At 71.0% G+C, this 55425-nt stretch carries 43 protein-coding genes, 5 tRNA genes, 2 pseudogenes and 1 riboswitch (1 of these 51 running past the window's edge); of the genes and pseudogenes, 30 read left to right on the top strand and 20 right to left on the bottom strand.

The genetic code is table 11. The features are described from left to right. Nucleotides 1–894, top strand: an 894-nt coding sequence (locus tag SNA_RS39125) for an NPCBM/NEW2 domain-containing protein (protein WP_044363056.1), incomplete at its 5' end; no start/stop codon positions are given. A 199-nt stretch (nt 895–1093) separates the two neighbouring features. Here the strand turns inward: SNA_RS39125 and SNA_RS03765 are convergent. Then, nucleotides 1094–3172, bottom strand: a complete 2079-nt coding sequence (locus SNA_RS03765) for an asparagine synthase-related protein (protein ID WP_044363055.1) — start codon at nt 3170–3172, stop codon at nt 1094–1096. A 697-nt stretch (nt 3173–3869) separates the two neighbouring features. Here SNA_RS03765 and SNA_RS03760 point away from each other — a divergent pair. Beyond that, nucleotides 3870–5318, top strand: a complete 1449-nt coding sequence (locus tag SNA_RS03760) for an NsdA family TPR-like regulatory protein (RefSeq protein ID WP_044363052.1) — start codon at nt 3870–3872, stop codon at nt 5316–5318. A gap of 151 nt (nt 5319–5469) precedes the next feature. Further along, on the top strand, nt 5470–6690 hold the full coding sequence (gene lhgO, locus SNA_RS03755; protein ID WP_030073697.1) for an L-2-hydroxyglutarate oxidase: 1221 nt from the start codon (nt 5470–5472) through the stop codon (nt 6688–6690). A gap of 122 nt (nt 6691–6812) precedes the next feature. Here the strand turns inward: lhgO and SNA_RS03750 are convergent, their stop codons facing one another. Continuing rightward, nucleotides 6813–8051 (bottom strand): outer membrane protein assembly factor BamB family protein, encoded by a 1239-nt coding sequence (locus SNA_RS03750; RefSeq protein ID WP_051877574.1) that lies wholly within the window; start codon nt 8049–8051, stop codon nt 6813–6815. 794 nt (nt 8052–8845) lie between these two features. Between SNA_RS03750 and trmB the strand changes: the two genes are divergently transcribed. The 6 genes from trmB to SNA_RS03725 all read left to right on the top strand — a co-directional run bounded on the left by trmB (nt 8846) and on the right by SNA_RS03725 (nt 12900). Continuing rightward, complete coding sequence (trmB, locus tag SNA_RS03745; protein WP_044363050.1) at nt 8846–9751, top strand: tRNA (guanosine(46)-N7)-methyltransferase TrmB; 906 nt, start codon at nt 8846–8848, stop codon at nt 9749–9751. A gap of 144 nt (nt 9752–9895) precedes the next feature. Further along, nucleotides 9896–11266: a PrsW family intramembrane metalloprotease gene (locus tag SNA_RS03740; RefSeq protein ID WP_078969644.1), complete on the top strand. Its 1371-nt coding sequence runs from the start codon at nt 9896–9898 to the stop codon at nt 11264–11266. Nucleotides 11267–11427: 161 nt separating this feature from the next. Continuing rightward, nucleotides 11428–11715 (top strand): DNA cytosine methyltransferase, encoded by a 288-nt coding sequence (locus tag SNA_RS44635; RefSeq protein ID WP_275041981.1) that lies wholly within the window; start codon nt 11428–11430, stop codon nt 11713–11715. Then, nucleotides 11661–12080 (top strand): DNA cytosine methyltransferase, encoded by a 420-nt coding sequence (locus SNA_RS44630; RefSeq protein WP_275041980.1) that lies wholly within the window; start codon nt 11661–11663, stop codon nt 12078–12080. Before SNA_RS44635 ends, SNA_RS44630 begins: the two co-directional genes overlap by 55 nt. A gap of 14 nt (nt 12081–12094) precedes the next feature. Then, nucleotides 12095–12559: a very short patch repair endonuclease gene (locus SNA_RS03730; protein WP_241779523.1), complete on the top strand. Its 465-nt coding sequence runs from the start codon at nt 12095–12097 to the stop codon at nt 12557–12559. Between the two features lie 38 nt (nt 12560–12597). Beyond that, entirely contained in the window at nt 12598–12900 is a 303-nt protein-coding gene (locus tag SNA_RS03725; RefSeq protein ID WP_030072796.1) for a hypothetical protein, read from the top strand. A 185-nt stretch (nt 12901–13085) separates the two neighbouring features. On the opposite strand, the gene SNA_RS03720 is transcribed toward SNA_RS03725, so the two are convergent. Beyond that, on the bottom strand, nt 13086–14045 hold the full coding sequence (locus SNA_RS03720; protein WP_030072794.1) for an aldo/keto reductase: 960 nt from the start codon (nt 14043–14045) through the stop codon (nt 13086–13088). Nucleotides 14046–14130: 85 nt separating this feature from the next. Next, a complete protein-coding gene (locus tag SNA_RS03715; RefSeq protein WP_044363045.1) occupies nt 14131–15351 on the bottom strand; it encodes a M23 family metallopeptidase in 1221 nt (406 codons plus the stop codon). Nucleotides 15352–15363: 12 nt separating this feature from the next. Continuing rightward, a riboswitch (cyclic di-AMP (ydaO/yuaA leader) is annotated at nt 15364–15506 on the bottom strand. 424 nt (nt 15507–15930) lie between these two features. On the opposite strand from SNA_RS03715, the gene SNA_RS03710 reads away from it, so the two are divergent. Next, complete coding sequence (locus tag SNA_RS03710) at nt 15931–17049, top strand: DUF2332 domain-containing protein (protein ID WP_044363043.1); 1119 nt, start codon at nt 15931–15933, stop codon at nt 17047–17049. Between the two features lie 20 nt (nt 17050–17069). On the opposite strand, the gene SNA_RS03705 is transcribed toward SNA_RS03710, so the two are convergent. Then, nucleotides 17070–18206, bottom strand: coding sequence for a PP2C family protein-serine/threonine phosphatase (locus tag SNA_RS03705; RefSeq protein WP_044363186.1), 1137 nt, complete (start codon nt 18204–18206; stop codon nt 17070–17072). 451 nt (nt 18207–18657) lie between these two features. Between SNA_RS03705 and sbnA the strand changes: the two genes are divergently transcribed. The 5 genes from sbnA (at nt 18658) to SNA_RS03680 (ending at nt 25036) form a co-directional block, all read left to right on the top strand. Next, nucleotides 18658–19641, top strand: coding sequence for a 2,3-diaminopropionate biosynthesis protein SbnA (gene sbnA / locus SNA_RS03700; protein ID WP_241779522.1), 984 nt, complete (start codon nt 18658–18660; stop codon nt 19639–19641). A gap of 16 nt (nt 19642–19657) precedes the next feature. Next, on the top strand, nt 19658–20659 hold the full coding sequence (gene sbnB, locus SNA_RS03695) for a 2,3-diaminopropionate biosynthesis protein SbnB (protein WP_030071996.1): 1002 nt from the start codon (nt 19658–19660) through the stop codon (nt 20657–20659). Further along, a complete protein-coding gene (locus SNA_RS03690) occupies nt 20653–22536 on the top strand; it encodes an FAD/NAD(P)-binding protein (protein WP_044363041.1) in 1884 nt (627 codons plus the stop codon). The genes sbnB and SNA_RS03690 overlap by 7 nt, the downstream gene beginning before the upstream one ends. Next, the gene (locus tag SNA_RS03685; protein WP_030072002.1) at nt 22533–23735 is read left to right on the top strand and encodes a trans-sulfuration enzyme family protein; all 1203 of its coding nucleotides are present in this window, start codon (nt 22533–22535) and stop codon (nt 23733–23735) included. Before SNA_RS03690 ends, SNA_RS03685 begins: the two co-directional genes overlap by 4 nt. 128 nt (nt 23736–23863) lie before the next feature. After that, nucleotides 23864–25036 carry a benzoate/H(+) symporter BenE family transporter gene (locus tag SNA_RS03680; RefSeq protein ID WP_241779533.1) on the top strand — a complete coding sequence of 391 codons (1173 nt, stop codon included), beginning with the start codon at nt 23864–23866 and terminating at the stop codon, nt 25034–25036. Nucleotides 25037–25186: 150 nt separating this feature from the next. Here the strand turns inward: SNA_RS03680 and SNA_RS03675 are convergent, their stop codons facing one another. Further along, nucleotides 25187–26257: an alkene reductase gene (locus tag SNA_RS03675; RefSeq protein WP_044363035.1), complete on the bottom strand. Its 1071-nt coding sequence runs from the start codon at nt 26255–26257 to the stop codon at nt 25187–25189. 250 nt (nt 26258–26507) lie between these two features. On the opposite strand from SNA_RS03675, the gene SNA_RS03670 reads away from it, so the two are divergent. The 3 genes from SNA_RS03670 to SNA_RS03660 all read left to right on the top strand — a co-directional run bounded on the left by SNA_RS03670 (nt 26508) and on the right by SNA_RS03660 (nt 29892). Then, entirely contained in the window at nt 26508–27041 is a 534-nt protein-coding gene (locus SNA_RS03670; RefSeq protein ID WP_420823454.1) for a MarR family winged helix-turn-helix transcriptional regulator, read from the top strand. 855 nt (nt 27042–27896) lie between these two features. Further along, nucleotides 27897–28100 (top strand): cold-shock protein, encoded by a 204-nt coding sequence (locus tag SNA_RS03665; RefSeq protein ID WP_030072012.1) that lies wholly within the window; start codon nt 27897–27899, stop codon nt 28098–28100. A 277-nt stretch (nt 28101–28377) separates the two neighbouring features. After that, nucleotides 28378–29892: a DEAD/DEAH box helicase gene (locus SNA_RS03660; protein ID WP_044363034.1), complete on the top strand. Its 1515-nt coding sequence runs from the start codon at nt 28378–28380 to the stop codon at nt 29890–29892. A gap of 243 nt (nt 29893–30135) precedes the next feature. Here SNA_RS03660 and SNA_RS03655 read toward each other — a convergent pair whose 3' ends face one another. Beyond that, nucleotides 30136–31374 carry a PP2C family protein-serine/threonine phosphatase gene (locus SNA_RS03655; protein ID WP_030072016.1) on the bottom strand — a complete coding sequence of 413 codons (1239 nt, stop codon included), beginning with the start codon at nt 31372–31374 and terminating at the stop codon, nt 30136–30138. 223 nt (nt 31375–31597) lie between these two features. Between SNA_RS03655 and SNA_RS03650 the strand changes: the two genes are divergently transcribed. Next, a complete protein-coding gene (locus SNA_RS03650) occupies nt 31598–31846 on the top strand; it encodes a hypothetical protein (RefSeq protein ID WP_030072018.1) in 249 nt (82 codons plus the stop codon). A 117-nt stretch (nt 31847–31963) separates the two neighbouring features. Here SNA_RS03650 and SNA_RS03645 read toward each other — a convergent pair whose 3' ends face one another. Together SNA_RS03645 and SNA_RS03640 are read right to left on the bottom strand one after the other, a co-directional pair. Continuing rightward, nucleotides 31964–32512, bottom strand: a complete 549-nt coding sequence (locus SNA_RS03645) for a DUF5994 family protein (protein ID WP_030072020.1) — start codon at nt 32510–32512, stop codon at nt 31964–31966. A 608-nt stretch (nt 32513–33120) separates the two neighbouring features. Next, nucleotides 33121–33537 carry an ATP-binding protein gene (locus tag SNA_RS03640; protein WP_030072022.1) on the bottom strand — a complete coding sequence of 139 codons (417 nt, stop codon included), beginning with the start codon at nt 33535–33537 and terminating at the stop codon, nt 33121–33123. 614 nt (nt 33538–34151) lie between these two features. Here SNA_RS03640 and SNA_RS03635 point away from each other — a divergent pair. Then, nucleotides 34152–34478 carry a MerR family transcriptional regulator gene (locus SNA_RS03635; RefSeq protein ID WP_030072024.1) on the top strand — a complete coding sequence of 109 codons (327 nt, stop codon included), beginning with the start codon at nt 34152–34154 and terminating at the stop codon, nt 34476–34478. A 239-nt stretch (nt 34479–34717) separates the two neighbouring features. Here the strand turns inward: SNA_RS03635 and SNA_RS03630 are convergent. Then, a pseudogene (locus SNA_RS03630) lies at nt 34718–34897 on the bottom strand (DUF2267 domain-containing protein); the annotation flags it as partial. Between the two features lie 9 nt (nt 34898–34906). Here SNA_RS03630 and SNA_RS03625 point away from each other — a divergent pair. Continuing rightward, nucleotides 34907–35137: pseudogene (locus SNA_RS03625) on the top strand (tyrosine-type recombinase/integrase); the annotation flags it as partial. 130 nt (nt 35138–35267) lie between these two features. Here the strand turns inward: SNA_RS03625 and SNA_RS03620 are convergent. The 4 genes from SNA_RS03620 to SNA_RS03605 form a co-directional block, all read right to left on the bottom strand. Next, nucleotides 35268–35340, bottom strand: a tRNA-Lys gene (locus SNA_RS03620). Between the two features lie 199 nt (nt 35341–35539). Beyond that, nucleotides 35540–37690: a DEAD/DEAH box helicase gene (locus SNA_RS03615; protein ID WP_044363031.1), complete on the bottom strand. Its 2151-nt coding sequence runs from the start codon at nt 37688–37690 to the stop codon at nt 35540–35542. A gap of 249 nt (nt 37691–37939) precedes the next feature. Further along, a complete protein-coding gene (locus SNA_RS03610; protein WP_063894065.1) occupies nt 37940–38467 on the bottom strand; it encodes a hypothetical protein in 528 nt (175 codons plus the stop codon). Nucleotides 38468–38799: 332 nt separating this feature from the next. After that, nucleotides 38800–39150, bottom strand: coding sequence for a metallopeptidase family protein (locus tag SNA_RS03605; protein ID WP_030072034.1), 351 nt, complete (start codon nt 39148–39150; stop codon nt 38800–38802). Between the two features lie 175 nt (nt 39151–39325). Between SNA_RS03605 and SNA_RS03600 the strand changes: the two genes are divergently transcribed. The 4 genes from SNA_RS03600 to SNA_RS03585 all read left to right on the top strand — a co-directional run bounded on the left by SNA_RS03600 (nt 39326) and on the right by SNA_RS03585 (nt 41223). Next, complete coding sequence (locus tag SNA_RS03600; protein WP_044363027.1) at nt 39326–40867, top strand: metallophosphoesterase family protein; 1542 nt, start codon at nt 39326–39328, stop codon at nt 40865–40867. An 82-nt stretch (nt 40868–40949) separates the two neighbouring features. Continuing rightward, nucleotides 40950–41022, top strand: a tRNA-Glu gene (locus SNA_RS03595). Nucleotides 41023–41070: 48 nt separating this feature from the next. Beyond that, nucleotides 41071–41145: transfer RNA gene (locus tag SNA_RS03590), tRNA-Asp, on the top strand. A gap of 4 nt (nt 41146–41149) precedes the next feature. Then, nucleotides 41150–41223: transfer RNA gene (locus tag SNA_RS03585), tRNA-Phe, on the top strand. Between the two features lie 357 nt (nt 41224–41580). On the opposite strand, the gene SNA_RS03580 is transcribed toward SNA_RS03585, so the two are convergent. Then, nucleotides 41581–42657: an ABC-2 transporter permease gene (locus SNA_RS03580; RefSeq protein WP_044363025.1), complete on the bottom strand. Its 1077-nt coding sequence runs from the start codon at nt 42655–42657 to the stop codon at nt 41581–41583. Nucleotides 42658–42783: 126 nt separating this feature from the next. Between SNA_RS03580 and hrpA the strand changes: the two genes are divergently transcribed. The 3 genes from hrpA (at nt 42784) to SNA_RS43610 (ending at nt 47390) form a co-directional block, all read left to right on the top strand. Continuing rightward, the gene (gene hrpA / locus SNA_RS03575) at nt 42784–46788 is read left to right on the top strand and encodes an ATP-dependent RNA helicase HrpA (protein WP_030072040.1); all 4005 of its coding nucleotides are present in this window, start codon (nt 42784–42786) and stop codon (nt 46786–46788) included. 92 nt (nt 46789–46880) lie between these two features. Further along, nucleotides 46881–46955 (top strand) — tRNA-Asp (locus SNA_RS03570). Between the two features lie 195 nt (nt 46956–47150). After that, nucleotides 47151–47390 (top strand): DUF6274 family protein, encoded by a 240-nt coding sequence (locus tag SNA_RS43610; protein ID WP_078969641.1) that lies wholly within the window; start codon nt 47151–47153, stop codon nt 47388–47390. Nucleotides 47391–47913: 523 nt separating this feature from the next. Here SNA_RS43610 and bldC read toward each other — a convergent pair. Next, nucleotides 47914–48120 carry a developmental transcriptional regulator BldC gene (gene bldC, locus SNA_RS03565; RefSeq protein WP_003949541.1) on the bottom strand — a complete coding sequence of 69 codons (207 nt, stop codon included), beginning with the start codon at nt 48118–48120 and terminating at the stop codon, nt 47914–47916. 458 nt (nt 48121–48578) lie between these two features. Further along, on the bottom strand, nt 48579–49415 hold the full coding sequence (locus tag SNA_RS03560) for a DUF8083 family protein (protein ID WP_030072043.1): 837 nt from the start codon (nt 49413–49415) through the stop codon (nt 48579–48581). Between the two features lie 276 nt (nt 49416–49691). Between SNA_RS03560 and SNA_RS03555 the strand changes: the two genes are divergently transcribed. Together SNA_RS03555 and SNA_RS03550 are read left to right on the top strand one after the other, a co-directional pair. Further along, nucleotides 49692–50819: a Leu/Phe/Val dehydrogenase gene (locus tag SNA_RS03555; RefSeq protein ID WP_104531890.1), complete on the top strand. Its 1128-nt coding sequence runs from the start codon at nt 49692–49694 to the stop codon at nt 50817–50819. A gap of 340 nt (nt 50820–51159) precedes the next feature. Then, entirely contained in the window at nt 51160–51408 is a 249-nt protein-coding gene (locus SNA_RS03550; RefSeq protein WP_030072047.1) for a DUF3073 domain-containing protein, read from the top strand. Nucleotides 51409–51593: 185 nt separating this feature from the next. On the opposite strand, the gene purM is transcribed toward SNA_RS03550, so the two are convergent. From purM to SNA_RS03535, 3 genes are all read right to left on the bottom strand, one after another. Beyond that, the gene (gene purM, locus SNA_RS03545) at nt 51594–52664 is read right to left on the bottom strand and encodes a phosphoribosylformylglycinamidine cyclo-ligase (RefSeq protein ID WP_030072049.1); all 1071 of its coding nucleotides are present in this window, start codon (nt 52662–52664) and stop codon (nt 51594–51596) included. Nucleotides 52665–52736: 72 nt separating this feature from the next. Further along, nucleotides 52737–54296 carry an amidophosphoribosyltransferase gene (gene purF, locus SNA_RS03540; RefSeq protein ID WP_030072051.1) on the bottom strand — a complete coding sequence of 520 codons (1560 nt, stop codon included), beginning with the start codon at nt 54294–54296 and terminating at the stop codon, nt 52737–52739. Between the two features lie 576 nt (nt 54297–54872). Beyond that, on the bottom strand, nt 54873–55425 hold the 3' portion of the coding sequence (locus SNA_RS03535; RefSeq protein WP_044362989.1) for a maleylpyruvate isomerase family mycothiol-dependent enzyme. The gene runs 245 nt beyond the window's last position; 553 of the gene's 798 nt are visible here — the last part of the coding sequence; its start codon lies beyond the right edge, outside the window — the gene reads right to left on this strand; it ends in the stop codon at nt 54873–54875.

Here is a 55425-nt window from a genome sequence, read left to right as displayed (position 1 = left end):
GTCGCGGGGGCGGGTGCGGCGGCGGGAGCCGGTGCGGCGGCGGCCGCGTCGGGTGCCGGTGCGGGTGCCACGTCCGGCGCGGCGGGCGGGGCCGCGGTGAGCGAGGGGCTGGGGGTGCCGGTCAAGGTCGGTATCGGGGTCGGGGTGACGGTGGTGGCGGGCGCGGCGCTCGCGCTGGCGCTCGCCGGATCGCCGCAGCCGTCGGCACGGCCGCAGGCCGAGTCGCGCCCGCCGGCGCCCGCCGCGCCGCGGAAGCCGTCGCCCAAGCCGCCGCAGCACTCCCCCGAGCCGGTCGCGTCGGCCCCCGGCCACACCCCTGAGCCCAGGCCCACGCCCACACCGGCCACGACGCCCACACCGCGTCCGGCCCCAGCCGAGCCGACTCCGGCTCCGACCCCGCCCCCGACGACGGCCCCGGCTCCGCCGAAGCCCACCCCGACGCCTCCGCCGCCCGCCCCGACCACGCCGTACCGCCTCAATACGCTGTCGTACGACGTCACCGGCGATGGCACGGGGCCGGAGGTGCGGGCGTTCGAGAGCGGTCTGATGTGGAAGCGGCAGGATCCGCGTATCGACGGTACGGAGTATGCGCACGGCGTGAGCGTGCACGGGCCGTCCTCGGTGCTGATCGACCTCCATCGCCAGTGCACCGCGTATGACGCCGTCGCGGGGGTCGATGATCTGAGCCTGGGGCTGGGTGCGGTGCGCTTCTCGGTGTACGCGGACGGGGCGCGGCTGTGGCGGTCCGGCGTGGTGCGTGCCGGGGAGCCGGCGGTGCCGGTCCATGTCCCGCTGGCGGGCCGCACGACGCTGCGGCTGGTCGTCGAGCCGGTCACGCCGGTGGATGCGGTGGCTGTGGCGGACTGGGCGCGGTCGCAGATCAGCTGTCGGTGAGGTATGGCCGGCAACGGCGGTCTCGGCGTGGGGTGTTGGGGCACGGTGGGCATCGCGGATGTTTCACGTGAAACATCGCTGCACAGCGTCGGGTTTCACGTGAAACATCGCCGCGGACGTCGGGACCTTGCCGTGAACCACCGCCGTGGACGTCGGGACCTTGCCGTGAACCACCGCCGTGGAACGCTGAGTTGGTCCGCTACAGGCTCGCGCGGGGCACCACACCGCCCGCCAGCGCCCGCTGCCGCGCCGCCGCGCCCGTCCAGCACGTACCCCTCCGGGCCAGCAGCCGCCGCAGCCACAGCTCGGTGGAGACCAGTTCGGCGAGCCCGTCCAGCGGCAGCGGCTCGCCCTCGGCCGCCGCGCGCAGCGCCTTGCGCACCACCCGCGCCTCGATCAGCCCGGCGTCGGCGAGCAGCGGCGCATCGAAGAGCCCGACCAGATCGGTGACGGCGGTGCGCAGCCCGGCCCGTACCGCGGCCGCATGGGTCAGCTGCGAGGTGGCGCCCCAGCCGGGCGGCAGATCCCGTACGCCCGCGCCGGAGAGCACCGAGCGCAGCACCGTCGCCCGCGCGCCCGGCTGCACCCGCAGGGTGTCGGGCAGGGCGCGGCAGGCGAGCACGACCTGGTTGTCGAGAAAAGGGGCGTGCAGCCGCTGGCTGCGGATCTCGGCGGCCTGCTCGAAGACACGGTGGTCGGCGGCCTGGCGGGCCAGTGCCGCGCGGGCGCGCTGCTCGCCCGGGCGGCCGATGCCGGGCGAACGGATGGCCGCGTCGCCGAGGCGGCCGGCCACCTGGGCCAGTGCCTCGCCGGTGAGCCAGCGTGCGGCGGGGCCGGGGCGGCACCAGGCGAGGGCGGCGAGTGAGGCGTCGACCGCGCCGCCGGGTGCCGGTTCGTCGGCGAACTGGCGCTCCATCAGGCGGCGGGCCGTATCGGCGATGCCCTCCGCGTAGGGCGTACGGGCGAGTTTGCGGGCCGCGCGGTAGACGGTGAAGGGGACGAGGACGGACTGGGCGGAGGGGCCGTCGGCCTTGGCGAGCGCGGTGACCGGGCGCAGCAGATGGCGCCGTCTGCGGTCCATGAGGAGGTCGGCGAGCCGGGCCGGGTGGGCGTCGAGGACCTGGCGGGCGCCGTGCCCGACGAAGTGGTCGGCGCTGCCGGCGAGCAGCCGCCGGCGGTGGCGGGCGGCGGTGATGAGCGAGGGGCCGGGTTCGTCGGTGAGCGGCTGCGAGTCGAGGTCGGCGTAGGGCAGGGCCTCCTCGCCCGCGGCGACCACGACATGGCGCAGCCGGGGGTTGTCGGCAATGCTGCGGGCGCGTTCGAGCTCGGCCTCGCAGTGGTCCTGGCCGCCGCCCGTGGCACGGTCGTTGAAGGTGACGGCCAGCAGCCGTTCGCCGTGGCCGTTGAGGGTGCCGGGGCGGCCGGGGAGCCCCGCGGCGAGCAGGGCGAGGGTGCCGGAGGCGCTGCCGCCGGAGAGGTCGGCGCCGATGCCGGGGACCGGTGCGCCGCGGGCGGCCCGCCGTTCGGCCGGTCCCATACCGGGCACCGGGCCGGGGTCGAGGCCGTCCAGGCCGTCGGGGTCGGGGACGTGCCGCGGGCTCGCCAGCCGGGCCCGTACCGCCTCGATCAGCGCCTCGCGCACCCCGTCGACGGCCTGTTCCGGGGGAATCTGGGGCGCGGCGACGGCGAGCGAGGCGGTCGGCTCGTAGGAGGTGATGTCGCGGGCGCCGCCGCGCAGCACCAGCGCATGGCCGGGCGGGATGCGGCGGACGCCTTCGTAGGGTGTGCCGGTGCCGAGCGCCTCGGGGGCGTCCGGGCAGGCCAGCAGCGCGGCGAGATGGCCGACGTCCAGGCCGGCCTCTATGAGGTCGGCGAGCGGGAGGGCGGCGGTGGCATAGGCGGTGCCGCCGGCCCAGGGGGTGTGGAAGACGGGCCGGGCGCCCGCCAGATCGCCGGTGACGGTGATCCGGCGCCCCACCTGGACGACTGCAGTGTAGCTGCCGGGCCATGCGGTCAGATGCCTCAGTGCGCCCCCGCGCGCCGCGAACAGCCCCACCCGCAGCTGGTCGTCGGTGGCCCCGCAGACGCCGAAGACGGCGAGCCGGGTCTGAGCATCGGCCTGGACGACGCGTACCTCGTCGGGCCTCCAGTCGCCCACGGCCCACAGCGGATCCGGGTCGCCCCACAGCAACTGGGCGCCCACGGGCAGAACGGACGGGCCCTCTCGGCCGGCTGCCGGTCCCGTGGCGGTACTGCTCCACCCCACCAACCAGCGCATCGCCGCCTCCACCCGATTCCCCGTCCGCCGAGGGGCGCACGGCCGCCCGTACGTCGGCCGCCCGTCAACGGCCGCCCCGTACAGCGGATTGCCAAGCTGTCGCCATGGTGTTGCGCGGACCATGCTGCCATGGCGGAGGCGTGCGGGAGGGTACAAGAGCGGCCCGTATACGCGGTGTTCGCGGGGTCGGCGGGGGCCGCGTCTGCCCCGGGTGGCCCCCCGTGTGGCCCCCGGGGCGGCCCCGAACGGGCCGCGGCGTGAAATCATCACCCATCGATTTTCGGCCAAAGTCTGTACGGTTCAGCCCAGTTGATGCGCTCGGGCGACGCGTCAACAGGTGCCGCAACCGGCCGTCGGCCGATCTGCGCGACGGTCCGGGAAGCGGGCTTCGCCTCCCGGACCGGACCGCCACCCGCGGGGAATGAGGTGGCGGTATCCCCCAGCCCACTGGATCCAGTGCAGCGGGCCAACCCACGCAGGACCCATGGAAGCGCTCCCGTCACAGGGCAGCCAGCGCGCACGGACGGGCGCACGGGCACACGTACCCGGAGCACATGCCAATTCCCGCACCCCTGTTTGAACACGAATCTCGCCATCCGGGACACCGACTCTTAACGGTCGGGATCCGGCGAACTACTCTGGGTGGACGCATGCCCCGGGGGTACCGGGGAGGCTGTCGCTGTGTCGAGGGGTGCGCATGTCCAGGGATATACGCGGGCCGAACGAAAAGCTCGGCACCGTTCTCGCCCTCGCGGGGATCAGCAATGCCGGACTGGCCCGCCGGGTCAACGATCTCGGTGCGCAACGTGGGCTGACGCTTCGTTATGACAAGACGTCGGTGGCCCGGTGGGTGTCCAAGGGCATGGTGCCGCAGGGCGCCGCGCCCCATCTGATCGCGTCCGCGATCGGCAGCAAGCTCGGCCGCCCGGTGCCGCTGCACGAGATCGGGCTCGCCGACGCGGACCCGGCACCCGAGGTCGGCCTGGCTTTTCCCCGCGATGTGGGCGCGGCGGTGCGCTCCGCGACCGAGCTCTACCGACTTGATCTGGCCGGGCGGCGAGGCGGCAGCGGCGGCATCTGGCAGAGCCTGGCCGGATCGTTCGCCGTCAGCGCGTACGCCACCCCCGCCTCCCGATGGCTGATATCCCCGGCCGACAGTTCGGTGGCGCGGGAGGCGGCCGAGGCCCGCGACAAGGATGCCGCGGCGGCCGGCGACGCCGGGATCCCGCAGCACGTCGGCCACAGCGATGTCTCCAAACTGCGCGAGGCGGCGGAGGACGCGCGGCGCTGGGACTCCAAGTACGGCGGCGGGGACTGGCGTTCGTCGATGGTGCCGGAGTGCCTGCGGGTGGACGCGGCGCCGCTGCTGCTCGCCTCGTACAGCGACGAGGTCGGGCGGGCGCTCTTCGGCGCGACCTCCGAACTCACCCGCCTCGCCGGGTGGATGGCCTTCGACACCGGCCAGCAGGAAGCCGCCCAGCGCTACTACATCCAGGCGCTGCGGCTCGCCCGTGCGGCCGCCGACGTCCCGCTGGGCGGCTACGTCCTGGCATCGATGTCCCTCCAGGCGACCTACCGCGGCTTCGCCGACGAGGGCGTCGACCTCGCCCAGGCCGCCCTGGAGCGCAACCGCGGCCTGGCCACGGCGCGCACCATGAGCTTCTTCCGCCTGGTGGAGGCACGGGCCCAGGCCAAGGCCGGCGAGGCCCGCGCGTGCGAGGTGGCGCTGAAAGCGTCCGAGGGCTGGCTGGAACGCTCCCGCAGCGGCGACCCGGACCCGTCCTGGCTGGACTTCTACTCCTACGAGCGGTTCGCCGCCGACGCCGCCGAGTGCTACCGCGATCTGCGGCTGCCGCGCCAGGTCCGGCGCTTCACGGAGCAGGCGCTCTCCCGCCCCACGGAGGAGTTCGTCCGCTCGCACGGGCTGCGCCTGGTGGTGTCCGCGGTCGCCGAACTGGAGTCGGGCAATCTGGACGCGGCCTGCGCGGCGGGTACCCGCGCGGTCGAGGTGGCCGGCCGGATCTCCTCGGCCCGCACCACCGAGTACGTCCGCGATCTGCTGCACCGCCTGGAGCCGTACGGCGACGAGCCGCGGGTGGTGGAACTGCGCGAGCGGGCGCGGCCGCTGCTGGCGGCGCCGGCGTAGCGGGCCGTGGGCGGGGCCGCCGGGGCGGGCCGCCCCGACTCGTACCTGCCGCATTGTCAGTGGTGACCGTCATGATGGAGTACGTCGTCGGTAATGACGCGCGGGCCCCCGGCCAGGGGCGGGCCTGCGGTCGTCCGGTTGGGGAGGTGCAGTGGCGGCGTACGACTGCGATGTGCTGGTGATCGGTGCCGGCATCGTCGGGCTCTCCACGGCGTATGCGCTCACGCGCGCCGCGCCGGGCACCCGCGTCGTGGTGCTGGAGAAGGAACCGGGGCCCGCCCGCCACCAGACCGGCCGCAACAGCGGCGTGATCCACAGCGGCATCTACTACCCGCCCGGCTCCCTCAAGGCCCGCTACGCCCTCCAGGGATCGGCCGAGCTGGTCAAGTTCTGCGCCGAGCACGACATCCCGCACGAGGTCACCGGCAAGCTGATCGTCGCCACCGACCGCAGCGAGCTGCCCCGGCTGCACGGCCTGATCCAGCGCGGCCGGGAGCACGGCCTGCCGGTGCGCGAGCTGGGCCCCGCCCAGATAGCGGAGTACGAACCTGAGGTGCGCGGCCTGGCCGCCATCCATGTCGGCACGACCGGCATCTGCGACTTCGGCGCGGTCGCCCGCCGGTACGCCGCGCTCGCCATCGACGCCGGGGCCCGGATCGTGTACGGCGCCGAGGTGACGACGATCGGGCGCCGCTCGGGCCGGGTCGCGGTCCGTACGGCCTCCGAGACGGTCTACCGCGCCCGTGCGCTGGTCAACTGCGCCGGCCTGCACTGCGACCGGATCGCCCGGCTGGCCGGCGACGCCCCCGGCATGCGCATCGTCCCCTTCCGCGGCGAGTACTTCACCCTCGCCCCCGAGCGCGCCTCTCTGGTCCGCGGCCTGGTCTACCCCGTCCCCGACCCGGCCTTCCCCTTCCTCGGCGTCCACCTCACCCGCGGCATCGACGGCGCCGTCCACATCGGCCCCAACGCCGTCCCCGCCCTCGCCCGCGAGGGCTACACCTGGCGCACCATCCGTCCCACCGACCTCGCCGGCACCCTCGGCTACCCCGGCTCCTGGCGCATCGCCCGCCGCCACTGGCGCTACGGCGCCGGCGAACTCCACCGCTCCCTCTCCCGCCACGCCTTCGCCGATGCCGTCCGCCGCCTCCTCCCGGCCGCCCGCGAGGAGGACCTCCTGCCCTCCCCCGCCGGCGTCCGCGCCCAGGCCGTCCTCCCCGACGGCACCCTCGTCGACGACTTCCTCTTCGCCGAATCCCCGGGCATGGTCCACGTCCTCAACGCGCCGTCACCGGCGGCCACAGCGTCGCTGCCTATTGGGAGGGAGGTGGCGCGGAGGGTGCTGCGGGTTCTGGGCACGGACGTTCCCTGACGAGCCCGGCTCCCGGCCCCTCCCGCACGCCCCGGGGAAGCCGGGAGCGCTGGAGGGGCCGGGAGCCGGGAGAGCCGGGGCCGAAACCGCCCTGAGGTGGCGGGGCGTGGCGGCGCCGGACGTCAGTGCATCGGTGCCTTCAGGGCCTGAACGCTCTGCCCGTCATTGCTGAGCGACGTGCTCTGGATCAAGAGAGTGTTCTCGCCGCCGTACCAGGAGAGGGACATCTGGTCCGGGCTGGGCAGGGCGTGCTTCGGGTCGTAGAGCGAACCCAGCTCCTTCTCCTTGCCGTCGCGAAGACCGATCGCCATCACCTTCTGGTGCACGGCATCGGCGCCGCCCAGCGAATCGGTCACCACGATCACCCCCTCGCGGTCCACGCCGGCGATGGCCTCCGAGCCGAACTTCTTCCACAGCAGCTTGCCGGTCTTCAGGTCCATCGCCGCGATGCCGTGGTAGTCGCCGTACTCCGACACCAGCACCTGGTTGTCCGTATCGACGTAGCTGGTGCGCGGGCCGAACTTCAGCTTCTTCAGCTCGCCCTCAAGCTTGAATGAGTGATCCGGCTTCCCCTCATCCGTGAAGGTCTGAAGGAAGCGGTCGGGGTTGGGCGCGCCGTTGTTGTCGGTGTGCATGAGCACCGTCAGGGGATCGTCCGACAAGATCTCATCGATCGACCGCTTCTCGCCGGGGATCTCCGAATGGATGCTGTCGTACTCCAGGTCCTGGAGGGTCATCTGGTGCTTTGGCTTCGCCGCGGTGCACTCGCTGACCGCGGCCAGGTACTGGGGGCTCAGCGCGGTCGAGTACAGGCAGCCGCCACCACGTGCCACCAGGTGCCAGAGCTTCACACCGTGGTTGAGGGAATAGGCGGCGGTGTTCCGTCCGATCGAGACCTCGACGACCTTCGAGTTCACCACGACCTCCGGGCTGTCCTCCTCGTGCCAGCTGTCCTTGAGGTCCTTCGACCACAGCGTGTGCCCGGTGTCGGTGTCGATGACGGAGAGATAGGCGCAGTCGTTGCCACCGGCATCGAAGATCACCGCACCGACGCCGTCGTCACTGGGCTCCTTGGACATCGCGCAGACCTCGCCCGCACCCTCGGGCGTTTTGACGGTCCATTCCTTCTTGCCGCTCTTGAGGTTGTAGGCGCGCACACCCGCGCCGTCGCCGTAGATGACGTCATCGTCGTTGAACCACATCGAGCGCAGCCCGTTCTCGTCCTGCCCCTCGCGGTCGGACATGGGCGACGGTGCCTTCCACAACTGCTGCATGGCGTTTGCGGGGGGCGCTTTGCCGTCGGAGTCGTCGCCCGACAGGAGGAAGTACCCGCCGACGCCGGCTCCGATCAGCACGACCATCACGAGGACCAGGATGAGGGCAACCGGGGCACCGCTACGGGCGGGCGTGGCGTTCGGCCCGAACTGGGGCGCCGCGGGCCCGCCAGGGAACGGTGCCGGCCCGGGCGCCGGGGTTTGCCCGTACGGCGGGGGCGGCTGCTGACCGCCTTGCGGGGCGGGCGGGTACGCGTAGCCCTGCTGGGGCTGGCCCGGGGGCGGGCCCTGCGGCGCGGGATACTGCGGGCCGCCTTGACCGGGCTGGCCGGGCTGGCCCGGCTGGCCCGGCTGGCCCGGCTGGCCCGGCTGGCCCGGCTGGCCCGGCTGGCCCGGCTGGCCCGGCTGGCCGGGAGCGGCGTACGGCCCGGGGGCGGGGTGCGGCTGAGCCGGGCCGCCGTACGGGGCCCCGCCCACCGGCGGCTGACCGGGAGCCCCGGGCGGGCCTTGACAGCCGGCCCCGGGCGCCCCCGGCAGCTGCCCCTGGGGCGGGGCGGGCGGGGGGACGGTCGGCCCCGCCGCCGGCGCGCCGGCCGGCGGCACTCCCGGTGCCCCCTGCCCGGTCGGTGGTGGCTGTTGCGGATTCCCGGCGCTTCCCTGGCCGCCCTGCGACACGATGAACCGACCCCCGTGGTTTTTAGAAAATCTTTCCTATTCAGCGGCGCATCGTAGGAATGCCACAACGCGCCGCGCCAACCCCCTTCTCATATAGAGGCATTGCCCCCACGCCCCCAGCACCCCCACCACTGCCTGGCACTTCAGGCCAGGCTCAGTACCGGGCCGCTCACTTCCCCGCACCCCATCCGTAGAATCAACACACTGTGTCCGAGAATCCCGCCACCCCCGCAACCGACGAAGCCGGCCGTACCAAGGCCGACGACGCCCCCGAGGCCGACGGCCTGGAAGCCGGCGCGCAGGCCCCCGCCGCCCCGGCGAGCCCCGCGCCGCAGGAAGCCCCCCGCCTCGGTGCCACCGCCGCATCGGCGGCCGTGCCGCGGCGCGGCGGGCCGATGTTCCCCGACGGGACCGGGCCCGCCGCGGATCCCGCGGGCTCGCATCACGAGCGGCGGATCCGCTCCTTCCAGCCCCGCCGCAGCCGCGTCTCGCCCTCGCAGGCCGATGCGCTGCGCCGCCTGTGGCCGAAGTGGGGCCGGGACATCGACGGGCTCTCCCGCATCGATCTGGCCGAATTCTTCGACGGGCGGCCGGTCGTCCTGGAGATCGGTTTCGGCATGGGCGAGGCCACCGCACAGATGGCCGCCGCCGACCCGGACACCGGCATCCTCGCCTGTGACGTGCACACTCCCGGCCAGGGCAATCTGCTCGGTCTCGCGGAGCGGAACGGTCTGTCCAACATCCGGGTCGCCAACGGCGACGCGATCATCCTGCTGCGCGAGATGCTCGCCCCCGGCTCCCTCGCCGGCCTGCGCGTTTTCTTCCCCGACCCCTGGCCGAAAAAGCGCCACCACAAGCGCCGCCTGATCCAGCCGGAGTTCGTTTCGCTCGCCTCCACCCGGCTCGCCCCCGGCGCCCTGGTGCACTGCGCGACCGACTGGGAACCGTACGCCGAGCAGATGCTCGAGGTCCTCTCCGCCGAGCCGACGCTGGAGAACCTCCACCCCTCGTACGCCCCCCGGCCGGACTTCCGCCCGCTCACGAGGTTCGAGGGGCAGGGGCTGGACAAGGGTCATGTCGTCCATGACCTGATGTTCCGCAGGCGGCCGTAACGTGCCACAGGCGGCCGTAGCGTTCCGCAGGCATCCGTAGCGTTCCGCAAACGGCCGCAGTGTTCCGCGGGCGGCCGTGGGCAGCGCTGCCGGTAGGGCGGTGGCCCTCGTCCGCTCGCTCCCCGCCCTCGTTAGGGTCGACAGGTGTACCCGTCCAGGCACCCCTGCCCGCCGCCGCCCCCGCAGCCGCCCTCCCCGGCGTACGCGCCAAGCCCGCACGCCGCCGCGGACACCCACACTCCTGACCCGTACACACCCACCCCGGACACACCCGCTCCGTACGCCGACGCTCCCGAGCCCCCCGCCCACCGGCCGCGTCGGCGCCCCGCACTGTGGCGCAGCAAGACGGTGCGTGCGCTCGCACTGGTCTCGCTGCTCGCGCTCTGTGGCGTGATCATCCTCGCCATCGTCCGCCGCCATACCGGAACCGAGGGCTTTCTGGTCGGCCTCGGTCTCGCCGTGTTCCCCGTACCGCCGCTGATCGCGGCTTTCTGCTGGCTGGATCACATAGAACCGGAGCCGTGGCGGCATCTCGCGTTCGCCTTCGCCTGGGGTGCGTGCGCGGCCACCCTGGTCGCGATACTCGCCAACGGCTTCGTCACCGACTGGGTGGCGGCCAACGTCCTCGGCGAATCCCCGTCCGAAGCCCAGACCTGGGGCTCGACGATCATCGCCCCCGTCGTGGAGGAGCCGGTCAAGGCGGCCGCCGTCCTCCTCCTCTACCGCTTCCGCCGCCGCGACTTCGACGGCATCACGGACGGCCTCGTCCTCGCCGGCCTCAGCGCCACCGGCTTCGCCTTCACCGAGAACATCCTCTATCTGGGCAGGGCCTTCGGCGAGGACCAGTCGATGGGCCACTCCGGCCTGCACTCCCTCACCGCCGGCACCTTCTTCATCCGTATCGTCGTCTCCCCCTTCGCCCACCCTCTTTTCACCATGCTCACGGGCCTCGCGTTCGGAATAGCCGCCAACCGCCCCGACCGCCGCCGTACCACCCGCGCCGCAATCGCCCTGCTGGGCCTGCTCACCGCCGTCCTCCTCCACGCCATCTGGAACGGCGCGACCATCCTCGGCGACCTCGGCTTCCTCAGCGTCTACGGGCTGTTCATGGTCCCGGTCTTCCTCACCGTCACCTGGCTGGCGATCTGGTCCCGCGGGCAGGAACTCCTCTCCCTGCGCAGCTACCTCGCCCCGTACACGGCCACCGGCTGGCTCACCCCCACCGAACCCGCCGCCCTCTCCTCCCGCAGGACCCGCACCCTGGCCCGCCGCATAGCCCGCCGCACCCAGGGCCCCACCGCCGCCCGCGCCGTCACCGAATACACCACCCTCGCCACGGCCCTCTCCTTCCACCGCCGCCGCGCCCATCTCATGGGCCCCACACCGGACTTCAGCAACCGGGAGCACGAGCTGCTGCTGCACCTGTGGCGCTACCGGCCCTGGGCACAGGCGGCGTTGAAGGAGGCTGCGTTGACGGAGGCGGTGGCGAGTACGGACGGGCCGCCCTGCCCGTGACAGCAACCCCACGAATCCCTTCCTCACCGGGACGTTCCTGACACAGGCACGACGTGACGGAACGACACGATCACCAGACCGATCACCGAAAGGAGCGAGGGGGCTTGGCAGCCGTACGTCACACATCTCTGGAAGTCTGTGCCGGAGCCGGCGGGTTGGCCATGGGCCTGGAGGCCGCCGGTTTCGATCCGGTTGCGTTGTTCGAGCGGAACCGGCACGCATGTGCCGCGTTGCGGGCCAACCGCCTCGGATGGCGCGTGTTGGAGATGGATCTGCGGGACTTCGTGGGCCAGGAGCATCGCTACGCGTACGACGTGGACCTGATTGCGGCGGGGCTGCCACGGGTGAAGTCGTACGCAGCGACGAGCGCGCCGAGGACCGCTACGAGCAGGAACTGTTCGAGGCGACCGTATGGCTGGTCGCGGAAGTACGGCCAAGGGCTGTACTGATCGAGAACGTGCCCGCGCTGGTCGACGACGATGCCTTCCGCGACATACGTGAATTCGCGCGCCTGGAACTGGAGCACCTCGGATACGAGCTGCACTGGCGGACCCTCAATGCAAGCGGTTTTCGGGCTCGCTCAGGACCGGAAGCTCGGTCTGCTCGTCGCACTGCGTGCCGAGGTCTCGGCGCGGTTCCAGTGGCCGGAACCCTCGCTCGCCCCTGCTCCGACGGTGGGGACGGTGTTGTGGAAGTCCATGGCGGCGCGCAAGCAACGCCACCTGATCGGCAAGAGCGACGGCCGGATCTGCGAGTTCGCCGAAGACGAAGGCTGGCTCGACAGGGGTCGCTACACGGCTTTAAGGGGCGGTGAGCCATCCTTGGCTCATGACACGCCCCCCCGTCTTCCCGTCCTCACCCGGCGTCTCCGCGCGGATGAGCCGACAGGGCAGACGGGACACCGAGCCGGAGCTGGCCGTACGCCGACTGCTGTACGCCGCGGGCCTCCGTTACCGGCTGCAGCGCCGTGTGCCGGGTATGTCACGGCGCACAATCGACATCGCCTTCCCCGGCCTGCGGATCGCCGTGTTCCTCGACGGCTGTTTCTGGCACGGCTGCCCCGAACACGCCACCAGCCCCAGGGCCAATGCGCAGTGGTGGCGCTCGAAGCTCGAGGGCAATATGGCCCGCGACACCGAGACCACCGCTCACCTGGAGTCGGCGGGATGGACGGTCCTGCGTTTCTGGGAGCACGAGGCCCCCGACCGAGTGGCCGAGGCGGTGGCCGAGGCCGTACTTGTGGCCAAGCAACGGCACCCCGGCCGCCCCTCCCCACCACACCACCCCGCGTAAGGTCAAGGAGAGATTCCCCTACGGAGGAGGTTGCTCCCATGGCCGAAGTTCCCACCGCAGCAGTGGCCGCAAGCGGCATCATCGGTGGCTATGGGGTGGCCCGTTGGACGAAGAAGCGGCCGCTTGGGGGTGTGGTGTTGGCGGCGGCGGGGGCCGTGGCGGCGACGGAGTGGCGGCGTAAGGCCGGTGCGGGCGCGGCGGCGGCGCTGGGCGGGGCCTATATGGCCGGGTTTGTGGGGGCGCATCCGCTGGCCAAGAAGATCGGGGCGTGGCCTTCGGTGTGTGCGGTGGCGGGTGGGGTTGCCGTGGCGTCGTGGGCGGTGGTGGATCGCCGGAAGTAGCGGGGTTCATCGATTGGCCGTGCGGGCGGGGCGGGGCCGCCGTGTGGTGGCCCCGCCCCGGCGCGTACCCGGCCCGTACCCGTACCCGCCCCGCCCCGGGCGCGTACCCGGCGCGTACCCGCCCCGGCGCGTACCCGGCCCGGCCCGTTACCCGCCAACGGCGCGAACGCGTACCCGTGGGGGCGTTACGCCGACGCCTCGTTGAGGAGGGTCATGTCGGACTCCGTGAGGGTCAGGCCGGTGGCGGCCAGGAGGGGTGGGAGCTGGGTCAGGGTGCGGGCGCTGGCGATGGGGGCGGCGATGGTGGGGCGGGCGGCGAGCCAGGCGAGGGCCACGGTGGCGATCTCGGCTTCGTGGGCCGTGGCGACGGTGTCAAGGGCCCGCAGGACGCGGCGGCCGCGCTCGGTGGCGAGATACTGCGCGGCCTTCTCGGAGCGGGCGCTGTCGACCGTGGCCTCCGGGCGGTACTTGCCCGTCAGGAAGCCCGAGGCGAGGGCGTAGTACGGGACCGCGGCCAGGCCGTTGCGGGCGGCGACGTCGGCGAGCTCGCCCTCGTAGGTGTCGCGGGAGACCAGGTTGTAGTGCGGCTGGAGCGCCACGTAACGGGCCACGCCCTCGCGGTCGGAGAAGGCCAGGGATTCCGACAGGCGGGCCGCCGAGATGTTGGACGCGGCGATCTCGCGGACCTTGCCGGCCCGGACGAGGTCGTCGAGGGTGGTGAGGAACTCTCCGACCTCGACGGACTCGTCGTCGTAGTGCGTGTAGTAGAGGTCGATGTAGTCGGTGCGCAGGCGGGTGAGGGAGGCGTCCACCGCGGACTTGATGGTGGCGGCGGAGAGGCCCCTGAGGTGGGGGTGTGAGGGCGCGCCGACCTTGGTGGCGATGACGACGTCGGAGCGGTTGCGGCGGGACGCCAGCCAGTTGCCGATGACGGTTTCGGACTCGCCGCCCTGGTTGCCGGGCACCCAGGCCGAATAGACATCCGCGGTGTCGATGAAGTTGCCGCCGCCGGCCACGTACGCATCGAGTACGGCGAAGGATTCGGCCTCGTCCGCCGTCCAGCCGAAGACGTTGCCCCCGAGGCAGAGGGGGGAGACGGAGAGCGAGCCGAGGGGTGTGCGGGGTGCGGTCAGTGGTGCGGTCATGCGTCAAGACAACGTCGGCGGAAGGGGGGTTATTCCCGCCTGAGCAGGTCGGATCAGGCGGGAACAGGCCGGATGGGTACCCGCCTCACACGTTCAGTCCGTGCTCCCGCAGCCACGGCATCGGGTCTATCGGGGCGCCGGCGCCGGGGCGGACCTCCAGGTGGAGGTGGGGGCCGGTGACGTTGCCGGTGGCGCCGACGCGGGCTATGACGTCGCCGGTGCTCACCTTGCCGGAGGTCTGGACCATGGAGGAGAGGTGGCAGAACCAGAGCTCGGTGCCGTCGTCGAGGGTGAGGACGATGCGGTAACCGTAGGAGCCGGCCCAGCCCGCCTGGGTGATGGTGCCGGAGTGAACTGCCCTGACCGGAGTGCCGGTCGGTGCGGCGAAGTCCTGGCCGGTGTGGGTCGCCACCCAGAGATCGCTGCTCTCACCGAAGCCGGCCGTGAGGGTGTAGGAGGCGACCGGGGTGATGTAGCTCTTGGCGAGCTGGGCGCGGCGTGCGGCCTCCGCCTTCTTGCGGGCCGCTTCCTCGGCCTTGCGCCGGGCCTCCAGCTCTGCCGCCTTCTTGGCGGCCGCGGCCTTCTCGGCGGTCGTCTGGTGGGCGGAGGCGTCCTGGGCGGCCCGGGTGATCGCGGTGGACTCCGCGGTGTCGAGCTGCTCCTGTTCGGCGGCGTCCTGCTGTGCGTCGGCCTGCTGGAGGATCCGGTGCCGCAGCGCCTCGCCGGCGCCGGCGCCCTGGGCGGCCTCGTGCCGGCTGAGGCCCGCCTGGGTGAGGGGACCGGAGGCGGCGCCGGAGCCCGAGGCGGCACCGGAGCCGGAGTCGGATATGAGCGAGCCGACGCCGGGGAGGGACTCGGCGGCAGCCGGCAGCTCGGCGGCGAGGTCGTCGGCCATCCCGCCGATGTCCGGCATCGAGATCGGGACCGGCGGGCGGCCCTCGGCGGTGGCCATACCGCCCGCGCCGACCGCCGCGATGACGCCGACTCCCAGGACCGTGCCGCTGCGCGCGAGACCGCCGCTGCGCTGCTTGGCCACCCTGTGCTTGCCGCGGACGGAGCGGACGGAGTCCTCGGTGGGGTTCCATTCCTCCCACGGCCCGTCGTCGGCACGGATGCCGTCCCGTTCGCGGTCGTGGTCACCGCCCTCGTAGACGACACCGGAGCCGTCGAAGAAATCCGGACCGTCGGCATGCCCCGGACCGTCGAACCGGCCCCGGTCGTCGAACGGGCCCTGGTGGCCGAACGGACCCCGGCCGTCGAGGCCGGCGGGGGAGGGAACCTCGGGGGTGGGCCTGTTGGACGCCACGGGGGCGCACTCCTTTCCTTCCTTCGCGCCTACCGGGTTAGCTGACGGGTTCGGAGCAGGAAGGTCTCCTACGGACGGCTTCGGCGAAAGGCGCCCGATTCACCCCAAGGTGGTGGTTCCCCGGTTCCTCGGTGCAGTTCAGGCACGTCGTGCGGTGCGGGCGGGGCGTTCCGTTTCCGGTCGCACACCGTTCGGCTGCCGCTGAGGGACGGATCGGCGCCTATCGGTGGGAATTCGCCCGGTTCGTACGGGAACTGCCCTGTGCCGCAAGGGGAGTGCATGACGTACTTGGCGTGCGCGTGCAGGATTCGGCGGCGGCGCGCGGTGCCGTCCTTGCGACGGCTGGGACGACCGCGCTCCGTTATCGGACAGTAATAGAGATCGCGGTTGTTTTCCAAGCCCTCCGGGGAATCCGTATGCGCTCCGCATCGGCCATGGCGTGGACTTTTCCACCCATCAGGTGCACAAATCGGGCGAGTTGACCGGCACTCGCCACGCGATCGCCATGTGATGGTGTGTCAGTTGTTATGCGGAGGGGTGCCCGCCGGTTACCCAGCGTGAGAGCAGTAACGTCGGATCATGCTCGTCAACGTGGTCAACGTCGTCAACAGCGCGCAGACAGTGGCGGATCGGTACCGGGAGTTCTCCTGGCAGCAGGCGCGGGGACGGTCCGATGCCCACGCCGAGTTGACCGCGAGGATCAGCCACGACGCGGAGTTCTGTGATCTGTTGTCGGGATCGCTGCCGGCCGGGAACCCCCAGCAGCCGAGCCTCCTCCTGGCCGCCGTCCGCTATCTCGACGGCCCGCACGCCGAGCACGGACCGCGCGACGAGACGGCGTACGGACGCTGGCGCGAATGGACCATCCGGCACTGGGACGAAGTCCGTACGGTGATCATGCGGCGCGCCGGCCGGACGAACGATCCGGGCCACTGCGCCACGCTGCTGCCCCTGCTCGCCCGGCTGCCGCAGCCGCTCGCGCTCCTGGAGGTCGGGGCATCGGCGGGACTGTGCCTGCGGCCGGAGCTCTACCGCTACCGGTACGAGCAGGCCCCGGGCCGCGCCGCCGCATGCGGTGCGTCCGGCGGCCCGGTGACCCTGACCTGCCGTACGAGCGCGGCCGGCGCCGGTCCCGTACCGGAGGCCCCCGCCCGCGTCCCCGAGATCGTCTGGCGCGCCGGTGTCGACCTCGACCCGCTCGATCCGGTCGCCGACGCCGATGACCTCCGTTGGCTGCGGGCCCTGGTCTGGCCCGGGGACAGGGACCGTGCGGAGCGCCTGGCGGCCGCCGTCGGCCTGGCCCGGACCGTGCCCCGGCCCCGGATCGTGCGCGGCGATCTGCTCGACGAACTGCCCGCGCTGGCCGCCGAGGCGCCGCCCGGGGCGACGCTGGTGATCTTCCACTCGGCCGCGCTGGCCCTGCTCCCGGCGGACCGCCGCGAGCGGTTCGCCGCCGTCGTACGGTCGCTGCTCGCCGAGCGGGAGGGCCGCGGCCACTGGATCTCCCAGGAGCAGCACGGCGTTCTGCCCTGGATCACGGACCCCGCGCACCGAGCGGCCCTGCGCCCCGAGGACGCCTCGCTCACCCTCGCGCTGGACGAGCGCCCGCTCGCGCTGACCGGCCCGTACGGGGAGAGCCTGCACTGGCTGGCGGAGGGGATCTCCGCCGGGACGGCCGGGCAGCCGGCAACCGGCTGACCCCGCCCACCGGACAGGCCCTAATCCCCCAACGGCCGCTGCACCGCCAGCAGCGCCATATCGTCCGCCTGCACCCCGCCCGTGTGCCGGGCGATGTCCTGGACCAGGCCGTCCAGGAGGGCGTCCGGCCCCGGGAAGTGGCGGCCGCGGAGCTGGGCCGGGGCGTCGTAGAAACGGCCGGACCGGCCCCGTGCCTCGGTCACCCCGTCCGTGAACAGCAGCAACAGCGAACCGGCCGGGAAGAACGTCTCGTCCACCCGGTCCGGCCACCCCGCGACATCGCACAGGCCCAGTGGCAGCGCGGCCGTGGCGGGGATCAGTTCGCACAGCCCGCCGTCGGGGGCGAGCAGCAGCGGGGCCGGGTGGCCGCGGTTGAGGACGCGCAGGACGGAGCGCGTGCCGGAGGGGATCTCCGCCAGGACGGCCGTGGTGAAGCCCTCGTGCTGGTCCAGCCCCGTACGCCGCCCGCCCTCCCGTTTGAGCGCCCGTTCCAGGCGGCCCGCCACCGCCTCCAAGGTGGCCTCCTGTTCGGCCGCCTCCCGGAAGGCGCCGATGACGACCACCGCGGCTTCCACGGCTTCCAGTCCCTTGCCCCGCACATCGCCGACGATCAGCCGTACGCCGTGCGGGGTGTCCTGCACCGCGTAGAGATCGCCGCCGATCCGGGCATCGGCCTGCGCACCCACATAGCGTGCGGCGACCGCGAGCCCGCCGATCCGGCCGGGCGGCGTGGGCAGCAGGGCGCGCTGGGCGGCCTCGGCGACATCCCGTACGGAGGAGAGCCGGGCGTCGCTCAGCCGCACGGCCCGGTTGATGCCGAGCGCCAGGAAGGCGACCACCAGGACGGTCAGGACCTCGCTGACGGACTCGCTGTGGTCGTTGGCGCTGTGGTAGACGGCGATCACGATCTCGCCGGCGACCGCGGCGGCCGCCGTGAGGGCCGTCATGGCCAGGGAGTACAGGGGCGCCGCCACCATGGGCGCGGCGGAGAAGAAGGGTGCGCCGGTGTACCGGGGCGGGGTGGCCACGTCGAAGGCGAAGCCGCCGACTATCAGGAGGGCGGGGAGCCAGCGGGCCAGCCGGCGGAGCGGCGGCCGTCCGGCGCGGCGCGTCTTCCGCCCCCGTCCGCCCGTACGGTTCCCGCCGCCTCGAAGCATCCGCACCGGCCTCTTCCCACTGCCCAGGCTTCGACGTCCCGGGGCCGTCCCAAGGCTGTCGCATCCCAAGGGTTCCGGGTGCGGGTCCGGCAGGCGAGCCGCCGGGGGCCGTACGGGTCATGTGCCGTACAGGCACGGGCGGCTCGCCCCGGAGGGGGCCAGCACCCCCACCGGAATTCAGAATTCCAATCGGAATGGTCCGTTCGGAATGCATGATTCGGAATGTTCAATTCGGTATTACATTGGACCGAAAAATGTCCTGGACGAGACGTATGCCTCTATGTGACGATGTAATCGCCGCAGCGGGGGGCGCTTAGGCGGCGAACGGGGGGACACGATCTCTTCTGCCTGGCGGCACTCGACCACTCGCCGCCATCACAAACCCAGGAACCCTCGCATCTCGGCGTGTGCCATCTATCGGCTTTCCCGCACTCAAGAGCGTTGGATTCCAGTGATAGTGGAAGAAGTTTACGATCTGGTGCTGGATGACGTGTTCATCCGGCTCGATCACCTGGTACCTGGAAGCTCCGTCTTCCTTAAACTCGAGGGCCTCAACCCGGCGGGCTCGGTGAAGCTCAAGACCGCCATCGCGCTGGTGGCCCAGGCCGAGGAATCTGGCCGCGAATTTCCGCGTACGCGCCTTATCGAATCGACGTCGGGAAACCTCGGCGTGGCGCTCGCCATGGTCTGCGCGGCCAAGGGCTACCGCCTGACCTGCGTGACCGACCCCAATGCCAGCACCCAGTCGGTGCGCCTGATGAAGGCGCTGGGTGCCGAGGTCGTCCTCATCGACGTCCGCGACGGCAACGGCGGCTATCTCCAGTCCCGCATCAACTACATCCAGGACCGCCTGGTGCGCGAGCCCGGCACGTACTGGCTGAACCAGTACGCGAACCCGGCCGGCCCCCGGGCGCACCGCGACCGCACCGGCCGGGCCATCGTCGAAAAGCTCGGTCCCGTCGACTACGCCTTCATCGGGGCCGGCACGACCGGCACGCTGATGGGCTGCGCCGAGTTCTTACGGCAGCACAGCCCGGCGACCCGGATCATCGCCGTCGACGCGGTCGGCTCCGTGTCCTTCGGGGGCCCGCCGGCCCGGCGCCATATTCCCGGACTCGGCACCAGCAGACGTCCGGAAATCCTCGACGAAACACTCATCGACGAGGTGATCGTCATTCCCGAGGCGGATGCCGTGGAGATGTGCAGAACGCTCGCCGGAGAGCGTGGACTGCTGCTCGGCGGTTCGAGCGGGACGGTGCTTTCCGCGGTGCAGGAAAAGGCCAAGGACATTCCCGAGGGAAGCTCCGTGGTGGCTCTTTCACCGGACTTCGGCGAGCGCTATCTGGAGACGGTCTACGACGACTCCTGGGTGGCCGCCCGATGGCCTGAACTCCTCTGCCAAGAAATCCCGGAAATCACTCAGGCCGGCGCCTGAGGAGAGGTGTAACTCTATGTTCGACTTCGATGTGGTGGCCGGCGAGACCGTGCGCGAGGTGCTGAGCGGCAAGCGGGCCGAGGTCCTCGGCATCGTGAGCAGGGCCTACCGCAGCCACGAGGCCGGAGAGACCGTCAACCCCGACAGCTACTTCCTCCGCTTCCCCGAGAAGCCCGACTCGCGGATCATCGCGCTGCCCGCCTACCTCGGCGCAGACGTCCGGCTCGCGGGCATCAAGTGGATCGCCAGCTTCCCCCGGAACACCCAGGCCGGAATGCCCCGCGCCTCGGCCGTACTCCTGCTCAACGACTACGAGACCGGCTATCCGGTCGCCTGCCTGGAAGCCGCCACCATCAGCGCCGCCCGTACGGCCGCCTCCGCCGCCGTCGCGGCAACCACGCTGCGTCCGGGCGGCTTTGCGGGCACCCGGATCGCGGTCGTCGGCGGCGGCGTCATCGCCCGGAACATCTGCGACTACCTTCAGGCCGCCGGCTGCGCGCCGGACGCCTACGTCGTGCACGACCTCCACGAGGAGTCCGGCCAGGCCCTCGCCGGGCATCTGCGCGCCACCCAGGAGCGTCCCGCGTCGTTCACCGCCGATCTGGGCACCGCACTGGAGGCCGAGACCGTCGTCTTCGCCACCACCGCGCTCGAACCGTACGTCACCGCGCCGTTCAAGCCCGGCCAGCTCGTGCTGAACATCTCGCTGCGGGATCTCGCACCCGAGGTGGTGCTGGGCGCGCAGAACATCCTCGACGACATCGACCACTGCCTGAAGGCCAACACCTCGCCCCATCTGGCCGAACAGCTCACCGGCTCACGGGACTTCGTGACCGGCACGCTCGCCGGAGTGCTGAACGGCCAGGTGGCGGTGGCCGAGGACCGGCCGGTGATCTTCTCGCCGTTCGGTCTCGGCGTCCTGGACCTGGCGGTCGGTGCCTTCGTCCTGGAGCAGGCCCGCGCTGCCGGCTCGACCCTCGCGGTCCCCAACTTCTTCGGGGAGACGCGACGATGGTGACCACACAGCACCACGGCGAGCGGCACGCCGAGCGGCCCGCCACCCTCGCCATCGTGGGAGCGGGACCGCGCGGACTGGGCGTCGTGGAGCGGCTCATCGGCCACTGCCTGGCCGAGCCCTTCCCCGTCACCGTCCATCTCGTGGACCCGCGGCCCCTCGGCCCCGGATTCCACCGCCAGGACCAGCCCGACCACCTCCTGCTGAACACGGTGTGCGCACAGGTCACCGCGTTCGCGGACGCGCAGATGGTGGACGGCCCCACGCCGGTCGGCGGGCCTTCCCTGTACGAGTGGTGCCGCGAACGGGAGCTGCGCCTGGCGGCCGACGGATACACCGTCCGAGCGGGGGACGGACGGGAGATCCGGCCGAACGACTTTCTGCCGCGCAGGCTGCTCAGCGAGTACCTGACCTGGGCCGCCGAACGCATCGTCGCCGCGGCGCCGGCCGGCTTCCGCCTGATACGGCACGCCGCGACGGCCACCGACATCCGCCCCGGCGACGGCGGCGGGGAGACGGTCGTCCTCGACGACGGCACCCGCCTGGAGGCCGACGCGGTGTTCGTGACCGTCGGGCACCAGGCGCTCCACCTGCCGGCCGAACCGGCGGACGAACCACGGCTGGTCACCCGCCCCTATCCGCTGCCCGCGGCCCTCGACGGCATCGCCCCCGGGGACCGGGTCGCGGTGCTGGGCATGGGGCTGACCGCCATGGACGTGATCGCCGACCTGACCCTGGGCCGCGGCGGCCGGCACGAACCGACGGCGGACGGCGGGCTGCGGTACGTGGCCGGCGGCCGCGAACCGCGGATCGTGCTGGCCAACCGGTCCGGTATCCCCTCGCGCAGCCGCCCGTACCTCCCCCCGGGCCGGATCCGCTTCGCCCCCCTCGCGCTGACGCCGGACCGGCTGCGGTCCCTGCGCCGTACGCGCGAGGGCGGCCGGCTCCATTTCGCCGACGACGTCCTGCCGTTGGTCGAGGCCGAGATGGAACTGGCCTACTACCGGACCCTCCTGGCCCGAAAGACCGGCGATGCCGAGGCAGCGGGCGCGGAACTGGCCCGCCGCGTCGCCGAGTCGGGCTGCGGGGGAACGCTGGCGGGCCTGCGCGGGGAGTTCGGGTCCTGTCCCCTGCGCGGGGTGCTGGCCGAGCGGCTGACCGGCCGTGCGTGGCAGGACCTGGCCGAATACACCCGGTGGTTCACCGCCCGGGTCGGCGAGGACCTGGCCGAGGCCCGCGAGGGGCTGGGCGCCTGCGCGGTCAAGGAAGCCCTGGAAGTGCTGCGCGACCACCGCGACGCGCTGCGGGCCGTGATCGACCCCCCGGGTGTGGACGACGCCTCGCTGGCGTACTTCTTCGGGGAGTTCACCGCCACGGTCAACCGCCTGGTGATCGGCCCGCAGCTGGACCGGTCGCTGGAGCTGCTGTCGCTGCTGGACGCCGGGGTGCTCCGGCTCGGCCCCGGCCCGCGGCCCAAGGTCATCGCCCCGGCCGGGGCGGGCCCCTGGCGGCTGGAGTCCACCTGTCTGGCCCGGCCCGAGAGCATCGAGGTGGACCACATCGTGCAGGCGCATGTCGCCGAGCCACGCGCGGACCGCCTGCCCGCCTCGCTGCTCGGCCGCCTCGTCGCGGCGGGGCGCGCGTCGACCCTGGCGGCCGGCGGCGGCCGGGTCCCCGGGCTCCGCGTCACCCGCGCAGGGCAGGGCATCGGCCCGGCCGGGGACGTACGGCCCGCCCTCTTCTTCCTCGGTCCGCACACCGAGGGATCCAGCTACTACAACCACTACGTCCCGTCACCCGGCGCGCCCTCCCGCGCGCTGCAGGACGCCGAACTCGCCCTCCGTACCGCATTTCCGGCCCTCACCGTGAGGACATCATGAGCAACCGCGAGACCTACACCCCCTGGACGCAGGAGTACCGCGCCGAGACCCGAGCCGCACAGGGCGACGGCTGGCGCTGCCCGACGACCGGGGCCGTACCGCCGCCCGTCAGCATGGGCGCCACCTTCGCCCGCGACGACCAGTACCGCAGCCCCGCCGGCCTCGCGTATCTGCGCGACCAGGGCACCCCGGGATACGAGCAGCTCGAAGGCGTCGTGGCCGGGCTGGAGGGCGGGTCCGACGCGCTGGTGTTCGCGTCCGGCATGGCCGCCGCCACCGCCGTCTTCCAGGTCCTGCCGGCCGGGGCGCGCGTGGTGGTGCCGCAGACCATGTACTTCGGGCTCACCAAGTGGCTGCTGGAATTCGGCCCGCAGCGCGGCCTGGAGGTCGTCCGCGTCCCCATGAACGACCTGGACGCGGTGTCCGAGGCGGTCAACGCCGCGCCGACCGCCCTGCTGTGGGCGGAATCCCCGGCGAACCCCACCTGGCTGGTGACCGACCTGGCGGCCTGCGCCGACATCGCGCACCGGGCCGGTGCCCTCTTCGGAGTGGACAACACCGTCCCCACACCGGTGCACGCCAAGCCCTTCGAGCTCGGCGCCGACCTGATCATGCACTCCGGTACGAAGTACCTCAACGGCCACAACGACGTGGTGGCGGGACTGCTCGTGGCCGCGCCACAGCCCACCGACGCGCACCGGGCCCTCTGGGAGCGGCTGCGCCTGCACCGCCGGCTGACCGGTCCGATCCTCGGCCCCTGGGAGACGTATCTGCTGATGCGCGGGATACGGACGCTCTACCCGCGCATGCGGCAGATTTCGGCCACCGCGATGACGCTGGCCGAGCACTTCAGCGAGCATCCGCTGGTGAGCCGGGTGGCCTACCCCGGCCTGCCCGGCGACCCCGGGCACCAGGTCGCCTCCCGGCAGATGTCCGGCGGCTACAGCGGAATGCTCTCGCTGCACGTCGCCGGGGAGTGGCAGCGTTCGCTGCGCGCGGCCGAGCACTGCGAACTGTTCATTCGCGCCACGTCGTTGGGCGGGGTGGAAAGCCTCATCGAACACCGCTACACATTCGAGGGGCCGGACAGTACTTCACCCAAGGACATGCTCCGCCTGTCCATCGGTCTCGAGGACCCGGCCGACCTCGTGGCCGATCTGGAGCAGGCACTGGAACGCGCCGCTAAGGACGTACTTTGAGCTCGGAAAACAGCAACACCAGCACGACGGCCGACAGCACGGCGAAGGCCGGCCCCGGGACGACGGCCGACGGCAGCCCGCCGGCCGACGACAGCCCCTCCCCCGGCCCGGCCTCCGGCCGCCGGGGGCTGCGGGCCGATATGTCGCTGTCCGCGGTCCTCGCGGGGTTCGTGGCCGTCGTGGTCTCGTACTCCGGACCGCTGGTCATCGTCCTCGCCGCCGCCGCGGCCGGGCATCTGGACAAGGCACAGACCGGATCCTGGGTCTGGGCCATCTCGATAGGCAGCGGCCTGACCTGCATCGGGCTCAGCCTGCGGACGAAGATGCCGGTCATCACCGCCTGGTCGACGCCCGGTGCGGCCCTGCTGGTCACCAGCCTGGGGGCCTACTCGTACGCGGAGGCCATCGGGGCGTTCCTCGTCACCGGCGTGGTGATCACCCTGGTCGGGCTGACCGGGGTGTTCGGCCGGCTGATGCGGCAGGTGCCCACGGCGGTCGTCTCCGCCATGCTCGCGGGCATCCTGTTCTCCTTCGGCACCGGCGTCTTCGCCTCGCTCAAGACCGCGCCCTGGATCGCCGGGGCCGTCCTGCTGATCTATCTGGCCGGAAAGCGGTGGCTGCCCCGTTACGCGGTGCTGATCGCCCTCGCCGCGGGCGTGGCGGCCGCCGCCGCCACCTCGCGGCTGAACATCCATCTGGACCACATCGAGCTGGCCCGCCCGGTGCTCACCACGCCCGCGTTCTCCGCCGCCTCGCTCATCGGCATCGCGGTGCCGATGATCCTGGCGACGCTGGCCTCGCAGAACGCGCCCGGCATGGCGGTCCTCAGCGCGTCCGGATACCGGCCCAAGGACCGGCTGCTGATCGGCTCGACGGGACTGGTCTCGACGGCCCTGGCCCCCTTCGGCTCGCACGCCATCAACCTCGCGGCCATCACCGCGGCGATCTGCACCGGGCCCGAATCCCACCGCGACCCCAAGCGCCGCTATATCGCAGGCATCGCGTGCGGGGCGTTCTACCTCCTGATCGGCGCCTTCGGCACCACCCTGGTGGTCTTCTTCGCGGGCCTGCCGAAGGAACTGGTCGCCGCCATCGCCGGCGTCGCCCTCTTCGGGGCGCTGGCCGGCGGCCTGAGCGGAGCCGTCAAGGAAGAGCAGGACCGCGAGGCCGCCCTGATCACCTTCCTGGCCACCGCATCCGGAGTCACCCTCTTCGGCATCGGATCGGCCTTCTGGGGCCTGGTGTTCGGCGTCGCGGCCCATGTCGTACTGACCCGCCGGCGCCGTCCCCGGTCCGCCTGATCCCGACGAGAAGCGGCCGCCCCGGCTCCCGGCCGGGGCGGCCGTTTCCTGCCCGTGCCCGCCCGGGGTTCGGCCACCGGCCGGTCGGGCAGGGCGCATTCGCCGTAGCCGCCGACGGACCGGATCTTCAGGTCGAGGGCGGAGAGGGGCTCAGGCGGAAAGGGTGGGGTAGTCGGTGTAGCCGCGGTGGTCGCCACCGTAGAACGTGGCGTTGTCAGGGGTGTTGAACGGACCGCCGGAGGCCAGACGCCGGGGCAGGTCGGGGTTGGCCAGGAACAGCGCCCCGTAGGCGATCGCGTCCGCGCTGCCGTCCTCGATCAGCCCCAGCGCGTCGGGGCCGGTGACGTCCGGGTACGTGAACGGGTTGAGGACGAACGTGCCAGGCCAGACCTTGCGCAGCCGCGGGGTCAGATCGCGGTTCGGCCCCTCCATCAGGTGCAGATAGGCCAGGTCCAGACCGGCCAGCCGGTCCAGCAGAGCGAGGTAGACCTCGTCCGGGTCGTCCTCGGAGATGTCGTTGAACGGGTTCCCGGGCGAGATCCGCAGGCCCACCCGGTCGCCGCCGATCGCCTCCGCCACGGCCGTGACGACCTCGACGGCGAACCGGATCCGCCCCTCGGTGTCGCCGCCCCAGGCGTCGGTGCGGTGGTTGGTGTTGGGCGCGAGGAACTGGTGGACCAGGTAGCCGTTGGCGCCGTGGATCTCCACACCGTCGAACCCGGCCTCGACCGCGTTACGGGCCGCGTCCGCGAAGTCGGCGATGGTCTGCCGGATCTCCGCCTCGCTCAGCTCCCTCGGCGTCACGAACTCCTTCGGCCCCTGGTGGGTGTAGACCCGGCCCTCGGCGGCCACCGCCGACGGCCCCACCGGGACCAGTCCGTCGGCCAGCAGGCTCGGGTGCCCGATCCGGCCGGTGTGCATCAGCTGCGCGAAGATCGCACCGCCCGCACGGTGCACGGCGTCGGTCACCGTCCGCCACGCCCGCACCTGCCCGGCCGTGTGCAGGCCGGGGGTGTCGGGGTAGCCCTGTCCGACCGGCGAGGGCTGGATGCCCTCGGTGACGATCAGCCCGGCACCGGCGCGCTGCGCGTAGTACGTCGCCATCAGCTCGGTCGGCTCGGCGCCCGGCCCCGAGGCGCGGCTGCGGGTCATCGGCGCCATCACGACGCGGTTCGCCAGGCGCTTGCCGCCCAGAACGATCGGATCGAAAGCAGTGGTCATGGGTCTCTCCCTCGGGATGAGTGGTCCTCCGCAGCGGGGCGCTCGGGAGCCCCCACCAGCGGATGCCTGTCCGAACAAGTAAATCACCTGTCCGAACAAGTAACGCCCACGAATCCATTCCCGCCTTCCCATGCGAAGCAAGAAATATGCTGCGACCTGCCCATATACCGCTTGGCGCGAGCATGGGCACTACGGGATCTCGGACCGGGAGGTAGAGTTACGCTGCCCAAGCAGGAAAGTGAGATGTCAGATGACGCAGTCCACGCCGGACGCCGGGAAGGACCCCGCAGACATGGCGCAGGAAGCCACCGTCCCGGTACCGGCCGCGGCCGCCGGCGGGCCGGTCAGTCACGCGATCTTCCGCCTGGCCCGCCTGCACCGCATGTTCGCCGGACAGCTCCTGCGCCGCATCGGCCTGCATCCGGGCCAGGAGCTGGTCATGATGCACCTGTGGGAACTCGGCCCCCAGCGGCAGACCGACCTGGTGCGGCTGATGGACTCCGACGCCGCCACCATGACCCGCACCGTCCGCCGCCTGGAGCAGGCCGGCTTCGTCCGCCGCCGCCCCTCACCCACCGACAAGCGCGCGTCCCTCATCGAGCCGACGGCGGCCAGCCACGCCCTGCGCCGCGAAGTCGAGCAGGTCTGGAGCCGGCTGGAGGACCTCTCGACTGCGGACCTCTCCGACGACGAGCGGACCGCGGCCCTGCACACCCTGGAACGCCTGGAACAGAACCTCGTTCGGGCCGCCACCGACGCCGCGGACACGGACGTCGAGCGTTGACGCGACGTACGCGGGCGCGGACAGGACAGGGAGACGCTGGACGGCTGGTGTCTGGACGACGGCCACCTGGACCTCTTCGCGGAAATGGAGAGCGAAGTACTGCTGGTCGTGACAGAAACTGTCCATGCGAACCGTGAATTTCTACTACTGCGAGTGTAGTTTTTCCTAGGCTTCAGCAACAGAACGAGACTCCCCCAATGGCCGAGCGCCGCGTGCCGGGTTGGCCCCGCTGCCCTGGGCCGGCCTGTAGGTAGTGTTTTCTGTCCCGCTGCCCGCTCGCATCGTCCTCGACTGCCCAGCCGCGGCTCCTCCAGCGCCCGTCCTCCGAGATGGGACGGTTGCCTGTACGAGCTCATGACTCCGGAGATGCCCAGCGGGCCGAGCGGGAAAGGGACGTCATACCCTGCCCCCGCGAGCTCACCCGGCACGCCGCTCCTGGCGTGCCACGCCGCGAACTGTCCTTGACGGTTGTGCGGTTCGGCCAGGCACGGATGGCGCCCGGCCCGAGCCTGCGGAGCCCGGGCGGCGGCCGAGGAGGCCGACGTATTTCCGCTCGAATAAGGGCGAGCGCCGATTCTGAATATCTCATGCCGCAACTACAGAAATGACCACCGGCGCGGTAAGGTTTTTTACGCTCTCGAAAGCGCCCGCATCATGTGCCGCGCATGGCCGCCAGGACCGTGCTACCGTCGATCTCAGTTGCAGTTGTGGTTCCCAAGACTTCAAGCGTGCTCGCTGTCGTACATGGCGGAGCGCTTTCGTATTGCCGGTGTTTATTTCCGGACGGGCAATCAACGCAGCGATACGGAGTTCGCACGGTGTGGGCTCCGGGCACTGCCCCGAAGGAGATATGACATGGCTACTGGCACTGTGAAGTGGTTCAACGCGGAAAAGGGTTTCGGCTTCATCGAGCAGGAGGGTGGCGGCGCCGACGTCTTCGCCCACTACTCGAACATCGCCGCCCAGGGCTTCCGCGAGCTGCAGGAAGGCCAGAAGGTGACCTTCGACGTCACGCAGGGCCAGAAGGGCCCGCAGGCCGAGAACATCGTTCCCGCCTGACGCTGACGCGCCACATCGTAGCTGGGGCCCGCACCTTGGGTGCGGGCCCCAGCTCGTTGCTTTTTCGGTGTTTCCCGCGTACCCCCCAACGGCCGCACACACGGTGCGGGCAGCAGGTTGCCCTTCTTTGCGGCGTTGCCCCGCTTCGGCGTGCAGGGTCGACATATTCCGCCCTGCTTCGTTTCATCTCATTTCATCGGTTCGTTCTTGCGATTCTTTGTGTGCGGCTCATTGCTGCCGGGAATTCCTCGGCGTACCGCATCGAGGAAGGTTCTTCATGAACCGCACAGCTCGCACGAATGACCGCTACTCCCGCTCTGGCGGCTCGTCCGGCTCAGGCCGCGGTGGCTACCGTTCCGGTAGGCCGAACCGCTCGGGCACGGGTCGTTCCGGGGGCCCCGGGCGGCGTCCCGCGACACTCCAGGGAGAGTTCGCCCTGCCCGTCACCCACACTCCCGCCCTGCCCCCGGCCGAGACTTTCGCCGAGCTGGACATGCCGTCGGCGCTGCTGGCGGCCCTCAGCGCGGAAGGCATGTCCGCCCCGTTCCCCATCCAGGCCGCCACGCTGCCGAACTCGCTGGCCGGGCGCGATGTTCTCGGCCGCGGTCGCACCGGATCGGGCAAGACGCTGGCCTTCGGTCTGGCCCTGCTGGCCCGTACCGCCGGGCAGCGCGCCGAGCCCCGCCAGCCGCTGGCACTGGTCCTGGTCCCGACCCGGGAACTGGCCCAGCAGGTCACCGACGCCCTCACCCCCTACGCCCGGTCGCTCAAGCTGCGGCTGGCCACCGTCGTCGGCGGAATGTCGATCGGCCGCCAGGCCGGCGCACTGCGCGGCGGGGTCGAGGTGGTCGTCGCCACGCCGGGACGGCTCAAGGACCTCATCGAGCGCGGCGACTGCCGGCTGAACCAGGTCGGCATCACTGTGCTGGACGAGGCCGACCAGATGGCCGACATGGGCTTCATGCCCCAGGTCACCGCGCTGCTCGACCAGGTTCGGCCCGAGGGGCAGCGGATGCTCTTCTCGGCCACTCTGGACCGCAACGTCGACCTCCTGGTCCGGCGCTACCTGACGGACCCGGTGGTCCACTCCGTCGATCCTTCGGCGGGCGCGGTCACGACGATGGAGCACCACGTGCTGCACGTCCACGGCGCCGACAAGCACGCCACCACCACCGAGATCGCCGCCCGCGAAGGTCGGTCGATCATGTTCCTGGACACCAAGCACGCCGTGGACAACCTCACCAAGCATCTGCTGAACAGCGGTGTCCGCGCCGCGGCCCTGCACGGTGGCAAGTCCCAGCCCCAGCGCACCCGCACCCTGGCCCAGTTCAAGACCGGCCATGTCACCGTCCTGGTGGCCACCAACGTCGCCGCCCGCGGCATCCACGTCGACAACCTCGATCTCGTCGTCAACGTCGACCCGCCCAGCGACCACAAGGACTACCTGCACCGTGGCGGCCGTACCGCGCGCGCCGGCGAGTCCGGCAGCGTCGTCACCCTCGTCCTGCCCAACCAGCGCCGCACCATGAACCGCCTGATGGCGGACGCGGGCATCATCCCGCAGACCACCCAGGTCCGCTCCGGCGAGGCCGAACTGAGCCGCATCACAGGCGCCCAGGCACCCTCCGGCACCCCGGTCACCATCGCCGCACCAGTCGTCGAGCGTGCCAAGCGCAGCGGCTCCTCCACCCGCGGCCGCCGCAGCCGCCCCGCCCAGGCTCGCCGTGCCGCCGGATCAGCCCGAACCGCGACACCGACTGCGCGGCGGACCTCTTCGGCCCCGGCCGCCTAGGCCGGTACCGGACGATCATGCTCGGCTCATCGGATCACCATCGTCACGGAGGTTTTCGTTGATGTTGCAGAGTTCCCCCCAGGTGGGCTGCTCCGGCAGGGCAGCCGGTGACGTCATGTCGGCGACGGGACCACAGGTCGGCGACGACATGATCGTCGACGTGGCCCTGTCCGTCCTCATCGGGGCCCCGCGCCGACCATCTCCTCGTCCATGACGAGGACGGGCGGTGTACGGGCCTCTCCCTTATCGGGAGCTTTGGTGGGCGTCCGTGGCGCCGCGCCACTCGATCAGGAGGAGAGTCGCATCGTCCGTGGTGATTCCGCCCCGTTCCCGCATGAGGGTGTGGGAGAGGGAGCGGACTGCCGTCCGCACTTCCGTCCCGGTGCGCGCGATGCGGTCCACCCAGTCGGTGAGCTGTTCTTCGCCGAACTCCTCCCCGCCGGTCTCGTGCTCCTCGATCAACCCGTCCGTGAAGCACAGGACGCGGTCACCCGGCTCCAGCGCCAGCTCGCTGATCCGGGGTTCCTGGCCGCCGAAACCGACCGGCAGGGTGGTCGGGCTGTGAAGCCGCCGGATGGCGTGCTGTCCGCGGATGAGCAGGGGCGCGGGATGTCCCGCGTTGACCCACTGGAGGTGCCCGGTCGCCGTGTTGAGCCGCATCATCTGGGCGGTCACGAAGTGGTCGGGGCCGAACTGGCCGGCGATCGCCCGGTCCATGAACGCGTAGATCTCGGAGAGCCCGATGCTGATGCGCCGGGCGTGCCGGTAGGCGCCGATGGCCACCGTGGCCATCGTGGCGGCGTCCAGACCGTGGCCCATCGCGTCGACGACGGCCACGTGCAGGATGTCGCCGTTGAGCGCGTAGTCGAAGCTGTCACCCGCGACGTCGTACGCGGGCTCCAGCATCCCGGCCACCGCGACCCGGGGCACGGACATCGCCAGCGGTGGCAGGACCGTCCACTGGATCTCCGCGGCGACGCTCATCGGTTCCCTGCGCCGGACCCGGAAGAACAGATCGGTGTAGCCGTGCTTGGTCACCAGCATGTCGGCCACCAGGGCGGTGATCCTGCGCAGCAACCGCCGGTCGTCGTCGTCGACCCTGTCCAGGGTGACGGCCATGACGCCCACGTGGTCCCCGCCGTCCAGCAGCGGCAGGTGAACCCGCACACCGTCGGCCTGCCCCGCCTCGACGCAACGCCCGTCCAGAAAGGCCCGGCCGGCGTCGGAACCGTCGATCGGCTGCGGCTCACCGGTCACCAGCCCCTCGCCGGGCACGGGCACGAGCAACAGCTGTCCGTAGTCCTGCAGCAGGATCGCGATCTCGCGGCCGCCGAGCCTGCCCACCACTTCCGCGATCAGCGGACCGAGCAGATACGGCGGCGATTGGCGCCCCCGGTCCAGCAAGGTCCCCAGAAGCTCTTCCCCGAACCCTTCCGACCGGCTCGGGCCCCCTGTCCGGGGCCGGCGTTCACCTCCCGCCATCGCCGGACCTTTGCCGGCAGCCTGTAGGGGTGGTGCCCGCGCCGGCGCGGGCCATACCCGGGCGGACGTTCTCAGGAATCCTCTTGAAGGATGTACGCACATGAACTCCCGGCACGGCAGTGATCGATGAGAGCAGCGTGCAGCGGTTGTCGGACCTGCCTGATCCATTGCTCCGCAGGCGGCATGTCACGCGAGAAATCCGCGAGCGATCTATCGTCAAGGTATGAGCGTGTTCATCAAGCTGGTGGAGAACCGGCCCCCCAAGGAATACGCGGAGCCGGCGGCTGCAGACATCTCCTATAACGACATCACCGAAGGCGAGTCGCCCGCCACGTACGAGTACGACCTGCTGCCGAGCGGCGCATTGCGGATCCTCAGGGTGGCCAAAGGCGAAGCCGCCGTCGTCGATTCGGTCTACGCTCCGGGACTCTGGTTCCGCGCCCACGGGCACTGGCACGGTAGCGCGGAGTAGTAGCCTGCGGAACTCGTCGGAACCGACTTGCAGGTATACCGTGGATTGCGGGTTGCGCACTCTCACGTGTTGCGCCTGAAAGGACGGCCCCGGCGGTTTCACCGGGGCCGTTTCGATTCACGCCGAGCGTGCTGGTGCGGTCGCACGGGGGCCGTGGCCGCCCTCGGAGTCCCAGACCTCTTCTCGGGCCTGGTCGGCTTCTGTCACGATCCGTTGGAATTCGGCCCTCTCCAGCAGATCACTCGCTGTGTGGCTGCGCAGCGGACCGGTAGCCGCGGTCATCAGCCAGGCGGCGATGGCCGGATCCGTCTGCGGCGGAATCACCAGCAGGTCCCAGCGGCCGACGGTGTAGGAGAGCAACAGCAGCTTGTGAGGGTCTTGCTCGGCCTTGAACCAGCCGACTCTCACCACGTGCCCGTCAACGGGCACCTTCCGCGGGATGACCGGCCACAGGGTCGGGTTCACCGTGACATGGGTGATGCGCCCCCACAGGGGATCCAGCGCCGCTGTCAACGCAGGAAGTTCCGCCGCCAGGTCGCGGGAGCGGGGCCACCAGGCACCGTCCAGAAGAGCACCAGGGGTGTCGGTCGAGGCGAGCGCGAGGCGCAGCGGCAGCGAAAGGGTCCGCTTCTCGACCGCCGGCGTATACAGAATGGTCGCGGTCATGACGCGGACCTGTCCCCGGGCCGGTGTACACCGGCCCGGTGTTGTGAATCGCCGAGAACGACAGGAGCTCAGAGACTCTTATGCGAAATGTCCTCGGTAATTCCAGGGTACTCCCGGATACAGTCCGCCGGACGGTTTCGGGGTGACGGATATCAGGACGTTGTGACGTCACCCCGCGCTCCTCGGAATATGGTCTGCCGCAGGCTGCCGCTACAAGAATGCGGGCATTACAGAACGCATTGCGAATCAGGAAATCGAGTTTCGGTCGCGGGTGTAGTAAAGCTTGTTTGGCAGACTCGGCGGGAAGGGGCCCGAAGGTCGTCTCCGTCACGATGGGGCGTTGGACAGGTAGATCAGCCACTGGACTTCGCCGTCGAACGTCCGCGTTCAGCAGGCGTCACCGCGTGACGCCTGCCTGTGACGCGATCGGGGACTTTCCCGACCGGAGCCCGGGGCCGACCACGTGCGAGCGAGCGCTCGGCCAGGCCCATGAGTGCTTCAGGCGGATCGGCTGAGCGTGAGAGTTGGCCTGGTCCTTTGCAGGTTGGTCGTGTGCCGGGGCGCGCCGAGTGGGGCAGCCGACCGATACAAGGCCCTCGCGGGCGGGGTCATCGTGTGAGGCGGGCGTGGATGGTCTTCGCCTGTCCGGGGCCGGGGGTGATGGTGACGTTGTCGGCAAGGCGGCGGATCATGTGCCATCCGAAGCCGCCGGTGCCGCCATTGAGGTCGGGGGTACGTTCGCGCGGGGGCGCCGGGTTGCGGTCGCTGACGGCGACGTTCACCGCGTCGGCGGTGGCGCTGAGTTCGAGTGTGTAGTGGCCGCCTCCGTGGCGCAGGCCGTTGGTGGCGAGTTCGGAGACCACCAGGGCGAGGGTTTCCGCAGCCTCGGAATCCAGGGCCGGGTCGAGGCTGCCGGCGAAAGCACGGGCGACGCCGCGGGCGCGTGGGATGCCGGCGGGGCTGTCGTCTTCGAGGACGACAGGGGGCCTCGGAGCTGTCGTGTGGGTTGTCGTCGTGTCGTTCATGCGCTCACACCCCGCTTGGGTCGGTTGTGCCGCCGGGCTCAGCTTGTGCCCGCCGGGCCGGCCTTCAACCCGGATGGCACTCTTCCGGGTGCGCATGAGGCAGAAGTCCACTCACTGGCTGTTGAGAAAATCTGTCACGACGAGAGTAGACATGGCTGCGTGCGGGGGTTAGTGTTTCCTCGTACCCAAGAAGTCGAAGAAGGCACGGCAGAGATGAACTGCCGTGTGAGCAGGTCAGGCAGGATGCGGAACGGCAGTGGAGTGACGGGGCCGGAGATGGTGGGTCCCTTCACTGACTGCCGGGCCGAGCGGCCCCAGGGGCCGCATGCAGTACCCGCGATATCCAGCAGTACAACCGAGTAACCGAATGAGGTAAGGAGCAGACGCCATCAGGATCGCCCGGGCGAGGAAGAACACCGCTCGGGTACCGCAGGCCCCAGATTGGAAGGTGGTCCCCGGTCACGCATCCGCGATCCCCGCACTTCCGCCCTCCCAGGCGGACCAGCGGAACAAGAAGGCCGGCGCAGTCAGCCGGTAGATGGTGTTGAAAGCTCGGGGCCCGGGTGCCGGTACGGCACCCGGGCCCCTCGACGCGTCCCCGAAAGAAGAGGTTTATGCCCCCTCGCAGTTCCCGCCCCGTCGACAAGTTCGACGACGACGACTACCCCGCCTACACCATGGGCCGGGCCGCCGAGATGATCGGCACCGCCCCCGCCTTCCTCCGAGCCCTCGGCGAGCACCGCCTGATCACCCCTCTGCGCTCCGAAGGCGGCCACCGCCGCTACTCCCGCTACCAACTACGCATCGCCGCCCGCGCCCGCGAACTCGTCGACGCCGGCACCCCCATCGAAGCCGCCTGCCGCATCATCATCCTCGAAGACCAACTCGAAGAAGCCCAGCGCATCAACGAAGAACTGCGCAGCCGCGGCGCCACCTCGTAACGGCTGGCTTTATCGGCGTGACGTGGCGGATGGTGCGGAAGGTCACGCAGCAGGCCCCGGCCAGCCGGCTGGGACCTGCTCCCCTTCAAGGCCAAGCCCAGCGCCCACCACGGTCCTACCGGGCCCGGGGCCGCTCTCGCCCACTGATGCCGATGCCTGTCAGCGTGGGCGGCAGATTAACTCGGCCGCTGGGCCTTCCCTCGCGCTACCCGGGACATGTGTGGATGTCGCACAGCTCTTCAGGCGGCTTGGGTGAGTTCGGCGCGGCCGAACAAGAGCGCGTAGCCGGAGGGGAGCTGGCGCAGGATCTGCTGGAGCAGGGCGTCACCGACAGCGTCGGCGACCGTGCTCAGGACGGCGCTGACGTCCCAGGCCGCGGTCCGCTCAGTGGCTCCCTCGATCCAGGTGGTCCATGACCGACGCTCTTGCAAGTGACCGACCTGTTCGAGCGGCTTGTCACCGCGTCAGGTCTTCCGCCGGTCCGTCTCCACGACCTTCGGCACGGCGCGGCCACGCTGATGCTCGCCGCCGGAGCGGACATGAAGGTGGTCCAGGAGATGCTGGGTCACTCGTCGATAACGATCACGATGGACATCCACGCGAGCGTCCTTCCTGAGCTGGCCAAGGAGGCCGCGGAAGCCGCAGCGAAGCTCGTCCCTCGGAACCCGGCCGTGTAGCGCGCTCACGCATCGCTCACGCAATCGGCCGATCAAGAGGAAGCGCCCCGGCCAGGGTAAGTAGCCGGGGCGCGTTCTTGCAGGTCAGCGCCCTACGAGAGGGCTGGACCGGTGGGCCATCAGGGGCTCGAACCCTGAACCAATGGATTAAAAGTCCACTGCTCTGCCAATTGAGCTAATGGCCCGCACCGAGCAGCATAGCCGGAGGTTGCGCCGCATCCCGAAGGCATTAGCCGTTGAGGGCCACGATGAGCCACGAACGGCGCCGCCAAAGAGGTGTCCGAGGGGCCGGGAACGGTCCGGCGCCGGGTGTTGCCGTGGCCCAACGGGCAGGGCCCGTACGGCACTTGGCGTGCCGTACGGGCCCTGGTGAGGTGCGGTGGATCAGCCGTTGCGCTTCCAGCGCGGCTTGTCCTCGCGGCGGCCGACGGCCGGGGTGCCGGAGCCGCGGTGGTCGTCGCGACGGCCGTAGGGGCGGTCGCCGCCGCCGGAGCGGTAGCCGCCACCGGAGGGACGGCCACCGGAGCGGTCGTCGCGGTTGAACGGGCGGTCGCCGCCGGAGCGGTAGCCGGAGGGGCGGCCACCGGAGCGGTCGTCACGGTTGAACGGGCGGTTCGGGCGGTCGCCACCGGAGCGGAAGCCGCCGCCGGAGCGGTCGTCGCGACGGTCGAAGGAACGGCCACCACGGTCACCGCCACGGTCGTCACGGCGGTCGTCACGGCGGTCGAAGGAACGGCCACCACGGTCGTCGCGACGGTCGAAGGAACGGGCGCCGCGGTCGTCACGACGCTCGAAGGAACGGCCACCACGGTCACCGCCACGGTCGTCACGGCGGTCGTCACGGCGGTCGAAGGAACGGCCGCCGCGATCGTCACGACGCTCGAAGGAACGGCCACCACGGTCGTCACGACGCTCGCGGCCAAAGCCGCCCCGGTCGCCACCGCGGTCGTCACGGCGCTCACGGCGCTCGAAGTTGCCCCGGTCGTCGCGGCGTTCGTACGAGCGGCGCGGCGCCTCGTCCGACGTCGCCTGTGCCGGGACGGCGGCCTCCACGACCTCCGTGGCCTCGGCCGCCTCCGCGGCGCTGGCGGCGAGCGCCTCGGCCGGGTCCTCGCCGCGCTCGCGGGCGGCGCGGGCGGTCAGCCGGTCCGCCTCCTCGCGCATCTCGGTGGCACGGCGCTGGAGCCGCTCCAGCTCGCGGGTCAGCTCGGCCACCTCGCGCTCGGCCTGCTTGGCGGAGTTGTTGGCGGACTCGGCCTGGACCTCGGTGAGCGAACGGGCGCCGGTGATCTTGGCGACGTCCTCGTCGAAGGTGCCGGAGCCGACGATGTGGCGTGAGGCGTCCACACCGGCGTCCTCCATCAGCCGGAAGATCTGGCGGCGCTGATGCGGCAGCGAGAGGGAGACGACGGTGCCGGACTGACCGGCACGGGCGGTACGGCCCGAGCGGTGCAGGTAGTCCTTGTGGTCGCCGGCCGGGTCGACGTTCAGGACCAGGTCGATGCCGTCGACGTGGATACCGCGGGCGGCGACGTCGGTGGCGACCAGCGCGTTGACGTAGCCGTCCTTGAAGTCGGCGAGCACGCGGGTGCGCGCGCCCTGGGTCATACCGCCGTGCAGCGCGTCCGCCTTCACACCGGCCTCGACGAGCTGCTCGGCGATGCGGTCGGCGCCCAGCTGGGTGCGGACGAAGATGATGGTGCGGCCCTTACGGGCGGCGATGGCGGCGGTGACCGGCGCCTTGTCCTTCGGCTTCACGACCAGGACGTGGTGGGTCATGGTGGTGACGTTGCCCTGGGCGCTGTCGACCTCGTGGCTGACCGGGTTGCTCAGGTAGCGCTTGACCAGCGTGCCGATCTCGTTCTCCATCGTGGCGGAGAAGAGCATCCGCTGACCGCCGGACGGCACCTGGTCGAGGAGCTCGGTGACCTCGGGCAGGAAGCCCAGGTCGGACATCTGGTCGGCCTCGTCGAGGACGGCGACCTGGACGGCGTCGAGCGAGCACGCGCCGCGGTTGATGATGTCGCGCAGCCGGCCGGGGGTGGCGACGAGGACGTCGACGCCGCGCTCCAGGGCGTAGATCTGGTTACCCATCGACGTACCGCCGCAGACGACCTTCATCTTCAGGCCGAGGACGTCGCCGTAGGGCTGGAGGGCGTCCGCGACCTGCATCGCGAGCTCACGGGTCGGGGTGAGGATGACCGCGCGGGGCTTCTTCTTCTCGGTGTGGCCGCCGGCGAGCTGCGCCAGGGTCGGCAGACCGAAGGAGAGGGTCTTGCCGGAGCCGGTGCGGCCGCGGCCGAGGATGTCCTTGCCGGCCAGGGCGTCCGGGATGGTCGCGGCCTGGATCGGGAAGGGGGTGGTGACGCCGTTCTGCGCGAGCTTGCGGACGACGCCCTCGGGCAGTCCGAGATCGGCGAAGGTCACGGTGGGCTCGGCGGCCTCGTCCGGGGTCGTCTCGACGACCTCGGGGGCCACCTGCTCCGCGTGCTCGTCGGCTGCGGGCAGGACGGACTGCTCAGGGGAAATGGACATGCGAAATGCGAAACCTTCCGGAGTCTCGGCACGCGCCCAAACTCCGTGTGTTTCACACGACCGCCTCTATGCGGTCAGCCACGGCAAGGGAGAGAACGCGCCACGCGGCGCGCTTCTGTTCTGGCGCCGGGCAAATGGGATCAAACGATCTACCACCATACGCACCCTGACCCCCGGAACGCAAATGCCCTCCCGGCCGGCCCGGATCCCCCACCGTACGCGCCTCCCGTACGCCCCCGTGCGCACCCCCTACGCGTCGGGCCACTCACCCGGCTCCACCTGCGGGTACATCGGCTGGGACGCAGGCGCCGGTTCGGACCGGGAGAACGAGGCGGACGGCGACTGCCCCGCGGCCCGGGAGCTCGGCTGCGACGGACTGCTGGGCAGGGGGGTGGGCTCGGCGCTGGGGGTGGCCGGGGCCGGCGAGGGGGACGCGGAGGACGGCTGCGGGGAGCGGGTGGGCGCCGGGTCGGCCGGGCCGTCCCCGGGCGGGCGGGTGTGTCCGTGGGCCTCGCTGGGAAGCGGGCCGGACGGCTGCGCCGGCTGCGGAGGCGCGCTGCTGGAGGGCTCCGCCGAGGCCGCATCCGCCGAGGAGTCGTCCGCGCCCGCCTTGCCGCCCGCCGACCGCCGCCCGTGGCCGCGCACCGAGTGCCGCGGGCCGTCGCCGCGCCCGTCCGCCGTCAGCCCGCCGGGGCGGGGCGGAGCGTCCTTGCCGTCACCGTGCCGGGCGGCGCTGCCGGCCGGCTGCTTCGGCGGCTCCGGGTCGCTGACGCTCATACAGCCGGCCAACGAGGCGGCCAGCGCCGAGACGGCCAGCGCGGCGGCGGCGACCCGGGCCAGCGGACGGCCGGACGGGGACGGCGCGGGGGACGGCGACAGGGACGTCTCACCGGCAGGACGGCCAAAAGCAGTCGAAGGACGGCCGGAAGGGACGGGGCCGGACGGAAGGGGGGACGACGGGAGCGGGGGCGAGGGGAGGGGGGACGAATGACCTGACGCGATGGGGCGCACGGGCTGGGACCTCCGGATCCGGAGCGCAGGGACGGCGGTACGGACGGTCTGCCCAACTCCCGCCGCCCTCCCGAGGACACGCGCACCGGCCGATCCGGTCAGCCGTAGCCCAGCGCGTGCAGCCGCTCGTCGTCGATCCCGAAGTGATGGGCCACCTCGTGAACGACCGTCACTTCCGTCTCGGCGACCACGTCTTCGCGCGAGGCGCACATCCGGAGCGTCGGCCCCCGGTAGATCGTGATCCGGTCCGGCAGCACACCCGCGTACCACTCCCCGCGGTCGGTCAGCGGCGTCCCCTCGTAGAGCCCGAGCAGCCCGGGATCGGCGGCCGGGGGCTCGTCCTCGACGAAGACCGCCACGTTGTCCATCAGCCGGGTCAGCTCCGGCGGGATCCGGTCCAGAGCCTCGGCGACCAGTTCCTCGAACTCCTCGCGCGTCATTTCCAGCACCCCACCATTCTCCCTCGTATCTCCGCCCTCGTACGCCCCGCGGACATACTTCCGGCACGCCGGGCACGGCCCTCAACCGGAGCCGTCCGCTCCCCGATTGACGGCCGCCGCATGACCGCCATATGGCCGCCGCATGTGGGGCATACGGGGCCGCACCCACGGGCATACGGGACCAATGGACCGCGCAGCGCGCTCCCGGACACCGACCGCCGCCGACTGCCGTACGCCCCTGATGGCCGACGTCCTGCACCCGCCGCGCCCCTGGGCGCGTGCCCTCGGGCTGATGGCCGTCACCCTCCTGGGCGCCTGGCTGGGCCTCCTGGTCCTCGGCACCGCCCACACCCCCGTCGGCCCGATGGACACCAGCATGACGCTGCGCCCCTCGCTGACCGGCGGCACCCGGATCGCCGTCGCACCGCTGGGCGACCTGGAACTCAGCAGCCACTACGCGCCCCTGCGGCTCGACGTCGACGTCGACCGGCTGGACCCGGTGCGCTCCCAGGCGCTGATCGCCCACCCCGAGCGGTTCTCCGGACTCCAGGCCCAGGTCACCCGCGATGTCACCCGCGGCGCCGCCGGTCTGGCCCTGCGCTCCTGCGCCGCGGTGACCTGCGGCGCCGCCGCGCTGAGCCTGGCCGTCCACCGCCGCCCGCGCCGCGCCCTGGCCGCCGCCGGCCTCGCCCTCGCGCTGCTCGCCGCCTCGGCGGGGACCGCCTACGCCACCTGGAACCCCAAATCCGTCCTGGAGCCGAAATTCTCCGGGCTGCTCTCCTCGGCCCCCTCCGTCGTCGGCAACGCCCGCAGCATCGTCAGCGACTTCCACGTCTACCAGGAGGAGTTGGCGCGCCTGGTCACCAATGTCACCAAGCTCTACGACGCCGCCTCGACGCTGCCCGTCTACCAGCCCGACCCCAGCACCATCCGGGTCCTGCACGTCTCCGACATCCATCTCAACCCGGCCGCCTGGCGGATCATCGCCTCCCTGGTCACCCAGTACCGCATCGACGTCATCGTCGACACCGGCGACACCATGGACCACGGCTCGGCCGCCGAGAACCACTTCCTCGACCCGGTCTCCACCCTGGGCGCGCCCTACGTCTGGGTCCGCGGCAACCACGACTCGCACACCACGCAGACCTACCTGACCCACCGCCGCCATGTCACCGTCCTCGACGACGGCCAGGTCACCCGGGTGGCCGGACTGCGGATCGCGGGCGTCGGGGATCCGCAGTTCACCCCGGACCGGACGGTGGTGGCGGCCGGTGACCCGGCGGAGCGCACGGCCGGCGGGCGGCTGGCCGATGCGCTGCGCACCGCACGGCTGGCCGGAAAGCCGGTCGATATCGCGCTGGCGCACAACCCCGTCGCCGTCTCCGAGGCCGACGGCCTGGCGCCGCTGGCGCTGGCCGGACATCTCCACCACCGGGTCATCAGCACGCTCCCCCGAGGCACCCGGCTGATGGTCGAGGGCTCGACGGGCGGCGGCGGGCTGCGCGCCATGCAGAACACGATGCCCGCACCGGTGCAGGCATCGGTGCTCTATCTGGACCGCAGGACCAGACAGCTCCAGGCCTGGGACGAGATCGACCTCGGCGGTCTGGGCCTGTCCCGCGCCGAGGTCAGCCGCCACCTCCCCCGCGACAACCGGCCGGGCGCCCCACCCACGCCGCGCCCGGCCGGTGCCCCTTCCTCCGCCCCAGGTCACCACCCCAGGTAAACCGTTTTGGCGAACGGTCCTCCCATCCCATATGCTTCTCACGTCCCCGACGGCGCCGGTAACGACGCCAAGGTGGCCACCAGCCCTCATCGTCTAGTGGCCCAGGACGCCGCCCTTTCAAGGCGGTAGCACGGGTTCGAATCCCGTTGGGGGCACGCATCACCGTGTGTGAGAATGGTTCAGGCCGCTTTCGCACAATGCAAGGTCCTGTGGAGCAGTTTGGAGTGCTCGCCACCCTGTCAAGGTGGAGGCCGCGGGTTCAAATCCCGTCAGGACCGCTGCGGCTGGGTAGCTCAGTTGGTACGAGCGATCGCCTGAAAAGCGATAGGTCGCCGGTTCGACCCCGGCCCCAGCCACACCCTTTGAACGAAGGCCCCGGTTCCTGGAACCGGGGCCTTCGTCGTCTGCGCGGCATCGTCCCCACGGTCGGGTCCGTTCGGCGACGGCCTCGCCGGTGCCCGCGCCGCCCGGTTCCCAGAAGATCAGCCGGGCGCCGCCGCCGATCGCCGCCACGCCCACCAGGCGCAGCGCGCCGCGCAGCAGTGCCATCGTGTCCGCCCAGCCGTGCGGCGTGCCGAAGGTGAGCCAGCATTCGAGGGCGAGGGCGGCGGCCGTCACGCCGATCCCGGCCGTTCGCCGTCATCCGTTGGTCATGCGCATATTGTCCGCACCCGTACGCGCGAGAGCCACGGCATTTCCACCGGCCGCGGCGATCAGGGCCCCGGTGCCGGCACCGTCTCCCGTCCACCCGGATGGCGGTGTCGCCACACCCAGAAGACGGTGCAGGAGAGCACCGCCCAGCCGGCCAGCACCAGATAGGGGAAGAGGTGCTGGCGGCCGCCGAAGTAGACGGCGGCGTGCTGGGCGTTGACGGAGGCTCCGGGCGGCAGCCAGCGGCCGATGTGACCGAGGGCGGAGGGCAGCAGCGGCCAGGAGACCGCGCCGCCGGAGGACGGATTGCCCAGGAGGACCATCAGGCCCCAGGTGGGGAGCATCGCCCAGCGGCCCATCAGGGTGTTGAACATCGAGAAGACCATGCCGGACGTGAACATCGTCAGCGCCAGGATCAGCCAGGACTGGACGAACGGCAGCCGCAGCGCGCCCAGCCACCAGTCGACGACCGCGGCGATGGCGAAGCCACCGAGCAGGGCGTAGCCGGCGGTGAAGGCGATGCGTTCGGCCGGATCGAGGGCGCGGGCGTGCACGCTGAGCTGGATCGCGCCGACGAAACCGACGATCACCGCGGCGAGCGAGATGTAGAAAAGGGCCAGGCCACGAGGATCGCCCTTCTGGAGGGGCCGTACGTCCCGGATGCGGACGTCCACATGGGCCGCCGCGGCGACCTTGGCCCCGGTCTCGGCCAGCAGCTGGGCCACCGACGCGCCCGACGCACCGGCCACATCCAGTTCGACGCCCCGCCCCCGGGGCCGCACGATGGCGAATTCCCGCTGGTCCTCGACGGCCTGCGCGGCCGCGGCCGGGGTGCCGTACCCGGTCAGCCGGAGGGTGCCGTGCAGGGCCTTCTCCATACCCGCGACGAAGGCGCGCTCCGTGACGCCGGCCCGGAGGCCGACCACGGCCGTGGGGATGTGCCGCGGCGTCGGATTGGCCATGACGTAGGTGTACGAGCCGGCGAACAGCCCGGCGGCCGCGGCGACGATGAGGGTCAGGACCACGGCGGGGAGGAACGGCGACGCCTTGGCCGCCGCCCACCGCTCCTGCCCGGTGGGCGGCCGTCCCCGGGCGCCGTGCGCGGCCCGGCCGCCGTCCTCGTCGGACTGCTCCGCCATGGGCACCACGCTAGGACAGCAGACCGCCACAGACCCGTACAGATCACCCGACCGCGTGCGGTGTTTCGGCGGCCGTCCGCAAATGGTTCGCCACACGATTCGGCGAGGTGAGATCCTGGGGGACGTATGTCCAGTCAGCCTGCCTCCGCCCTGCCCGACGGCGCCGCTCCCACCCTGCCCTCCTTGATGGAGCGGCTTCCCGAGCTGATGCTGCGCGACCAGCAGCGGCTGGGGCGCCGGCTCGACGGCGCGCGCCGGATCCGTAAGCCCGAGGCCCACGCGGCCGTCCTGGCCGAGATCGCGGCCGGAATCGACGAGGCCGAGCTGCGCATGGCCGAGCGGCGCGCCGCGGTCCCGGAGATCACGTATCCGGAAGAACTGCCGGTCAGCCAGAAGAAGGACGAGATCCTCGAGGCGATACGCGACCATCAGGTCGTGATCGTCGCCGGCGAGACGGGCTCCGGCAAGACGACGCAGATCCCCAAGATCTGTATGGAGCTGGGCCGCGGCGTACGGGGTCTGATCGGGCACACCCAGCCGCGCCGGATCGCGGCCCGTACGGTCGCCGAGCGGGTGGCCCAGGAGCTGCGGACCCCGCTGGGCGAGGCGGTCGGCTGGAAGGTCCGCTTCACCGACCAGGTCGGCGGCGACACCCTGGTCAAGCTGATGACGGACGGCATTCTGCTCGCCGAGATCCAGACGGACCGCGAGCTGCGCCAGTACGACACGATCATCATCGACGAGGCCCACGAGCGCAGCCTCAACATCGACTTCATCCTCGGCTATCTGGCGCAGCTGCTGCCCAGGCGGCCGGACCTCAAGGTCGTCATCACCTCCGCGACCATCGACCCGGAGCGGTTCTCCCGGCATTTCGGCGAGGCGCCGATCGTCGAGGTCTCGGGCCGTACGTATCCGGTGGAGGTGCGCTACCGCCCGCTGCTGGAAGAAGGCGGCAGCGACCCCGACCGCGACCAGATCACCGCGATCTGCGATGCGGTGGACGAACTCCAGGCCGAGGGGCCGGGCGACGTCCTGGTCTTCCTCTCCGGTGAGCGGGAGATCCGCGACACGGCGGATGCGCTGATAAAGAAGAACCTCCCGCAAACGGAGGTGCTGCCGCTCTACGCCCGGCTGTCGCACGCCGAGCAGCACCGCGTCTTCCAGCGGCACAGCGGCCGGCGGATCGTGCTGGCCACGAACGTCGCCGAGACCTCGCTGACCGTCCCGGGCATCAAGTACGTCGTCGACCCGGGCATGGCCCGTATCTCCCGGTACAGCTTCCGCACCAAGGTCCAGCGGCTGCCCATCGAGCCGGTCTCCCAGGCCAGCGCCAATCAGCGCAAGGGCCGCTGCGGCCGGACCAGCGACGGCATCTGCATCCGGCTGTATTCCGAGGACGATTTCCTCACCCGGCCGGAATTCACCGATGCGGAGATTCTCCGGACGAATCTGGCGTCCGTCATTTTGCAGATGACCGCGGCCGGCCTGGGCGATATCGAGAAATTCCCGTTCATCGATCCGCCGGACCGCCGCAACATCAAGGACGGCGTCGACCTGCTGAGCGAGCTGGGCGCGCTCGATACGCAGCAGAAGGACCCCAAGAAGAGGCTCACCCCCATCGGGCGCAAGCTGTCCCAGCTGCCGGTGGACCCGCGGCTGGCGCGGATGGTGCTGGAGGCGGACCGCAACGGCTGCGTGCGCGAGGTCATGGTCATCGCGGCGGCGCTGTCCATCCAGGACCCCCGCGAGCGGCCCTCGGACAAACAGCAGCAGGCCGATCAGCAGCACGCCCGTTTCAAGGACGAGACCAGCGATTTTCTGGCGTTCCTCAACCTGTGGCGGTATGTCCGCGAACAGCAGAAGACGCTCTCCTCCTCCGCTTTCCGCCGCATGTGCCGCTCGGAGTTCCTCAACTACCTCCGGATACGCGAGTGGCAGGACATCTACTCGCAGCTGCGGACGGTCGCCAAGTCCATGGGCATTCACCTCAGCGAGGAGGAGGCCGCCCCGGACCGTGTTCACAGCGCGCTGCTTTCCGGTTTGCTGTCGCATATCGGGCTGAAGGACACGGACGCCAAGAACGAGTATCTGGGCGCCCGCAGCGCCAAGTTCGCGGTCTTCCCCGGTTCTGCGCTCTTCAAGAAGCCGCCGCGCTGGGTGATGTCCGCGGAGCTGGTGGAAACCTCCCGGCTGTGGGCGCGGGTGAACGCGAAGATCGAGCCCGAATGGGTCGAGCCGCTCGCCCAGCACCTGGTCAAGCGCACGTACAGCGAGCCGCACTGGGAACAGAAGATGGCCGCGGTGATGGCGTACGAGCGGGTCACGCTCTACGGCGTCCCGCTCGTCGCCCAGCGGAAGGTCAATTACGGGAAGATCGACCCGGAGACCTCGCGCGATCTGTTCATCCGCAATGCCCTGGTGGAGGGCGACTGGCGCACCCACCACCAGTTCTTCCATGACAACCGCAAACTGCTCGGCGAGGTCGAGGAGTTGGAGCACCGCGCCCGGCGCCGCGACATCCTCGTGGACGACGAGACGCTCTTCGACTTCTACGACCGGCGCATTCCCGACGATGTGGTCTCCGGTGCGCACTTCGACTCCTGGTGGAAGAAGAAGCGGCACGACGAGCCGGAGCTGCTGAACTTCGAGCACTCGATGCTCATCAACGAATCCGCCGAGGCCGTCACCAAGGACGACTATCCGGATTCCTGGCGCCAGGGAAAGCTGAAGTTCAAGGTCACCTATCAGTTCGAACCGGGCGCGGACGCGGACGGTGTGACCGTCCACATCCCCCTCCAAGTCCTCAACCAGGTCTCCTCGGAGGGCTTCGACTGGCAGATCCCGGGCCTGCGCGAGCAATTGGTGACGGAGCTGATCCGTTCGCTGCCCAAGCCGATCCGCCGCAATTACGTACCGGCCCCGAATTTCGCGACCCGGTTCCTGGACTCCACGGTGCCGTTGCAGGGTTCGCTGACCTCCTCCCTGGCCGCCGGGCTCCAGCGGATGGTGGGGGTGCCCGTCGAGGCCGCGGACTTCGACACCGCCAAGGTCCCCGACCACTTGAAGATCACCTTCCGGGTGGTCGACGAACGGCGCCGCAAGCTGGCCGAGGCCAAGGACCTCGAGGCGCTGCGGCTCCAGCTCAAACCCAAGACCCGCGCGGCCATCTCCAAGGCCTTCGAGCAGGCCGCCGAGCGCCCCGCCAAGGACCGCAGGGGCACCAAGGACGACGGGGCGGCGGCGCTGGCCGGGCTGGAGCAGCGCACGGGCCTGACGTCCTGGAGCATCGGCGCGCTGCCGCGCACCTTCGAGACCCGGCGCGCGGGCCAGCCCCTGAAGGCGTACCCGGCGCTGGTCGACGAGGGCGCCTCGGTCGCCGTACGGCTCTTCGACACCGAGGACGAGCAGCTCCAGGCGATGTGGGCCGGCACCCGCCGCCTCATCCTGCTCAACATCCCCTCCAACCCCGCCAAGTTCGCGCAGGGCAAGCTGAGCAACCAGCAGAAGCTGGCGCTGTCGCGCAACCCGCACGGCTCGATCGCGGCGCTCTTCGAGGACTGTGTGACGGCCGCCGCGGACCGGCTGATCGCGGCGCACGGCGGCCCGGCATGGGACGAGGAGTCCTTCCGCAAGCTCTTCGACGCGGTGCGGGCCGATCTGGTGGACGCCACCCTGAAGACCGTCCAGCAGGTCCAGGAGGTCCTGGCCGCCTGGCAGGCGTGCGAGCGGCGGCTCAAGGACACCACCTTCCCCTCGCTGCTGCCGTCGCTGACGGACGTCAAGGAACAGCTGGCGGCGCTGATCAAGCCGGGCTTCGTGACCGCGCACGGCGCCAAGCGGCTGCCGGACCTGATGCGCTATCTGGTGGCCGTCGACCGCCGCCTGCAACAACTGCCCACCAACGCCGAGCGGGACCGCACCCGGATGGCCAAGGTGAAGGAGATGCAGGACGAATACGCCTGGCTGCTGGAGCAGTTCCCCCAGGGGCGCCCGGTGCCGGCCGCGGCCCGGGAGATCCGCTGGATGATCGAGGAGCTACGGGTGAGCTACTTCGCACACGCCCTGGGGACCGCGTATCCGGTCTCGGACAAGCGCATCGTGAAGGCCGTGGACGCCGCGGTGCCCCGCTGAGGGGCGGCCACCGGTATCGAGTTCGACCGCACCCCCTGACCTGCTGTACAGTCTTGCTTCGCAGCCCGCCGCAAGCGGAAAGCGAAACGCAAGGTCCTGTGGAGCAGTTTGGAGTGCTCGCCACCCTGTCAAGGTGGAGGCCGCGGGTTCAAATCCCGTCAGGACCGCTTTTTTACGGCCCGCGCCCTTCGGTGCGGGCCGTTTTGCTGTGCGCCCGAGCCGCGCCCGATCCCCGAGGCTGCGGGCTTCGCGGTGTGCGCGCCCGCTCCGTACGGCGTCCCCGCGCCCTCCGGCCGTCTTGACGGCGGCACGGGCCCCCGGTACTCACAGAGGAAGCGTGGGGGCCGGGGAGGTGCGTGCGAATGACGACCGGGGCGAGGCACGAGACCAGGGCGCTGTTGCGTGCCCATCTGTCGGCCGCCACGAGGTATCGCCACCTGACGCGGCACTGCCCCGTCTGCCATCGGCTGCTGCGGCTCGCCATGGAGCCCCGCAATGCCCGCCCGGGGGCCGCCGCGCCCGCCGGGCCCGCCGCCTCGTCACCGGCCGTCCGCGGGCGACCTGCGGCGGAGGATCACCGTCCGCCCGCCGGGGACCTGTGACGGGTGCCCCCACCGGCAGTGCGAGGGAAGGGCGTTGAGGCGGTGAACGGAAAGTTCACTACCGCAGTCGCCATGTCTGCTTCAAGGACCACGCCGTGTGACGGGTGTCACCGAACAAGTTTCACGCGATGGGGAACTTACACCCGCCCTACACCACGTCAATTTAATATGTGCAATTGCACCACCCCTTGAAGCCCCGGGACCGAAAGCGCCAGGCCCGCGCTGAAAGGGCCCTTCAGGGCCCCTGACGGCCCCCTGACCGCCACCTCGGGCGACGTCGGCGCCGGGGCGGCCCGGCCCTCCTGAGCGGCCCGCGAGCGGCCGTACACAAAAAGATCGCGCTGGACCCGGCGGAGTCCAGCGCGATCGGTGACGTACCCAGATGGTGCGGGTGTGGGGCCTGTTGGGGCAGGCACCGCGTCGTATGGAGCTGTGGTGCTCGGTGAAGCAGGTCGAGCAAAGTGGTGCGAAGTCGGCATTTTTCGGGTTGGGGGCCCCGAAAAAAGCCTGGTTATGCGGTTATTCAGGCCTCGCTGCGCTGCTGCGGAATACCCGCGAGCAGTGCGCGGACCTCAGCCTCGCGGTAACGCCGATGCCCTCCGAGCGTGCGGATGGACGTGAGCTTGCCTGCCTTGGCCCAGCGGGTCACCGTCTTCGGGTCCACGCGGAACATCGTGGCAACCTCGGCGGGGGTCAGCAGCGGCTCGGCGTCAGGGGTGCGAGCGGTCATGAGCGGCCTCCTCGGGAGAACCGAACCATCACGGTTCTTTCCTCTAAATTCTGCACCTTGACCCGCGTTGCCCGAAATGGCGGACGCGGGCCGAGTCGGTTATAGGACGAACGGCTTGTCCTCGGCACTACAACTACACCATCTGTCCAGCCACGTCGGCCAAACCGATGGAATTGCCCTCTCAGGTGTTCAACCTCGACGGAAGCCGATGGACCATGCCATAACGGACAGTCACTTGACCGTGACGATCAGTCACAACGTGATCAGGCGTCACGAGTCCCCTCAAGGAGCGCAATACCGATCTATCCGCCCTTAGTTGGACGGAAGGAGCCCCAGTAAGGCTCCTTGTCCTATTTTGGCACGAGGGTACGTCTTGTAGGCAAGGCCCGAAGTCAGTGCTTTAGGTCACTGTTGCGCCAATCGCCCGGATGGGGACCTACGTCCCGCGCCTGCGGCTCTCAGCTGGAGAACTGGCGCTCGCGCACCGCACGCCACCGATCCGAGAGCTTCTCGTAGGCGGCGCCGGCCCGCTCGCCGTCCCCGTCGCGCAGCGCCGCCAGCCCCTCCGCCACTTCCGCGGCGGAATGATCATCGGCGAGCTGCCCTTCGGGCACGGCGTGCACCAGGCCTCCGTAATCCAGCTCCACGAGGGAACGCGGGTGGAATTCTTCAAGCCAGCGCCCCACATCTACCAGGCCATCGACGAGGGGGCCCTCTTCCAGCGAATTCCGCAGCGTACGAAGTCCTCGCGCCACCCGCCGCCTGGCCTGAACCATCGGCGTGCGGTAACGCAGCACAGGTCCCTCGTCACCCTTGGTGAAGTCCCGCTCGGCGTCCTCGAAGAGCACGAACCAGCGCACCGGAACGTGCCAGACGGCGGCCCTGATCCAGGGCCGCGCGTCCGGGTTGTGCTCGCGCCAGCGCTCGTAGTCGGTGGCCGCCTGCCGCCGCACCACCGGAGGCAGCGCCGCATCCAGCACCGACGCCGGCAGCAGCTCCTCCAGCCCCGCCAGCGCCTGCCAGCCGCGCAGCCGGGTGCGCCACGGGCAGATGCAGACCACCTCGTCCACGACGGCGACAAAGGCGTCGGCGCTCTCATGGACGGGGACCGGCACCGGCGGCACCGGCAGCAGATCGGCCAGCGCCCGGCGCTGCTCGTCCTGTGCGCTGGGGGTCTCCCCGCGCCGGGCGTAGCGCGCCCAGTGGGAGCGCTCCGGCTCGGGGAACGCTGCCAGCGGCTCGTAGACCCGTAGATATGCCGTATACGGGACCCTCACCGACGACGCCACGGCCACGCCCGCTCCTTCACAGGGAAGTCCGTCCAGATCCGTTCACAGTACGTTCACAGCGCGGCCGGCACCGCGCGCGCCGACCGCCTGCGATGCGGCCAAAGGGAGGCCCGCTCGGGGGAGTTGTCCGCTCCCTGCCCGGCCCCGGATACGGCAAATCGTCCCACGCCCGTCCCCCGCTAGGGGGTGATCCCCGTTACCGGGCCGATCAACGCGCTCTCCAGGTCTTACGCTCGTGTCAACCGGCCCTCCCCACCCGCAGGGGGGCGTCCTTCGCGACTTATGGGAGTCACCACAGTGACCGACGTACGTCCCTCCGCCGTCAGCGTCGACGGCGGCGTTCTGCAGAGCCTGTTCCGGTCGGAACAGGGCGGCCATGAGCAGGTCGTGCTCTGCCAGGACCGCGACAGCGGCCTCAAGGCCGTGATCGCCATCCACAGCACCGCCCTGGGCCCCGCCCTCGGCGGCACCCGCTTCCATGCGTACGCCTCCGAGGAGGAGGCCGTACAGGACGCGCTGAACCTCTCGCGCGGCATGTCGTACAAGAACGCCCTGGCCGGGCTCGACCACGGCGGCGGCAAGGCCGTGATCATCGGCGATCCCGAGGTCATCAAGACCGAGGAGCTGCTGCTCGCCTACGGCCGGTTCGTGGCCTCCCTGGGGGGCCGCTACGTCACCGCCTGCGACGTCGGCACATACGTCGCCGATATGGACGTCGTCGCCCGTACGAACAAGTGGACCACCGGCCGCTCCCCCGAGAACGGCGGCGCCGGCGACTCCTCCGTCCTGACCGCCTACGGCGTCTTCCAGGGCATGCGCGCCAGTGCCCAGCACCAGTGGGGCGACCCGACGCTGCGCGGCCGCAAGGTCGGCATCGCGGGTGTCGGCAAGGTGGGCCACCACCTGGTCGAGCATCTCCTCCAGGACGGCGCCCAGGTCGTGATCACGGACGTACGGACCGAGGCGGTGGACCGGATCCTCGCCCGGCACCCCCGGGTGACCGCCGTCGCCGACACCGAGGCGCTGATCCGCACCGAGGGCCTGGACGTGTACGCGCCCTGCGCCCTGGGCGGCGCGCTGAGCGACGACTCGGTGCCCGCGCTGACCGCCAAGGTGGTGTGCGGCGCGGCCAACAACCAGCTCGCGCACCCCGGCGTCGAGAAGGACCTCTCCGACCGCGGCATCCTCTACGCGCCCGACTACGTCGTGAACGCCGGCGGTGTCATCCAGGTGGCCGATGAGCTGCACGGATTTGATTTCGACCGGTGCAAGGCCAAGGCCGCGAAGATCTTCGACACCACGCTGGCGATATTCGCTCGGGCGAAGGCCGACGGCATTCCGCCGGCGGCCGCCGCCGACCGGCTCGCCGAGGCGCGGATGGCCGAGGCCAAGGAGGGCAAGCGGGCCTGACCGGCCCGGGAGCGCCTCCGGCCAGGCGAAAGCGAACAACGATCTCCTGGCCGAAAACATGCCCTTGTGCGGCCCGCCGTGGGTGGTTGGGGAGACATCCCTCACCACCCGTCGGCGGGTCGCCGTACAGGACAGGTTAAAATCACGTTTGACCAGCGGGATCAGGGCGACCGCAGGTCATGCCGAGCGGTGGGTGATGCGGGCGACGTACCGTATGGCCGCGGAAGCAGGTACCGTTAAAGCTCTACGGGCCGGTCTCTCCGTCGAGAGTCCGCTCTGAATCATGAACGCGTGTCAAGACTCTGGGGCCACTGAGCCCCGTCATTGAGGGGGTCGACCCATGGGGCGCGGCCGGGCCAAGGCCAAGCAGACAAAGGTCGCCCGCCAGCTGAAGTACAGCAGCGGTGGGACGGATCTCTCACGACTGGCCGACGAGCTGGGTGCATCACAGCAGCCGAGCCAGCAGCCGCCGAACGGAGAGCCGTTCGAGGATGACGAGGACGACGACCCGTACGCCCAGTACGCGGATCGGTACAACGCTGATGACGAGGACGACGGCGACTCCTCCGACCAGCGTCGTCGCGCCTGACGTTCTGCACGCTTCAGCGCGTACGCGGCACCGAGAACAGCATCACGGACCCGGTCCTGGGCATTGCCCATGGCCGGGTTCTTGTGCTGCGTAGAAGGCAGCGGGCCGGCGCCGTGGGGTGAAACCGGACGGGCGGCCGCCCGCGGGTGCGGCGGCCGCCCGGTGGTCCGGTGAGCGCGATCCGGTCAGCTCGCGTAGTCACCCGTGAGGGTCACGGCCTCGGCGTGCCCGCCGCGCTCCAGGATCTCCCCGGCGACCCAGGCGTCCACCCCGCGGTCCGCCAGCGTGGTCAGCGCGACCTCCACCGCCTCCTGCGGGACCACGGCGATCATGCCGACGCCCATGTTCAGGGTCTTCTCCAGCTCCAGGCGCTCGACCGAACCCGCCGTGCCGACCAGGTCGAAGACCGGGCCCGGGGTCCAGGTCGAGCGGTCGACGGTGGCGTGCAGCCCGTCCGGGATCACCCGCGCGAGGTTGTTGGCCAGCCCGCCGCCGGTGATGTGCGAGAAAGCGTGCACCTCGGCCGTGCGGGTCAGCGCGAGGCAGTCCAGCGAGTAGATCTTGGTGGGCTCCAGCAGCTCCTCGCCGAGCGTGCGGCCGAACTCCGGGACCTCGCGGTCCAGCGCCATTCCGGCCCGGTCGAACAGCACATGGCGCACCAGCGAGTACCCGTTCGAGTGAAGTCCCGACGACGCCATCGCGATCACCGCATCGCCCGTACGGATGCGTTCGGCGCCCAGCAGCCGGTCCGCCTCAACTACGCCCGTACCGGCGCCGGCCACATCGAACTCGTCGGCGCCCAGCAGCCCCGGGTGCTCCGCGGTCTCGCCGCCGACCAGCGCGCAGCCGGCCAGGACACAGCCCTCGGCGATGCCCTTGACGATGGCCGCGACCCGCTCGGGGTAGACCTTGCCGACGCAGATGTAGTCGGTCATGAACAGCGGCTCGGCGCCGCACACGACCAGATCGTCGACGACCATGCCGACGAGGTCGTGGCCGATCGTGTCGTAGACGCCCATCTTGCGGGCGATGTCGACCTTGGTGCCGACGCCGTCGGTGGCCGAGGCCAGCAGCGGACGCTCGTACCGCTTGAGGACGGAGGCGTCGAAGAGCCCGGCGAAACCGCCGAGTCCGCCGACGACCTCGGGGCGGGTGGCCTTCTTCACCCACTCCTTCATCAGGTCCACGGCGCGGTCGCCGGCCTCGATGTCGACGCCCGCGCTCGCGTAGCTGGCACCGGTAGATTCAGCGGACATGAGCTGAGAACTTTCGTTTCGGGTGGGTACGAGCGGTTCGCCGGGCTCGGGTGGCTCTGCGCTCGCGTGGCTTTACGGGCGCCGCAGCGCGTCGGCGCCGCCGACCCCGGCGGTGAGCGTCTGGACGCCGTCCACATCGGACTTCGTCGGCGCCGTGGTCTCCGTCTCCAGGAGGTGCTTGCCCAGCAGCTCCGGATCCGGCAGCTCCATCGGGTACTCACCGTCGAAGCAGGCGCGGCACAGATTCGGCTTGGCGATCGTGGTCGCCTCGATCATGCCGTCGATGGAGATGTACGCCAGCGAATCGGCACCCAGCGACTTGCCGATCTCCTCGACCGACAGTCCGTTGGCGATCAGCTCGGCGCGGGTGGCGAAGTCGATGCCGAAGAAGCACGGCCACTTGATCGGCGGGGAGGAGATCCGGATGTGGACCTCGGCGGCGCCGGCCTCGCGCAGCATCCGGACCAGCGCGCGCTGGGTGTTGCCGCGGACGATCGAGTCGTCGACGACCACCAGGCGCTTACCGCGGATGACTTCCTTCAGCGGGTTGAGCTTGAGGCGGATACCGAGCTGGCGGATGGTCTGGCTCGGCTGGATGAACGTCCGGCCGACGTAGGAGTTCTTGACCAGACCGGAGCCGTAGGGGATGCCGCTGGCCTCGGCGTAGCCGACCGCGGCGGGGGTGCCGGACTCCGGCGTCGCTATCACCAGGTCGGCGTCAGCGGGCGCCTCGGCGGCCAGCTTGCGGCCCATCTCCACCCGGGAGAGGTAGACATTGCGGCCGGCGATGTCGGTGTCGGGACGCGCGAGGTAGACGTACTCGAAGACACAGCCCTTGGGGCGCGCCTCGGCGAAGCGGCTGCTGCGCAGGCCGTTCTCGTCGATGGCGACCATCTCGCCGGGCTCGATCTCCCGGATGAAGCTGGCGCCGACGATGTCCAGGGCGGCGGTCTCGGAGGCCACCACCCAGCCGCGCTCCAGGCGGCCGAGGACCAGCGGGCGGATGCCCTGCGGGTCGCGGGCGGCGTAGAGCGTGTGCTCGTCCATGAAGCAGAGCGAGAAGGCGCCCATGACCTTGGGGAGCACGCGCGGGGCGGCCTCCTCCACGGTCAGCGGCTTGCCGTCCTCGTCGACCTGGCCGGCCAGCAGAGCCGTCACCAGGTCGGTGTCATTGGTGGCCGCGACCTGCGTCGCCCGGCCGCCCTCGCGGGGCAGCGCGGCGACCATCTCGGCCAGCTCGGCGGTGTTGACCAGGTTGCCGTTGTGGCCGAGCGCGATCGAGCCGTGCGCGGTGGCACGGAACGTCGGCTGGGCGTTCTCCCACACCGAGGCACCGGTGGTGGAGTAGCGGGCATGGCCCACGGCGATATGGCCCTGGAGGGAGCCGAGGGAAGTCTCGTCGAAGACCTGGGACACCAGGCCCATGTCCTTGAAAACGAGGATCTGGGAGCCGTTGCTCACCGCGATGCCCGCGGACTCCTGTCCACGGTGCTGCAGCGCGTACAGCCCGAAATAGGTGAGTTTGGAGACCTCTTCACCCGGAGCCCAGACACCGAAGACGCCGCAAGCGTCCTGGGGGCCCTTCTCGCCGGGGAGCAGGTCGTGGTTGAGTCGTCCGTCACCACGTGGCACGTCCCTGAGTCTAGGGCAGGTCGCGGATTCATCCGAACCGGGGATGGTCGCGAACCTGGATGAGTGCATGAATGCGGCGTTAGGCGCGCTTGACGCTGTCGCGTGATCATGGCCGGAATTCCTCCTCCTGCTGGTGGCCATGCAGACCCCGCAGCCCTTGGCACGCCTGGCGTGCCGTGGTGCGCGCCACCTCGCGCGGCCTTGGTGCGACGCCGCGTCACGCCGGCCTCGGTCGCATCGCGAGCGCCATCTGGCGCTGCGCTTGCGGGCGGTAGCCACGAGTGACGAGGACCTTCGGCGGGGGCGCCTAGCAACCCTCTGAGCTGCGACTTCCCTTCCCTTTGCGCTTTCGTCGGGTATGCGGGGATTTCCCTGTACGGGGCTTAGGTCGGATACGAACGCGTCGCGGCTGTGTGAGATACGCGACGCCTTCCGGCGGCGCCGTTCGCGGGGGCCACACGCCGCATTGGGCTGCATTACGGGCCGCCTTACCCACTGCTTCCGGGCCGTCGTCACGGGTCGGTGCGGCCTCTCATCGTCCGGTCGCGGACTCCGGCCGCCTCGCCCCGGCTCGCCTCAGCTCAATATCGGCAGAAGCCCGCTGATGTCCGCGCGCTCGCCGCTGGCGCTGACGGCGGCCGCCTCCAGCGCCTCGCCCCATGTCATACGGCCGGTGGCGAGGCGCAGCCAGGTCAGCGGGTCGGTCTCGACGACGTTCGGCGGGGTGCCGCGGGTGTGTTTGGGGCCCTCGACGCACTGCACCACCGCGAACGGCGGCACCCGCACCTCGACCGAACCACCGGGCGCCTTGACGGCCAGCGCATCGGCCAGCAGCCGGGTGGCTATGGCCAGGGCCTGCCGGTCGTACGGAATCTCGACGCCGGTCGCGGCCACCAGGTCGTCGGTGTGCACGATCAGCTCGACGCAGCGGGTGACCAGATAGTCGTCCAGCCGCATCGCACCGGTCCGGGCGGCCACCAGCCGCTCGCCGCGCTGCTCCGGGAGGAGCCGCAGGAATTCCTCGGCCGTACGGTCCAGCAGCTCGACGGGATCGTTGTCGGCGGCCAGCGCGCGGGTGTACTCGTCGACCCCGGCGGCGTACGGAGCGGCGCCGAGCGGCCACTCCAGG

Origin of the sequence: Streptomyces natalensis ATCC 27448 (assembly GCF_000935125.1) — a bacterium.
Lineage (GTDB): Bacteria > Actinomycetota > Actinomycetes > Streptomycetales > Streptomycetaceae > Streptomyces > Streptomyces natalensis.
The sequence above is the reverse complement of the archived record's forward strand: the minus strand, read 5'-3'. Positions and strand labels throughout refer to the sequence as shown.

Excerpts from the sequence above, each read along its gene's own strand:
- SNA_RS03635 (WP_030072024.1), top strand. The coding sequence starts at position 34,152 with ATGCCCCCTCGCAGTTCCCGCCCCGTCGACAAGTTCGACGACGACGAC.
- SNA_RS03720 (WP_030072794.1), bottom strand. The coding sequence starts at position 14,045 with ATGACCGCACCACTGACCGCACCCCGCACACCCCTCGGCTCGCTCTCC.
- SNA_RS03750 (WP_051877574.1), bottom strand. The coding sequence starts at position 8,051 with ATGGTCGTGCTGATCGGAGCCGGCGTCGGCGGGTACTTCCTCCTGTCG.
- SNA_RS03640 (WP_030072022.1), bottom strand. The coding sequence starts at position 33,537 with ATGAACGACACGACGACAACCCACACGACAGCTCCGAGGCCCCCTGTC.
- hrpA (WP_030072040.1), top strand. The coding sequence starts at position 42,784 with ATGTCCAGTCAGCCTGCCTCCGCCCTGCCCGACGGCGCCGCTCCCACC.
- SNA_RS03710 (WP_044363043.1), top strand. The coding sequence starts at position 15,931 with ATGCTCGTCAACGTGGTCAACGTCGTCAACAGCGCGCAGACAGTGGCG.
- SNA_RS03760 (WP_044363052.1), top strand. The coding sequence starts at position 3,870 with ATGTCCAGGGATATACGCGGGCCGAACGAAAAGCTCGGCACCGTTCTC.
- SNA_RS03660 (WP_044363034.1), top strand. The coding sequence starts at position 28,378 with ATGAACCGCACAGCTCGCACGAATGACCGCTACTCCCGCTCTGGCGGC.
- bldC (WP_003949541.1), bottom strand. The coding sequence starts at position 48,120 with ATGACCGCTCGCACCCCTGACGCCGAGCCGCTGCTGACCCCCGCCGAG.
- SNA_RS03670 (WP_420823454.1), top strand. The coding sequence starts at position 26,508 with ATGACGCAGTCCACGCCGGACGCCGGGAAGGACCCCGCAGACATGGCG.
- SNA_RS03675 (WP_044363035.1), bottom strand. The coding sequence starts at position 26,257 with ATGACCACTGCTTTCGATCCGATCGTTCTGGGCGGCAAGCGCCTGGCG.
- SNA_RS03650 (WP_030072018.1), top strand. The coding sequence starts at position 31,598 with ATGAGCGTGTTCATCAAGCTGGTGGAGAACCGGCCCCCCAAGGAATAC.
- purM (WP_030072049.1), bottom strand. The coding sequence starts at position 52,664 with ATGTCCGCTGAATCTACCGGTGCCAGCTACGCGAGCGCGGGCGTCGAC.
- SNA_RS03645 (WP_030072020.1), bottom strand. The coding sequence starts at position 32,512 with ATGACCGCGACCATTCTGTATACGCCGGCGGTCGAGAAGCGGACCCTT.
- SNA_RS03580 (WP_044363025.1), bottom strand. The coding sequence starts at position 42,657 with ATGGCGGAGCAGTCCGACGAGGACGGCGGCCGGGCCGCGCACGGCGCC.
- SNA_RS03765 (WP_044363055.1), bottom strand. The coding sequence starts at position 3,172 with ATGCGCTGGTTGGTGGGGTGGAGCAGTACCGCCACGGGACCGGCAGCC.
- SNA_RS44635 (WP_275041981.1), top strand. The coding sequence starts at position 11,428 with ATGGGCCTGGAGGCCGCCGGTTTCGATCCGGTTGCGTTGTTCGAGCGG.
- SNA_RS03555 (WP_104531890.1), top strand. The coding sequence starts at position 49,692 with ATGGGAGTCACCACAGTGACCGACGTACGTCCCTCCGCCGTCAGCGTC.
- SNA_RS03690 (WP_044363041.1), top strand. The coding sequence starts at position 20,653 with ATGGTGACCACACAGCACCACGGCGAGCGGCACGCCGAGCGGCCCGCC.
- SNA_RS03610 (WP_063894065.1), bottom strand. The coding sequence starts at position 38,467 with ATGAGCGTCAGCGACCCGGAGCCGCCGAAGCAGCCGGCCGGCAGCGCC.
- SNA_RS03615 (WP_044363031.1), bottom strand. The coding sequence starts at position 37,690 with ATGTCCATTTCCCCTGAGCAGTCCGTCCTGCCCGCAGCCGACGAGCAC.
- SNA_RS03655 (WP_030072016.1), bottom strand. The coding sequence starts at position 31,374 with ATGGCGGGAGGTGAACGCCGGCCCCGGACAGGGGGCCCGAGCCGGTCG.
- SNA_RS03665 (WP_030072012.1), top strand. The coding sequence starts at position 27,897 with ATGGCTACTGGCACTGTGAAGTGGTTCAACGCGGAAAAGGGTTTCGGC.
- SNA_RS03600 (WP_044363027.1), top strand. The coding sequence starts at position 39,326 with ATGGACCGCGCAGCGCGCTCCCGGACACCGACCGCCGCCGACTGCCGT.
- sbnB (WP_030071996.1), top strand. The coding sequence starts at position 19,658 with ATGTTCGACTTCGATGTGGTGGCCGGCGAGACCGTGCGCGAGGTGCTG.
- SNA_RS03705 (WP_044363186.1), bottom strand. The coding sequence starts at position 18,206 with ATGCTTCGAGGCGGCGGGAACCGTACGGGCGGACGGGGGCGGAAGACG.
- SNA_RS03685 (WP_030072002.1), top strand. The coding sequence starts at position 22,533 with ATGAGCAACCGCGAGACCTACACCCCCTGGACGCAGGAGTACCGCGCC.
- SNA_RS03725 (WP_030072796.1), top strand. The coding sequence starts at position 12,598 with ATGGCCGAAGTTCCCACCGCAGCAGTGGCCGCAAGCGGCATCATCGGT.
- SNA_RS03550 (WP_030072047.1), top strand. The coding sequence starts at position 51,160 with ATGGGGCGCGGCCGGGCCAAGGCCAAGCAGACAAAGGTCGCCCGCCAG.
- SNA_RS43610 (WP_078969641.1), top strand. The coding sequence starts at position 47,151 with ATGACGACCGGGGCGAGGCACGAGACCAGGGCGCTGTTGCGTGCCCAT.
- SNA_RS03730 (WP_241779523.1), top strand. The coding sequence starts at position 12,095 with ATGACACGCCCCCCCGTCTTCCCGTCCTCACCCGGCGTCTCCGCGCGG.